Annotated in this window: 53 protein-coding genes (2 of these 53 cut by a window edge); 46 read left to right on the top strand and 7 right to left on the bottom strand. The window is 48.0% G+C overall.

The annotated features are described in order from the left end of the window. The 3 genes from ACTRXD_RS12400 to murJ form a co-directional block, all read right to left on the bottom strand. Positions 1 to 546: the 5' portion of a hypothetical protein gene (locus ACTRXD_RS12400; protein WP_442432117.1), read on the bottom strand. Its footprint begins 18 nt before the window's first position; the window shows 546 of its 564 coding nt (coding positions 1–546); the start codon lies at positions 544 to 546; its stop codon lies off the left edge, out of view. 55 nt (positions 547 to 601) lie between these two features. Continuing rightward, positions 602 to 1,099: a D-aminoacyl-tRNA deacylase gene (dtd, locus tag ACTRXD_RS12395; RefSeq protein WP_442432116.1), complete on the bottom strand. Its 498-nt coding sequence runs from the start codon at positions 1,097 to 1,099 to the stop codon at positions 602 to 604. Positions 1,100 to 1,170: 71 nt separating this feature from the next. Next, positions 1,171 to 2,790 carry a murein biosynthesis integral membrane protein MurJ gene (murJ, locus tag ACTRXD_RS12390; RefSeq protein ID WP_442432115.1) on the bottom strand — a complete coding sequence of 540 codons (1,620 nt, stop codon included), beginning with the start codon at positions 2,788 to 2,790 and terminating at the stop codon, positions 1,171 to 1,173. 216 nt (positions 2,791 to 3,006) lie between these two features. Between murJ and ACTRXD_RS12385 the strand changes: the two genes are divergently transcribed. Further along, positions 3,007 to 4,533: a spermidine synthase gene (locus ACTRXD_RS12385; RefSeq protein WP_442432114.1), complete on the top strand. Its 1,527-nt coding sequence runs from the start codon at positions 3,007 to 3,009 to the stop codon at positions 4,531 to 4,533. Positions 4,534 to 5,180: 647 nt separating this feature from the next. Here the strand turns inward: ACTRXD_RS12385 and ACTRXD_RS12380 are convergent. Then, positions 5,181 to 5,504: a hypothetical protein gene (locus ACTRXD_RS12380; RefSeq protein ID WP_442432113.1), complete on the bottom strand. Its 324-nt coding sequence runs from the start codon at positions 5,502 to 5,504 to the stop codon at positions 5,181 to 5,183. 198 nt (positions 5,505 to 5,702) lie between these two features. Here ACTRXD_RS12380 and ACTRXD_RS12375 point away from each other — a divergent pair, with 198 nt between their 5' ends. Further along, the gene (locus ACTRXD_RS12375; protein WP_442432112.1) at positions 5,703 to 6,953 is read left to right on the top strand and encodes an FG-GAP repeat domain-containing protein; all 1,251 of its coding nucleotides are present in this window, start codon (positions 5,703 to 5,705) and stop codon (positions 6,951 to 6,953) included. 190 nt (positions 6,954 to 7,143) lie between these two features. Continuing rightward, positions 7,144 to 7,272 (top strand): hypothetical protein, encoded by a 129-nt coding sequence (locus tag ACTRXD_RS12370; RefSeq protein WP_312742168.1) that lies wholly within the window; start codon positions 7,144 to 7,146, stop codon positions 7,270 to 7,272. Between the two features lie 588 nt (positions 7,273 to 7,860). Here the strand turns inward: ACTRXD_RS12370 and ruvA are convergent. Together ruvA and ACTRXD_RS12360 are read right to left on the bottom strand one after the other, a co-directional pair. Beyond that, complete coding sequence (gene ruvA / locus ACTRXD_RS12365; RefSeq protein ID WP_442432111.1) at positions 7,861 to 8,472, bottom strand: Holliday junction branch migration protein RuvA; 612 nt, start codon at positions 8,470 to 8,472, stop codon at positions 7,861 to 7,863. 266 nt (positions 8,473 to 8,738) lie between these two features. Next, complete coding sequence (locus ACTRXD_RS12360; RefSeq protein ID WP_442432110.1) at positions 8,739 to 9,494, bottom strand: YebC/PmpR family DNA-binding transcriptional regulator; 756 nt, start codon at positions 9,492 to 9,494, stop codon at positions 8,739 to 8,741. A 222-nt stretch (positions 9,495 to 9,716) separates the two neighbouring features. Between ACTRXD_RS12360 and fmt the strand changes: the two genes are divergently transcribed. From fmt to rlmB, 21 genes are all read left to right on the top strand, one after another. Continuing rightward, entirely contained in the window at positions 9,717 to 10,700 is a 984-nt protein-coding gene (gene fmt, locus ACTRXD_RS12355; RefSeq protein ID WP_442432109.1) for a methionyl-tRNA formyltransferase, read from the top strand. An 82-nt stretch (positions 10,701 to 10,782) separates the two neighbouring features. Further along, positions 10,783 to 11,100, top strand: a complete 318-nt coding sequence (locus tag ACTRXD_RS12350; protein WP_312742161.1) for a hypothetical protein — start codon at positions 10,783 to 10,785, stop codon at positions 11,098 to 11,100. 61 nt (positions 11,101 to 11,161) lie between these two features. Beyond that, positions 11,162 to 11,977, top strand: a complete 816-nt coding sequence (gene rsmA / locus ACTRXD_RS12345) for a 16S rRNA (adenine(1518)-N(6)/adenine(1519)-N(6))-dimethyltransferase RsmA (RefSeq protein WP_442432108.1) — start codon at positions 11,162 to 11,164, stop codon at positions 11,975 to 11,977. Positions 11,978 to 12,055: 78 nt separating this feature from the next. Further along, positions 12,056 to 14,437 (top strand): DNA translocase FtsK 4TM domain-containing protein, encoded by a 2,382-nt coding sequence (locus tag ACTRXD_RS12340; protein WP_442432107.1) that lies wholly within the window; start codon positions 12,056 to 12,058, stop codon positions 14,435 to 14,437. Then, positions 14,434 to 15,114 (top strand): LolA family protein, encoded by a 681-nt coding sequence (locus ACTRXD_RS12335; protein WP_442432106.1) that lies wholly within the window; start codon positions 14,434 to 14,436, stop codon positions 15,112 to 15,114. Before ACTRXD_RS12340 ends, ACTRXD_RS12335 begins: the two co-directional genes overlap by 4 nt. Before the next feature lie 61 nt (positions 15,115 to 15,175). Beyond that, positions 15,176 to 15,652, top strand: coding sequence for a sigma-54-dependent transcriptional regulator (locus ACTRXD_RS12330; RefSeq protein WP_442432105.1), 477 nt, complete (start codon positions 15,176 to 15,178; stop codon positions 15,650 to 15,652). A gap of 71 nt (positions 15,653 to 15,723) precedes the next feature. After that, a complete protein-coding gene (locus ACTRXD_RS12325) occupies positions 15,724 to 16,290 on the top strand; it encodes a hypothetical protein (RefSeq protein WP_442432104.1) in 567 nt (188 codons plus the stop codon). Continuing rightward, entirely contained in the window at positions 16,287 to 16,934 is a 648-nt protein-coding gene (locus tag ACTRXD_RS12320) for an HAD family hydrolase (RefSeq protein WP_442432103.1), read from the top strand. Before ACTRXD_RS12325 ends, ACTRXD_RS12320 begins: the two co-directional genes overlap by 4 nt. Positions 16,935 to 17,100: 166 nt before the next feature. Beyond that, positions 17,101 to 17,721, top strand: a complete 621-nt coding sequence (gene thrH / locus ACTRXD_RS12315; RefSeq protein ID WP_442432102.1) for a bifunctional phosphoserine phosphatase/homoserine phosphotransferase ThrH — start codon at positions 17,101 to 17,103, stop codon at positions 17,719 to 17,721. A 325-nt stretch (positions 17,722 to 18,046) separates the two neighbouring features. Beyond that, positions 18,047 to 18,799, top strand: coding sequence for a hypothetical protein (locus ACTRXD_RS12310; RefSeq protein WP_442432101.1), 753 nt, complete (start codon positions 18,047 to 18,049; stop codon positions 18,797 to 18,799). A 221-nt stretch (positions 18,800 to 19,020) separates the two neighbouring features. After that, positions 19,021 to 19,359: a divalent-cation tolerance protein CutA gene (gene cutA, locus ACTRXD_RS12305; RefSeq protein ID WP_442432100.1), complete on the top strand. Its 339-nt coding sequence runs from the start codon at positions 19,021 to 19,023 to the stop codon at positions 19,357 to 19,359. 189 nt (positions 19,360 to 19,548) lie between these two features. Then, positions 19,549 to 20,436 carry a M23 family metallopeptidase gene (locus ACTRXD_RS12300; RefSeq protein WP_442432099.1) on the top strand — a complete coding sequence of 296 codons (888 nt, stop codon included), beginning with the start codon at positions 19,549 to 19,551 and terminating at the stop codon, positions 20,434 to 20,436. A gap of 424 nt (positions 20,437 to 20,860) precedes the next feature. Further along, positions 20,861 to 21,751 carry a thiamine pyrophosphate-dependent enzyme gene (locus tag ACTRXD_RS12295; protein ID WP_312644825.1) on the top strand — a complete coding sequence of 297 codons (891 nt, stop codon included), beginning with the start codon at positions 20,861 to 20,863 and terminating at the stop codon, positions 21,749 to 21,751. A gap of 69 nt (positions 21,752 to 21,820) precedes the next feature. After that, positions 21,821 to 22,555, top strand: a complete 735-nt coding sequence (locus ACTRXD_RS12290; RefSeq protein ID WP_312749139.1) for a 2-oxoacid:acceptor oxidoreductase family protein — start codon at positions 21,821 to 21,823, stop codon at positions 22,553 to 22,555. Between the two features lie 36 nt (positions 22,556 to 22,591). Further along, complete coding sequence (locus ACTRXD_RS12285; RefSeq protein ID WP_312742135.1) at positions 22,592 to 22,915, top strand: pyruvate ferredoxin oxidoreductase; 324 nt, start codon at positions 22,592 to 22,594, stop codon at positions 22,913 to 22,915. A 56-nt stretch (positions 22,916 to 22,971) separates the two neighbouring features. Continuing rightward, complete coding sequence (locus ACTRXD_RS12280; protein WP_442432098.1) at positions 22,972 to 23,733, top strand: carbon monoxide dehydrogenase beta subunit family protein; 762 nt, start codon at positions 22,972 to 22,974, stop codon at positions 23,731 to 23,733. Between the two features lie 43 nt (positions 23,734 to 23,776). Then, on the top strand, positions 23,777 to 25,129 hold the full coding sequence (locus ACTRXD_RS12275; RefSeq protein ID WP_442432097.1) for a transketolase C-terminal domain-containing protein: 1,353 nt from the start codon (positions 23,777 to 23,779) through the stop codon (positions 25,127 to 25,129). A 150-nt stretch (positions 25,130 to 25,279) separates the two neighbouring features. Next, positions 25,280 to 26,116 carry a 5'/3'-nucleotidase SurE gene (surE, locus tag ACTRXD_RS12270; RefSeq protein ID WP_442432096.1) on the top strand — a complete coding sequence of 279 codons (837 nt, stop codon included), beginning with the start codon at positions 25,280 to 25,282 and terminating at the stop codon, positions 26,114 to 26,116. 49 nt (positions 26,117 to 26,165) lie between these two features. Further along, complete coding sequence (locus tag ACTRXD_RS12265; RefSeq protein ID WP_442432095.1) at positions 26,166 to 26,777, top strand: YqaA family protein; 612 nt, start codon at positions 26,166 to 26,168, stop codon at positions 26,775 to 26,777. 3 nt (positions 26,778 to 26,780) lie between these two features. Continuing rightward, positions 26,781 to 28,316: a cysteine--tRNA ligase gene (gene cysS, locus ACTRXD_RS12260; RefSeq protein WP_442432094.1), complete on the top strand. Its 1,536-nt coding sequence runs from the start codon at positions 26,781 to 26,783 to the stop codon at positions 28,314 to 28,316. Continuing rightward, positions 28,291 to 29,055 carry a 23S rRNA (guanosine(2251)-2'-O)-methyltransferase RlmB gene (gene rlmB / locus ACTRXD_RS12255; protein ID WP_442432093.1) on the top strand — a complete coding sequence of 255 codons (765 nt, stop codon included), beginning with the start codon at positions 28,291 to 28,293 and terminating at the stop codon, positions 29,053 to 29,055. The genes cysS and rlmB overlap by 26 nt, the downstream gene beginning before the upstream one ends. 14 nt (positions 29,056 to 29,069) lie before the next feature. On the opposite strand, the gene ACTRXD_RS12250 is transcribed toward rlmB, so the two are convergent. Beyond that, positions 29,070 to 29,330, bottom strand: a complete 261-nt coding sequence (locus ACTRXD_RS12250) for a response regulator transcription factor (protein ID WP_312644810.1) — start codon at positions 29,328 to 29,330, stop codon at positions 29,070 to 29,072. Between the two features lie 125 nt (positions 29,331 to 29,455). Between ACTRXD_RS12250 and ACTRXD_RS12245 the strand changes: the two genes are divergently transcribed. From ACTRXD_RS12245 to ACTRXD_RS12140, 22 genes are all read left to right on the top strand, one after another. Continuing rightward, positions 29,456 to 30,229 (top strand): prepilin peptidase, encoded by a 774-nt coding sequence (locus ACTRXD_RS12245; RefSeq protein ID WP_442432092.1) that lies wholly within the window; start codon positions 29,456 to 29,458, stop codon positions 30,227 to 30,229. Positions 30,230 to 30,306: 77 nt separating this feature from the next. Beyond that, complete coding sequence (locus tag ACTRXD_RS12240; protein WP_442432091.1) at positions 30,307 to 30,768, top strand: GspH/FimT family pseudopilin; 462 nt, start codon at positions 30,307 to 30,309, stop codon at positions 30,766 to 30,768. Continuing rightward, positions 30,768 to 31,184: a type IV pilus modification PilV family protein gene (locus ACTRXD_RS12235; RefSeq protein WP_442432090.1), complete on the top strand. Its 417-nt coding sequence runs from the start codon at positions 30,768 to 30,770 to the stop codon at positions 31,182 to 31,184. Before ACTRXD_RS12240 ends, ACTRXD_RS12235 begins: the two co-directional genes overlap by 1 nt. A gap of 14 nt (positions 31,185 to 31,198) precedes the next feature. Further along, positions 31,199 to 31,807, top strand: coding sequence for a PilW family protein (locus tag ACTRXD_RS12230; protein WP_442432089.1), 609 nt, complete (start codon positions 31,199 to 31,201; stop codon positions 31,805 to 31,807). A 23-nt stretch (positions 31,808 to 31,830) separates the two neighbouring features. After that, a complete protein-coding gene (locus ACTRXD_RS12225) occupies positions 31,831 to 33,123 on the top strand; it encodes a PilX N-terminal domain-containing pilus assembly protein (RefSeq protein ID WP_442432088.1) in 1,293 nt (430 codons plus the stop codon). Positions 33,124 to 33,487: 364 nt separating this feature from the next. Further along, positions 33,488 to 35,722 carry an NADP-dependent isocitrate dehydrogenase gene (locus ACTRXD_RS12220; protein ID WP_442432087.1) on the top strand — a complete coding sequence of 745 codons (2,235 nt, stop codon included), beginning with the start codon at positions 33,488 to 33,490 and terminating at the stop codon, positions 35,720 to 35,722. 109 nt (positions 35,723 to 35,831) lie between these two features. Beyond that, a complete protein-coding gene (locus tag ACTRXD_RS12215; RefSeq protein WP_442432086.1) occupies positions 35,832 to 36,509 on the top strand; it encodes a class I SAM-dependent methyltransferase in 678 nt (225 codons plus the stop codon). Between the two features lie 449 nt (positions 36,510 to 36,958). Beyond that, positions 36,959 to 38,155, top strand: coding sequence for an ATP citrate lyase citrate-binding domain-containing protein (locus tag ACTRXD_RS12210; protein ID WP_442432085.1), 1,197 nt, complete (start codon positions 36,959 to 36,961; stop codon positions 38,153 to 38,155). A 35-nt stretch (positions 38,156 to 38,190) separates the two neighbouring features. Then, positions 38,191 to 40,017: a citrate/2-methylcitrate synthase gene (locus ACTRXD_RS12205; protein ID WP_442432084.1), complete on the top strand. Its 1,827-nt coding sequence runs from the start codon at positions 38,191 to 38,193 to the stop codon at positions 40,015 to 40,017. 81 nt (positions 40,018 to 40,098) lie between these two features. Beyond that, positions 40,099 to 42,345, top strand: a complete 2,247-nt coding sequence (locus ACTRXD_RS12200; RefSeq protein WP_442432083.1) for an aconitate hydratase — start codon at positions 40,099 to 40,101, stop codon at positions 42,343 to 42,345. A 77-nt stretch (positions 42,346 to 42,422) separates the two neighbouring features. Continuing rightward, a complete protein-coding gene (locus ACTRXD_RS12195; protein WP_442432082.1) occupies positions 42,423 to 43,139 on the top strand; it encodes a 2Fe-2S iron-sulfur cluster-binding protein in 717 nt (238 codons plus the stop codon). A gap of 21 nt (positions 43,140 to 43,160) precedes the next feature. After that, on the top strand, positions 43,161 to 44,738 hold the full coding sequence (locus ACTRXD_RS12190; RefSeq protein ID WP_442432081.1) for an FAD-dependent oxidoreductase: 1,578 nt from the start codon (positions 43,161 to 43,163) through the stop codon (positions 44,736 to 44,738). Positions 44,739 to 44,821: 83 nt separating this feature from the next. Continuing rightward, positions 44,822 to 45,997: an ADP-forming succinate--CoA ligase subunit beta gene (sucC, locus tag ACTRXD_RS12185; protein ID WP_442432080.1), complete on the top strand. Its 1,176-nt coding sequence runs from the start codon at positions 44,822 to 44,824 to the stop codon at positions 45,995 to 45,997. 50 nt (positions 45,998 to 46,047) lie between these two features. Next, positions 46,048 to 46,920, top strand: a complete 873-nt coding sequence (gene sucD, locus ACTRXD_RS12180; protein ID WP_442432079.1) for a succinate--CoA ligase subunit alpha — start codon at positions 46,048 to 46,050, stop codon at positions 46,918 to 46,920. A 573-nt stretch (positions 46,921 to 47,493) separates the two neighbouring features. Next, positions 47,494 to 48,345, top strand: a complete 852-nt coding sequence (locus ACTRXD_RS12175) for a DsbA family protein (protein WP_442432078.1) — start codon at positions 47,494 to 47,496, stop codon at positions 48,343 to 48,345. Between the two features lie 154 nt (positions 48,346 to 48,499). Next, a complete protein-coding gene (locus tag ACTRXD_RS12170; protein ID WP_442432077.1) occupies positions 48,500 to 50,686 on the top strand; it encodes a serine hydrolase in 2,187 nt (728 codons plus the stop codon). Between the two features lie 122 nt (positions 50,687 to 50,808). Further along, on the top strand, positions 50,809 to 53,187 hold the full coding sequence (locus ACTRXD_RS12165) for a dickkopf-related protein (RefSeq protein WP_442432076.1): 2,379 nt from the start codon (positions 50,809 to 50,811) through the stop codon (positions 53,185 to 53,187). 433 nt (positions 53,188 to 53,620) lie between these two features. Beyond that, on the top strand, positions 53,621 to 54,220 hold the full coding sequence (locus tag ACTRXD_RS12160) for a hypothetical protein (RefSeq protein WP_442432075.1): 600 nt from the start codon (positions 53,621 to 53,623) through the stop codon (positions 54,218 to 54,220). 159 nt (positions 54,221 to 54,379) lie between these two features. After that, positions 54,380 to 54,685 (top strand): hypothetical protein, encoded by a 306-nt coding sequence (locus ACTRXD_RS12155; RefSeq protein WP_442432074.1) that lies wholly within the window; start codon positions 54,380 to 54,382, stop codon positions 54,683 to 54,685. Between the two features lie 111 nt (positions 54,686 to 54,796). Further along, on the top strand, positions 54,797 to 55,498 hold the full coding sequence (locus ACTRXD_RS12150; RefSeq protein WP_442432073.1) for a ribonuclease H-like domain-containing protein: 702 nt from the start codon (positions 54,797 to 54,799) through the stop codon (positions 55,496 to 55,498). A gap of 61 nt (positions 55,499 to 55,559) precedes the next feature. After that, the gene (locus ACTRXD_RS12145; protein WP_442432072.1) at positions 55,560 to 56,048 is read left to right on the top strand and encodes an FKBP-type peptidyl-prolyl cis-trans isomerase; all 489 of its coding nucleotides are present in this window, start codon (positions 55,560 to 55,562) and stop codon (positions 56,046 to 56,048) included. Positions 56,049 to 57,110: 1,062 nt separating this feature from the next. Continuing rightward, positions 57,111 to 57,671 carry the 5' portion of a hypothetical protein gene (locus ACTRXD_RS12140; RefSeq protein WP_442432071.1) on the top strand. The gene runs 216 nt beyond the window's last position, so the window shows 561 of its 777 coding nt (coding positions 1–561); it begins with the start codon at positions 57,111 to 57,113; the stop codon falls past the right edge of the window.

Here is a 57,671-nt window from a genome sequence, read left to right as displayed (position 1 = left end):
TTGCGCTTGGTTCAGGTTAGGATCCTGAAAACGATCCAGGTCTAATCGGACAAAACCAAGGCCCGCGACACAGAGTTCAAAATTCGTTGAAAGCGTTTGAAAGAGTGCCGGTGGGTTTTTGCCCTGAGGGTCTTGATGGGTAGCCACAATACTGTAGGAGCGTTTCCCGGCTTTAACGTAATCCACCAAAAAATCTTTGTGGTGAATAAGTCCGGAGCATTTTATCCGTTTGCAATATTCGGGGAAGAGTCCGGCGAGGAACAAGGTCAGGTCCCCAATATGACGATGAATATCCCGCTCTTTTTCAGCAGAAGACTGTTGGGTATGGGATTCGGCCGCGTACAGGAGCTCAACCACTGTTTCGACGGGTTCTCCCTCATGGTCTTTAATACGGGAGAGTTGATCGATATGGATAAATTCGAGAAGCAGGTTTGAAACATATTCCGTCACTTGAAAATCCGGCCATCCCAATGCTTCGGAAAAGTTTCGTTCTGTTAACCGACCAAATAACTGCCTTAGAGGATGTTGTTCAGGGATTTGTGTCATCAATGCCCTTCCCTCTCTTTCCACCGAATGGCCCTTCGTCAGGGTGTGTCGGTTTCTATGTATGTCTATCGGTCTGATGAAAAAGGTTCTTAACCTTATTTACTCCTTTGCCTGCCCTGCTGTCCAGAATGAGGGTCATTGGACCGTCATTGTCCAATGACACGACCATTGTCTTACCAAATATTCCTGTTTGTACAGATAGATCAAGGGCTCGGAATTGTTCCAGTAATTCCTGGTATCGCACACGTGCTTCTTCGGGAGGCGCTGCCAATTCAAAGCTTGGGCATCGTCCTTTTCCGGTATTAGCCAGTAAGGTAAATTGAGAGATCAGGAGGAGTTCGCCATTGATGTCTTGGAGGGCATCGGTCATTTTCCCTTGTATGTCAGGGAAAATTCGCAGGCGAGGAATTTTTTGGACCATGAAGGACACGTCTTGTTCGGTATCGCCTTGGGCCACACCTAGCAGAATGACGAGCCCCCGGTTGATATGGGCGATGACTTGGCTTTCCACCGTGACTGAAGCCTGTGTGACGCGTTGAATAACGGCAATCATGTGACCCTTCGTGATATCGCCTATCTTAGGACAGCCGTGCATGATGACGGGAAGCCGGTCAGTCCACATGCTTACGTTGTAGAAGACGCTTTGCGTATCTTTCGTCGCAACATGAGGGTCAGGTGCGTGAGCTCCTCTGACTTGAATACATAGTGAACGGAAAAATATCCAATCGTGCTTGCAACAAGCGCCACAATCAACCAGGCAACTTTTTCGAGGCTCTGTCCTGTTGTCTGCCATAGCGGGAATCCTGCAATCCAGAGAGAAACGGCGATGAGGGGGAGAAGCGCTATTCCTGTGCGGACCAGGGATATGCCGAGTGTCTTCCACAGTAGCCCCTGAAGGCGGTTCCCCAAAACGGTCAGTAAGATAAGGGTGTTCCCCACTGCGGCACATGCGGTCGCCAGGGCTAACCCAGTGTATTGAAGCCATTGCATAAGCCATAATGACAGCCCAATGTTGAGGCCAACCGAACCTACAGCCACGATGGCGGGTGTTTTCGTATCTTGAAGGGAATAAAATGCGGTTGCCAGAATTCGATAACTGGCGAATGCCCACAATCCGATTGAAAATCCGAGAAGGGCCGAAGCGGTTCCAGCCGTGTCCATGGCCGAAAAGGCGCCATGCTCGAAAAACACATGAATTATGGGTATGCGTAATAGGATCAGCCCAACCATTGATGGAAGAATGATAAATAGCACCATGCGTAACCCGAAATTTACCGTTTCCCGTAGTTCATGAATGGCTCCACGGGCTGCTTGGCCGGATAAGGTTGGCAAAATGGCTGTGGCCATTGCCACACCAAAAATCCCTAACGGGAATTGAATGAGTCGCATTCCATAAAACAGATACGTGGGGCCCCCTTGAAAATACGAAGCTAAAATCGTGCTGATGGTGAGATTGATTTGGGTCACAGCTAAGCCTAACAGGGAAGGAATGAGCAGAAACCCCATTCGTTTCACCCCGGGATGGTGCGGATGAAAATTCCAGGACAATGGGAAATCATTCTTGTGTAAACTGGGTAATTGCATGAGGAATTGAGCGAGCCCTCCCACCACAATGCCAATGGCTACAGCCAGAATCGCCTGATCAAATAACGGGGAAATGGCTACTGCAAAGAAAATGACACACAGATTAAAAAAGACAGGAGCTAGGGCAGGAACGGCAAATGAATGGAGGGAATTAAGTATTCCCATGGCCAGAGCCGCCAGGCTCACGAAGAGTAAATAGGGAAACATGATCTGCGTGAGGAGCGTGGTCGTGGCGAGTTGATTTGCTTGACCATGGAGGCCTGGCGCAAGAAGCCAGACGAGACTCGGAGCGGCAACGATGCCCAGTAAGGTGACAAGGGTCACGAGCGTCAGGAGCGTGGTAAATGCTGCGCTGGCTAATTCCCAGGTTTCCTGCTTGGAGCGGGTCGAATGATATTCGGTGAACACCGGGATAAAGGCGGAAGACATGGACCCTTCCGCAAAAAGTTCTCGCAACAGATTGGGAATTCGATAGGCGATGTAAAAGGCGTCTGCTGAAGCGTTGGCGCCAAACAGATTGGCGAGAGTGACATCTCGAATAAATCCGAGAATCCGACTACAGAAAGTAGCTCCGCCGATCAGCCCGGCCGCACGGCTAATACGTTGGGTCTCTCCTTGAGGAGATGACGGGACTGGTGGAGGTTGAGCTGATTGAGACATCCGAATCGGAATGTTACCGGAAAGGGTTGAGTTGTTTCATCTGACAGATATCAGAGAGCGATCGTTTTGCTCGAAGATTAAAAAAGGGCCCGGGTTCGCACGCAGAGCCTGGATACGGGTTTTTTCGGTTGTTTCTGAATTGACACCCTCTAAATCATGCTTTAGCATCAATTCCCTTTTGTCCATCCAATTCTTCATCTTATGACAAGATCTTCGTTGACTCAATCCAGTCTGCCACGATGGTGGTGCTTTGCGACCGCGTTCTCGACCGGTGCGGTGGTGATGGCGTTGGAAATTTTAGGAAGCCGACTTCTCGCGCCGGTTTTTGGCAGTTCGCTATATGTCTGGGGCGCGCTGATTGGGGTGGTCCTGGCTGCCATGAGCAGTGGCTATGCCGCTGGAGGCTGGCTGGCTGATCGATATGCTCCGCAGCGGGTGTTGGCTGGGCTGTTGTTGCTGTCCGGCGCTTGGACCTTGTTGTTGGCTTGGGTAGGGCAACCCGTCGTTTTTGGAGTGGCCCAATGGATTCAGGATCCTCGCTGGGGGCCATGTTTTGCCGCCAGTGTGCTATTGGCGGTTCCGGCATTTGGGTTGAGCGGCGTTCTCCCGGCCCTCTTGCGTTTGGCTATCGGGGATATGGGGCATCTTGGACGTCATACCGGTGGCATGATTGCGGTTTCAACCATCGGAAGCCTCATCGGAACGTGGGGGACGTCCTTTTATCTTTTAACCTGGCTGGGTAGTGCTACATTAGTCGCTATCCTTGGCGTGGTCCAGGTATGTCTCGGTCTATGGTGGACATTCAGAGTTGGAATACTCCAGCCGAGTTTACAGGCCCTGCTTCTTGCGGGATTAGCCGGAGTGACCTGGATGGGTTTTCACCCGGTCAGCATTTTGCCACCGGCCATTTATCAGGAGGATAGCCCGTACCAACAGGTTAGAGTGAGTGAAAATGATTTATTCCGTTATCTCATTTTGGACAATACCTTCCACGCGGTGATGTGGAAAGCGACTCCGGAATCTCTTGCTTTGCCCTATAGCCAAGTCATGATGGGTGTGTTGCCAATTGTCGAGAAACCCAAGCGAGGATTGATTCTAGGCCATGGCGGAGGATCATTGGCAAAGTGGCTAGGGAAGAACTGGCCGGATTTGGAATTAGATGTGGTCGAAATGGATCCGTCTGTAGTCCGGGCAGCTGAACGGTATTTTGGTTATACGCCACCGCTCAACCATCATGTTTATGTGGAAGACGCCCGTACGTTTTTACGAAAAAATCCTTTCCAGTATGATGTGGTGTGGGTCGATGTGTTTGCCAGGCATCTCATTCCGTTCCATGTGACGACTCGGGAATTCTTTGAGGAATTACGGGAGCATGTGCACCCGGAAGGCGCGGTTGCTGTTAATTTGGCGTCTTCCGATTCACCCGCGAATGTTCGCCGTGCACAAGCCGTGTTGACCACGATGCAACTGGCGTTTCCTGATGTGGTGTCCTACGGTGTTGCGGGCCCTGAATGGTTAGATACAAAAAAAGGATCCGTGAACCTGATTTTTTTTGGTGGAAAACCTGTCTCCGTTATGCGTGATTCGCAGTTTTTGGATGTTCTGGCTCGTCAGATGAATCGGGATCGATTTCCGCCAGAAGGGTTTGCATTTTTCATGTCACAGGAGCCGGTCCTTCTGGCTCCTGGTCAGATTCTGACTGATGATTTCTCTCCGCTAGATTTACTTCAAGGGGAAGGGTAAGTATCCCTTTCGCTTTGAGTCAGCAGGGTTCCTCCCCTCATTCCTAAAAACGACGTGGGATACCTCTCAACTTGCTAAGGGGAGCTTACTTAGAAAGGTGGCTTGTTCCTGTTTGGTATGGTGGAATAATCCGGGTGTTGCCAAAACGGTTAGAGGCCACTCTAGGGAGTGTTGAATAATAAAGATGTTCAAGGGCAAATTTGCCCAGGGTTAGATTACTCCTCAAGGCTCCGGGTCGGTTCAAAAAAGTCCGTCCAGCAAGGCCGCAGCCGTTTTTACGCGCGGAGCCTACGCTTAGTAGGTGAGCACGGGAAAATGGCGAGAACGCCGCTGGCGGCTTTTTTCAACAGACCCCTCTAACAAAGAAGGGATCCACACATGTGGGGTCCTGGCATGGGCTGCTTTGGCGTTTTTGATTGCCAAGAGTTATTTTGGTTTAGGCGGTTTTCACTCCCCACGTTTATCAGGTGTCTCCCATTCCAACGTGTAGGTGCATAGCAGAATTTCTAGCCGTCCAACCCTCGCTTGATTTTGGGCCCTCGGGAAGCGTTGTTGCGCCCATTCTAAGCCTGAAGACAAGGATTGTAGGAGACAGGCAATCGAAAGAGTTTACAATATGTTCAGGAAGTATGGGGCCTGATGTCATCCTATTTTGAACAGACAGCTTCTGGCCAAAACTTGTATCGAATTTGTGGTAGCTGAGCGCCGTCAAAATTCGGGAGATCATAAAGACATCGATCAACCACGGCTACCTCCTCACTGGTAAATTCGAAGACTTTCCGTGTTTTATAAAATTGATCCAGCGTATAGTAATCCCCTGAGGTTGGCCTCTCGGCCACCGCTGCCTGAAGTGCTTTGAAGACGGCGGTATCAGTTCCTGGGATACGTCCGTTGTTGCGGGTAATGCACCATTTTATGATTTCGGCTACCCCATACATGCTTAAATCAATTTTCTGCTTTTCTTCGGCCATGATTTCCTCCTTACAAACAGACAAAAAGACAAGGGACCTCTATAACATAAAGAGAGTCGAGTCATCCAGTGTGCGAAGGTCATACTTTTCAAAACTGCCTTTGGCAAAGTCTGTAGCCTGGTAGAAAAAAGAGGATTTCTCGGGCTACTAGCAGGTTTTACATCATTTGGAAAAATCCGTATACTCAAGGCGCTGGGCATGGTTTATCCTGCATTTATAATTGCACCCTCTCAACCCACACATTCTGGAGAAAGGCAAGAAGAATTGTATTCCAGTCAGTCTTTGTGGGCTCGACTTGTCATTCTTCTGGGTCTTTTGGACCTCCTGTCTTTGGTCGGTTGTCCTACGCGTGAAGAGTACAATCCTCCTGATCTGATTTATCATTATTTAGATATTCCGGTCGGTAAAAACCCTACGTCAATCCGAGCCAGTGATTTTAACGGTGATGGGTTTACGGATTTGATTACCAGCAATATTCAGGGAAATTCCCTATCACTGCTCTTGGGAAAGGGGGACGGGAGTTTTGAGGACCAAAAAACGATTTCTGCCTGTCAGGAGCCAAGGAATGTGGCGGTGGATGATTTTAATCTTGACCACGTGCCGGATTTCGTTGTGGCGTGCTCCGGGGATAATCATGCTCTCGTGTTTTTGGGACAAGGCGATGGCACTTTTTTGCGTGGGGCCCAATACCTGGTTCATCGTACGCCAGTGAGTATTGCCACAGGAGATTTCAATGAAGATTTTCTTCCTGATTTAGTGGTGGCCCTCCGCAACGACAAAATCCAAATCCTGTTGGGGATGGGGAACGGCAAATTTCGATTGGGACCATTATATGAATATGGAGATACGCCTACCTCTGTGGCTACCGAGGATTTGAATGGGGATAACCATTTGGATCTGGCCGTGTCTAATGGAGGGCCGATGAGTCATGCGGTATCGATCTGGCTGGGCTTGGGGGATGGCACCTTCCAAGCTCCAACTGACTATCGTACTGGCAAGCGGCCATTGGGAGTATCCTTTGGAGACTTTAATACTGATCGAGCCATAGATCTTCTCGTGATTAACGGTGAAATGAACACAATTACCGTGTTTTTAGGAAACGGGGATGGAACTTTTCAGGAGGGAAGGGAATCGGGCGGTGATGCCGGACCAAATTATGGAGTGGCTCAGGATTTTGACGGCGATAAAGTTCCGGATGTGGCCGTTGCCAATATTCAATCCGGAAGTATTTCGTTGTTATTTGGGAAGGGTGATGGGACCTTTCATTATCCTCCAAGAGATTATCCCACTCCGCATGCCCCCTTTGCTTTAACCACCCTATCGATTGCCACCGATCGGGGGGAAGAACCGGGATTGGCGGTCGTGAATAATGCTTCAAGTAATGTCTCTATTTTTTTACATCATGGGTTGAATATCCGGAAGGGCCAACTCCCGGCAACTCCTTCTTGAATTCTTCTTCAAATGTGATGTTCTTGACACCCGATTTCTGCAATGTTTACAGTACCTTTGCCTTTCAGACGGAGGCGTAACGCCGGTCCAAAGCGTGATTCAGCCTCGTGAGGAGAATGTGCGAACTTTTGGCTGGTGGTTTGGAATGGGGTCTCTGTTGACCCTAGCTGTTTTGCTTGTTCAGGGAGGCATGAGAGACCTGATTTATGGTTCGTCGTATTCTGGGACGTGGGAAGGAATTCTCTCCATGGGACTGACGGTTTTAGGAGGTGGAGTCATTGCGGGCTGTGTAGCGGTGATTCTAAATCGACTTCGCTAGATAGCCTGGATGATTCAGGAAAAAGACTAAAAGGGACTGTAATCCCTGTTTTTTGGGATTGGCAGGAAAAAGTGGGGATTGTCCCATCCGCTCATCGTGAGTATCTAATCCAGGAGTAGGTTTGTATCGATATGACGTGTCTTAGATGCCAAGGAACTATGCTGGTTGAACGGCAGTACACCAGGATGTCACGCCGGTTCAACGCAAAATGTATCAATTGTGGATTTTGGTTTGATTTAGCAGATGTGTTGCGTTTTTTTAAGCGCGTTCTCGAAAGCGGTTACAACGGTCAAAAAATTCGTGAAACCCTCTAGCCTGTCTAAACCCTCCCGCCTTACTTTCAACGTAGCAACTCATAAACCTATGAACTGATTGAGTCTCTGTCTGGTCTCTGTGATGTGGCAAACCACTGAGTGGATTCTAAGGATTATGCCGTGGTGTAATGGGTTTTTATTTCGGATGGCATAATTTAATGTCCTGATTTTTGCAATAACGTTCCTTTTCTCTCTCAATCCTTTATTCCACATTTTGATCACACCTTGGACTTTGGCAAAAACCTGTAATCCCTTAACAGAGGAGCTTTTTCAATTATCCTTTAGCTAATTCTTTGAGGGTTGTGCGGATGAGATCTTCGAGTTCGTACGCTTTGTCCAATTTAGCCGTCGCGAGATTCATGGCTTTTTTGACTTCGGGGGCGCGATATCCCAAATTGATGAGGGCGGAGGCGGCTTCCTCCTGGAGAAGGTTGGTCGGTTCGGTCGGAGTTGGCGAGAGTTTGTGGGAATCCTGAAGCATGATGCGATTGGTTTTGTCTTTTAACTCCAGAACGATTCGACTCGCCGATTTTTTCCCAACTCCGGGAATGGAACCTAAGGTTTCAAGATCACCGTTTTCAATAGCTGTACACAAATCTGGGATGGAAAGGGTCGATAACGCACTCAGGGCGAGTTTCGGTCCGACCCCGCTGATGGTGGTAAGAAGTGAAAAAGCTTGCTTCTCTTCAGTGGTGGAAAATCCAAAAAGCTGAATGGTGTCATTCCGCAAGTGGGTGGAGACAAAAACTTGCACCGTGGAATTGATTTCAGGAAGGCTGAAATAGGTGGAAAGGGCTATAAACACATGATAGCCCACGCCCTGCACAGAAATTACGGCCTCTTGTGGGGTTTTGGAAAAGAGGGTTCCTGACAGGGAGGCGATCATGATTGTGCGAAACTCAAACTATCTGCAAATGATGAAGGGATGGTGGGGATTGTGAAGGGCAAAGTAGGAATAATGAAAGATAGAGCAGAGTGGAACCCAGAAGGCAGAGAGCCTGTCCGAGATTAGCGATCATAAGGAGGCTCTGTTTGTTTGAGTGAGGCGTTTTAAACGTTCGAGGGGAAGTTGGGTAATTGGGCGAAACGGATCTGAAAATCTGGAGAAACCCATTTCTTCCCCAGTGGATCAGTCTATCATTGGACAGCCTCCTAGGCACTTTCAGCAGCCATTTTCTCCATCAATTCGTCAGATATTTCAAAGTTGGCATGGACCTTGGACACGTCCTCGTTCTCCTCTAAAAGATCCATGAGTTTTAAGGCTTGCTCTGCATCTCTGCCTTCAAGTTGAATGTGGTTTTGTGCGATAAAGGTCACCTCGGACAGACTGGTTTCAATCTGAGCCTTCTGTATTGCTTCCTTGACGGCTTCAAAATTTGCTGGTTCCGAAATGACCTCAAATCCGTTGGGAGTTTGTTTCACGTCTTCAGCTCCGGCTTCCAGTGCCAGTTCGAATAGTTGTTCTTCTGTCACCGACTGGTTTTCGATGACCAGCAGCCCTTTTTTTTGGAATTGCCAGGCGACTGCGCCGGCTTCGGCCATCGTCCCGTTATTTTTGGTGAGAATATTTCGAACTTCGGCTACCGTCCGGTTACGTTTGTCGGTGGAAATTTCTAGAAGAAGTGCCGTGCCTCCTGGTCCATAGCCCTCTAACATAAACTCTTCGAATTGCATTCCCGGAAGCTCTCCGGTCCCTCGTTGAATAGCCCGTTTGACCGTATCGGCAGGCATATTCACTTCTTTGGATTTCGCAATAGCTTGGCGTAAGGCAGGATTGCCGTCCGGGTCGCCGCCGCTACGAGCGGCAATGGAAATCTCACGGATCACGCGGGTGAAAATTTTCCCCCGCTTGGCATCTTGTGCGCCTTTGTGGCGCTTTATTGTTGACCAATGACTATGTCCACCCATACTCGCGGTCCATTTCCTATAATTTAAGGCATCGAAAATATCAGAATGTGCCCCCGCGTGGGCTTCTATCACAGTAATTGAAAGGGAGTCAATGCACGTGGTCATGGCAGTTTGAGAGGTTTGGAATCGCAAGCAGGGTGGATTGTTGTTGTCCTGAAGAGTCTTCGAGCTATATTCTGTTCAATTGATTTTATTCTTTATCCGGTGTTAAGGAAATTAGTCATGCGTATCGTGTTTATGGGCACCCCAGCTTTTGCGGTTCCTACCCTTCAGCAGTTATTAAAGTCAGAATTTTCTGTCGTCGGGGTCGTGTGCCAGCCTGAACGACCGAGTGGGCGTGGGAAGAAAGTTCAGGTGGGGCCGGTCAAGGCCCTTGCATTGTCAAAAAATATCCCGGTGGTGCAGCCGGAAAGAATGAAGGATCCCAAATTACTGGAAACTCTTCGAGCATGGGAGCCTGAAGTGGTGGTGGTTGCTGCGTTTGGCCGAATTTTACCCAAACCCATTCTTGATCTTCCCCTGAAAGGATGCCTGAATGTGCATGGGTCCCTTCTTCCGAAGTATCGGGGTGCTGCACCCATTCAATGGGCTGTGATCCAGGGAGAGGTGAAGACCGGGGTTACCATTATGCTTATGGACGAAGGGATGGACACGGGAGCTATTCTTCAACAGGAAGAACTTTCTATTGGGCAGGACGAAACCTCAGGGGAGTTAGCTCCACGAATGGCTCAGGTTGGGGGAGACCTTCTGGTCAGGACTCTACGTGGATGGATCGAGGGCACAATGCCCCCTATCCCCCAAAATGATACGGCGGCGACTATGGCGCCAATCTTAACCAAAGAAGATGGGTTGCTGTATTGGGAGCGGCCGGCGCGAACTCTCGCCAATCGCATTCGCGGACTGTCGCCCTGGCCTGGTGTGTATACTTTCCTGGAGGGTGAACGATGGGGGATTTGGAAAGTCCAGGTTGAAGATCAAGAACCAGGTATCCGGAACACTCCCCATGACATTTCTCAGGCCCCAGGCACCATTACTGACATCACGAAACAGGCCATCCGTGTCCAAACTGGTCAGGGAAGTTTGAATCTTTTGGAGATTCAACCTGAAAATAAAAAACGCATGCACGTTTCTGACTATATAGCCGGGCATCGAGTTACCATCGGCATGACCTTTTCAATGGGGAAGCATGACGATTTGGCGGTGTAATCATGTGATTTAAATTTGTGGCACCGGCAGAGTTCTGGTGCCAGGCGTTTTCATATGACCCGTTTTGGTGGAAAAGGATCCAATGATGACCGATCAAACCTCAGAGTTATTGGCCTATATTCAGAGTCAAATAGAGGAAATCACCACTATTCACGCACAGGCGGAGAAGGCCCTCAATGCGGTGCAGGGAAAAGACCATGTCACCAAGTGGAAGAGAAAAGTGGTGAATGGTCTAGAACCCTACGTGAGTCAGGCATATCTTCAGCACATTACCAAGGAATGGCTGGAAACCACCTATTTTGTGGGCGATGTGTTTGATGAATTAGCCGATGAAGTTGACATGTGCCGTCGACATCTTAAAAAGTTGGTAAAGGACATTCAGACCACCGGTATCCCCTGATGGCTCCTCTCCATATAAAGCGCCGGGTTGAACCCTCTCATTTTTCTCCCCGCCTATTATAATGGCACCCCTTCCTCCTTATCCGCGCAAACGGCTCGGTCAGCATTTTCTTATTGACCCAAATTTGCTTCGAAAAATTATCAATCTGGCGGACCTCCAGCCTGATGAGTATGTCTGTGAAATTGGACCGGGTGGCGGCGCGTTGACCAGATTGTTATGCCAATCGGCGAAGCGGGTGTTAGCCTTAGAAGTTGATCCCCGTATGGTGGATTTCTTGAAAGAGGAATTTGCGGAATGTCCGAACCTTGATATTCATGAACACGATGCGCTCCGCTTTCCCTTCGATCAACTACCAGAGCCTGCTGTGGTAGTGGCTAATCTGCCCTATAACATTTCAACGCCCATCATGTTTCGATTGTTAGAAGCCCGGCCTAAGATTCGTCGGATGGTCCTAACTGTGCAGCTGGAAGTCGCCAAGCGGTTAACTGCCAAACCCAATACTAAAGACTATGGTGTGTTATCCATCATGGCCCAACGCTTGGCTGATGTACGTTTCGGTTTTCCCGTTTCTCGAAAATGCTTTCGCCCCGTTCCGGATGTGGATTCGGGAGTGGTACGGTTGGATATTCGTGTTCATCAGTCTTATTCTGCTCAGGAAGCCGACCTGTTTGCTTTGGTGGTGCGGGCGGCATTTGGGCAACGCCGAAAAACCCTCCTCAACGCATTACGAGGAGCGGGTTTTTCTTTGACCTGTCTAGAAAGTGCTCAAGAGCGTACAGGTATCACCTTAACCAGGCGAGCGGAAACACTGTCGGTGGGGGAGTTTCAGCATTTAACTGAAGCGCTCAATGGCCGAATGCTGCCCTCCGATTCTTAATATCTCCAGGATTTTGTAACCTTGGCATATGCGTAAGGGTTGTTTGCTCGATAGAAACACTTATGGTAGGATTTTTTGATGAGTATCTTCCCTAGTTCAAAGTCCAAGCCAACAAAAGACCAAACCAAAGGATTTTCTGTCTTAACCACACAAGTTGTGGGAATTTTAGTCGCGACTTTAGGCATTCTTGGGTTGCTCAGCCTGGCAACCTTTTCTCCTTCAGACCCGATTCTTTTTGCCCAGCAACCTCCCTCAAATTCCATTCCCGAAAATGCTGTAGGGCTGATTGGGGCTACTCTCGCGTTTTCCCTCCTCACTGTGGCGGGAGGGGGGGCTTATGTAGTGCCATTCTTGCTCATCGTGTTGGGTTTAAGCGTCCTATGGGGCGAAAAACTTCGTATTACGTCCGGCAGTCTTCTTGGATCGCTGCTTGGTGTACTCTCTTTCAGCGCACTGCTACATCTTCGATTTTCAGACCAGCCTCAAGTATCCGACATGGATGTCTTAGGGGTAAGCCAGGGTGGAGTCGTGGGACAATGGGTAGCGGCCGGGCTCGGATCGTACCTGGCGGTCACCGGTGCTACGATCATGCTGGGGGCACTGTTACTAATTGCGTTTCTTTTGCTTGTGCCAATTTCGATTGGACAAATTGCTCGTACCCTCCTGAATTTTTTGGGACGTCTCAAAAATACTGTGGTGGAATCGGTGAGGGAACGAGACTGGTGGGTAGCAGAGTCCCAACCAAAAATGAATAAAACGATTCGAATTAATCGTCAATTGGCTGCTCGTGGTGGTATTGGTGCGATGGTATCAGAAACTTTGGAACCCAAGCCCAAGTTATCCAAAATAAAAAGAGATGATTTGCCAGCTGCAATCGATATAACGCCTACTCTCCCACTCATTGAGGAAGTCGACGACACCTTTATCTCTCGCAAGAAAATTTCAAAGTCCTATCAAATGCCTTCCCCCACCGATCTGCTGGATACTCATGCAGCGCGTGCGGCTCATCAGACCGATGCGGTGTTAAAATCTCAGTCCGAAGTTCTTGTGAACACGTTGGCAAGTTTTGGGATTGAGGGAGGTGTCACGGATGTGCATCCTGGACCGGTGATTACCATGTATGAGTTTGCTCCCGGTCCCGGCATCAAAGTCGCCCGAATTGTGAATTTGGCTGATGACCTGGCCATGGCGTTAAAAGCCCTAAAAGTTCGGGTGGTGGCTCCTCTCCCAGGAAAATCCACCGTAGGTATTGAAGTGCCGAATCCCCAGCGGGAAACGGTTGGATTGAAAGAGATGTTGACATCAGAGGCGTTCACCCGGGCCCGCTCAAAGCTGGCCTTGGCCTTAGGGAAAGATATTTTTGGGCGACCGGTTGTGACGGATCTTCGTACTATGCCCCATTTATTGGTGGCGGGTGCTACAGGGTCAGGAAAAAGTGTGGGGCTTAACTGCCTGTTATTGAATATCTTATTTACCGCCCATCCCGACGAAGTGAAACTCCTGTTAATTGATCCCAAAGTGTTGGAATTGCAGGTGTACGATGGGATTCCCCATCTCATTCGCCCGGTTATCACAAATCCCAAAGAAGCGGCTCGTGGGCTGGGGTGGGTCGTACAAGAAATGGAGCGTCGTTACCAGGTGTTAGCGGAATTGGGTGTTCGAAATATTGATGCCTATAATAAAAAAGTTACCGATTCTCAGGAGACGGGTTCTCCACTTCAAACCGTAAAAAAGCTGAGTAAAGGCCAATCGATGGATGTGGAGGAAGGGGCCCCCCTGCTGGAGTCTTCACAGGAAGAGCGGGTTTTGTTGCCCTACATTGTGGTGGTCATTGATGAATTTGCCGATCTGATTATGGTGGCGCCTAAGGATATTGAAGATCGCATAGCGCGACTCGCTCAGATGGCCCGTGCGTCAGGCATTCATCTTGTCTTGGCGACTCAAAGACCGTCAGTTGATGTTGTGACTGGATTGATCAAGGCTAATTTTCCTGCACGTATCGCTTATCAGGTTTCTTCCAAGATTGATTCCCGGACCATTTTAGATGCGAATGGAGCAGAAAGTCTTTTGGGAAAAGGTGATATGCTGTTTTTATCCTCCGGCACCGGTGGCATTAATAGACTGCACGGTCCTTATGTCTCGGATGAAGAAGTGCGTGGGGTTGTGGAATGGGTTAAATCTCAAGCCACTCCCGTCTATGACCCCGTGGCCCTAGAGTCCGTCCAGGAACCCTCGGTGGATGAACAGGATCGCGATGAGACCTATGAGCGGGCAAGAGAATTGGTGATGACCACAGGACAGGCCTCGGCCTCGTTTATTCAGCGTCGCTTGCGTGTGGGGTATCCCCGAGCAGCCCGGATGATTGAGCAAATGGAGGAGGAGGGTCTGGTGAGTGCTCCAGGGCGTGATGGGAGACGAGAGGTTCTTGCTCGAAGTACGGTTACATCGGAGATAGGATGATGTCATTGCCGGTTCTGCGAGGGGCCATCTTTCTAGGCATTATTTGCTTTATGATGCCTGTATCCGATACCTCGGCCGCATCTATGGAGGATATCGTTGCAAAGGTTGAGGCTCGTTATGCTCAGACAAAGGATTTGCAAGCTGACTTTGTCCAGGAAACCATTTTTGAGGGATTTACGACGGGGTTTACCTCTTCAGGGCGACTCTATTTAAAAAAACCTGGATTGCTCCGATGGGATTATCTTCACCCATCGGAAGAGCAGATTTATGTGAAGGGTGATCAGGTCATGATGTATGTCCCTGAGCATCAGCAGGTGGTCAAAGGGGCGCTTACGCAAATGGCCGCGTCCAAGGGTCCTCTAGCTCTTTTGCAGGGGGCAGGAAATCTCTCTCAGCAATTTACGATTCTGGAATCCGTAGATGGCTCGAAAGATAATGAAAAGTTCCCTAGTCTCACCCTAGTCCCTAAGCCTGTTGGCCAAACGCCTCCAACTATCAAGAAAATTGTGCTCAAACTCTTTCCTGATACGTATTTTATTCAGGGTATTACCTTGTTTGAAGTGAGCGGGAATATCTCTCATGTGATGTTTGACCACATTCAGGCGAATACGGGTCTTTCGTCCAGTCAGCTGACTTTCGATGTTCCGCCGGATGTTGTGGTGGTCGAATTACCCTGATTTCAACATTCAGGTCTGTCGTTTTAGATGGTGTTCTCGAATAAGGAAAAGGTGGAAAGAAATGGCTGAACGCATCTTGGTTGTAGATGACGACAAGGGAGTTCGGGAAGCCCTGTCAGAGTTCTTGCTATCATTGGGTTATACCGTCGTCATGGCCGAAAATGGTGAAGAGGCCCTGAAGCAATATCGTAAGGGGGACTTTGACGTAATAATGGCGGACTTGATTATGCCCAATATGGATGGCATGGAATTGTTGAGGCGTATCCGGGAGATCAAAAATGATGAGGTAATTTTTCTGATGATCACTGGACATCCCTCCATTGGCACAGCTGTGGAGGCTATTAATCGCGGGGCCGATGATTATATTACTAAACCCTTCCATCTCGAGGACGTCAGGTTGCGGGTAACGAAAGCGTTGGAAAAACAAACCCTAAAAGGCCGCTTAAAAACAGCTCAAGGCTTGGCCTGGGGTTTAATGTTGTCCATTCCTCTTTGGCTCTTATTGGGGATAATTCTGGTTATCCTGTTCAAAGGATAAGTCGCTGTTTCCTCCAGTGGTTTTTGTGTGGTCATGGCTCAATCGCCAATCCCAAATTCATTGTGAGCCTGTTGTCGTGGTCCATGCGGGTCTTACTGTGTGTTTTGGGTATTGTGGTGTTCAGTGCAAGCTCTCTTCAGGCCATTGGCGGCCACATCACTGAAGATCCCACCAAAATTTTACAGAAATATCTTTCCCTCGATAAAAAAGGCGTTCGGTTGGAGGCGCATTCATGGCAGGTGGTGAGACCCTTTGTGGCCTGGCTGGAGGAACCGGTCTGGGGGCACGTAGTCGTGATTTCTGGATATGATGTGGTGGACGATGTGTCGCAATGGGAAGTTATTGATGGGCTAGAGGCCAAAATTCCCATAATTTTCGAGGTGTTAGGCACGATGCACTGGGAACGTGCAACGTTTGTGACCAATCCACATCGTGAAATACAATATTTTCATCTGAAGGCGGTTGGGGACCGGTGGCAAATTGTTGGGCCTCAATTGCCTCCACATGTGGGCCGTCAACGTCTGGTCGATTTTGTTCGTTGGGCGGAGTTAAATGAATCTGGGCCGGAAAGAAAAAATCTGCTCAATTCTTTGATACAACAAATAGAGCTTACAAATGAGAAAGATATTCAAAAATGACTACATGGCGTGCGGAAGTGTTGTTCTTTGACTTTGACGGAACTTTGATCGATTCGAAAATAGATATTGCCACCTCGGTAAATCTGACGCTGAGGGATTTGGGATTGGCCTTACGATCGCGGGAAGAAATATTTAGTTTTGTGGGTGACGGGGTGAAGCGGCTATTGCGGTTATCGGTGGGGGAAGAAAATTTTGATCAATATGAAAAAGCCTTGGAGATTTTCCGGAGACATTATCTAGAGCATTGCATGGAAACCACACGGTTTTACCCTGGGATTTGGGAAGTGCTTCATCATTATCAGGACCGAAGAAAAGCTATTGTGACCAACAAGTCCTTAGAGTATACCCTTTCAATTGTGGATGGGTTACATGCCCAGGATCTCTTTCATCATGTCGAAGCTCCTCGGGATACGATGGAATTGAAGCCAGAACCTGTAATGTTGTTGCGGGCACTTGAGGGATTAGGCGTCGATCCCTCTGATGCGGTGATGATTGGGGATAGTACGAATGATGTTCGAGCAGCCCAGGCGGCGGGCATTCGAGCTTGTGCCGTAGGGTATGGGTATGGGAATCGAGAAAAAGTTGCAGCATTAGGGCCTGATTTTTATTGTGAAAATCCGAAAGATCTTCTTGGGTTGTTTTAATTCCTCCCACCTCTAATTCATTTCTGCGAGTGACAGCATACAGTAAAAGTGGCTTGGTCACCCCGTGATTTTTTAGTTGTGGCTAACCCAGGAATTCTTTTATGATCCATTGAGATTTTTGATGGCTAGGAACATTGTTGATTAATAATCACGAGAAGAGGTCCTGATGGCGCAGCCGGTTGTTACCTGTTTGGATATGGAAGGAGTGTTATTTCCTGAGATCTGGTTAGCTTTGGCGGATAAAGTTGGCATACAAGAGCTACGTCTGACTACCAGGGATGTTGCGGATTATGATGTCTTAATGAAAAAACGACTGGAAGTCCTGAAAGCGCATCGCATTACTCTTCGGGATATTCAGGAAGTTGCCAATACGATTTCTCCCCTCCCGGGCGTTCCTGATTTTATTGCCTGGCTGCGTGAACGATGTCAAATTATTATATTGTCGGACACGTATTATGAGTTTGTCGGATCACTTATGAAGAAGCTCGAATTTCCTACAATTTTTTGCCATACATTGGGAGTTGATTCCCATGGGTTTATCACGGATTATTTCTTACGCCAACATGATCAAAAGCGACATGCTGTCAGTGCGATGAAAGGTATCGGGTTCAGAGTCTTGGCGGGAGGAGACTCCTATAATGATGTTTCGATGTTAAAGGAAGCCGACGCCGGATATTTTTTCTGTCCTCCTGATTCAATTATCCAGGAATTTCCCCAATTCCCTGTAGCTCGTTCGTATGCAGAATTCCAGGAGCACCTGGGTCGGGCAGGCGGCTTCCCTTCCTGACACCTGGTCATGCTGGGTAGTTTTGAATTCCCTTCCCCCATGTTTCGTTCAAGAGGCTTCTGGCTAATGCCAAAATATATAGAGGGTTTTCTGAGGGGAAGCATTGTTGCGTTTCCAAATTGTACTTGCTAGATGTATGGCGTTTTATGAGTGGCTGAAGAAGTGTACTGATAATAAAGGGGAAAGAGGTTCAAAGAATCATTTTTGAAGAAATAAGAGATGTCATCCTCAAAAAATTGCCAGAAATTTTTTCTGGATCCTCTAGGGCTGTTGGCTGCAAAGTTTTTATGCCAAGAGCACTGACAAACTTGAAAGGAGCATTTACATGAGGGTCTCTCGCATTCGCCTGTCTCTAATGGTATTGGTATTACTCTGTCTCTCTACCATAACCGGCTGTCTTGGGAAGCGGGAATGGCAATACCCCCCGGCCTCTACGGGATCATTTCTGAACGAAAAAGCTGCCGCGCCAATTTCGGCAAAAGCCATTGTTCTTCCCTTAGAAGATTTGAGGGGAAATGAGGTAAAAGAGGAATATTGGAAGGCCGCCATCCCTCTTGTTCCCTATGGAGACACACGATATCAACGCCCTGAGGCCGTACCCAACCCTGAAGAGGTCGATGTCGTCAAATTTGATCCGGCTAATGATCTGGCCCAATCCATCGTTGCGGAATTAAAGCATGCAGAAATTTTTTCCTCGGTTGATTTTGCCAAAGATGAAGGACAACAACCGGCGGATTTGGCATTTCGAGGTCGTCTCCGTTCTACTGACTGGAACCGTCGATTGTACTCGTATTTATTAGCTCCCGTGGGAGTGGTTTTTTGGATGTTAGGCCTTCCTATGAGTGAAACCACCACTGCTCTGGAGCTTGATCTTCGATTAACCCCCCTGAATGATCCGTCGAAGGTGTTATGGAACATGACAATGGAATTCGAAGGGAAGCAGCTTGATGGACCATATTATGGTCTTGAGAATGCTGTCGAAAGTTATCCTGAGGCTATGCAAGAGGCCTTAAAGCCCGCAATTGCAGATTTGATTGGCTTGGCCAACGAAGACCCAACCCGGCTAATGCCACGCTAAGTGATTGAAATTATTGCCATGTGAGGTATCGAGAAAAAATATGAAATATCTGGTTGATATTTGGTAAGCAGAAGATTATTTTAAGCTTCAGGGATTGAAAAAACGGCCGATAATGATTAGGAAACACTGACATCTTGCAAGGACGTTCGTTGTCGTCTCCCATGAATTCATGAGATATTTTTCTTTCATTCAAGAATTCAGGCACTTGGTGGCATTTTTATATGGAAGAAATGGTCGTAATGGTGACGGTAGGTTCTGAGGGAGAGGCTATAGGACTGTCAAGGATTTTGGTGAAGAACGGATTAGCCGCCTGCGTCAATATCATTCCAGGCGTGCGATCAATTTTTCATTGGGATGGGAAAATTGTAGAGGAACAGGAATTTTTGCTACTGGCAAAAACTGTGAGACGGTCGTATGACCAATTGGTTTCCATGGTGAAAGCCAATCATAGTTATGAAGTTCCTGAAATCATTGCACTCCCTATTCAGCTTGGGAGCGAAGAATATTTAGCCTGGATTCGAGATGCAACCAAGAGTCGAGTCGGCATGACTGAAGAGTAAGGGGAATTATTTTTGGGTTTAATGTCTGCATGAATGAAAACTTTTATGCTCTTAATTTTATAATTTGGGTGAATTATGAAAGAGTCTGAAGATACGTTGACGGTCATAATCTTTCGTGGGGCCCGCTCAAATCCCTGGCGCCTAAAATTCCGAAAATCTCTTGTGAAGTATGGAATGATTGTGGGGTTAGTGTTGCTGCTCGTTCAGGGTGGGGTTATTACGCATTATGTTTACCAGTGGAGCCAACTGAGTGAATTAGGAGAAATAAAACAAGAATTAACGACCTCGCGTGCTCGAACCAGTAATTTTTCAACCGAAGTAGATGGAATGAAAAAGCGGATGTTAGCGCTGGAGAACCTTAATCGGAAGCTTCAAACCATGTTTGGGCTTGAGGCAGATGAGATTCAGGGGTTGCCTTCTGGTCTTCCTGGGCAGGGGGGAGAGGAGTTGCCATATGAGGAGATGCCCTACGATGGGGTCCAAGAGGAGGCTTCTTGGGAGTTAAAGACTTCAATTGAAAAAACCGGGACTTCCCCTGAGGTCTCTGGTTTACATTCGACCATGGACCGAAAAATAACCGAGATTAAGGCTGGACTAGAGTGGCTAAATCAACAAACTGAATTGGAAAGTCAAATTCTGGAAGAGCTTTCTGCCGCAGCCCAGCAAAAAGCTGATCAATGGGCTTCTATCCCTTCCATCTGGCCAGTTAAAGGTGCCTTAACCTCAAAGTTTGGTCCACGGGTCTCCCCCTTTACAGGTAAAAAAGCTTTGCATGCAGGTATTGATATCGGTGCTCCTACTGGTACCGAAGTTCGTTCTCCTGCCGCGGGGAAAGTTGTCGTAGCTGCCTATGATGGGCGTATGGGAAAATTTGTTCGTATTGACCATGGTTACGGCATAGAAACGACCTATGGGCATATGTCCAAAATTAATGTGAAATATGGAGATAAAGTTCAAAGAGGCGATCTTGTCGGTCTTGTCGGGAGCACGGGAAAGTTTTCTACGGGACCCCATCTTCACTATCAAGTGGCTGTGAATGATAGAGTCGTAGATCCTATTCATTACATTTTGGATTAGCCTGCCCTTTCAGGCCTTGGATATTTATTAGATATCCACAAGGTCCGTTCGTGATACTATCTTGCTACGCTTCCACTTACACCTTCTTTTGAAAAGTCTGGGACAAAAGACCTAAGCCGTTTCATTCGAGACTGGGTCTTCTTTTATAGAAGGTGGGCCTTCTTTTGTGTTGAATTATCTATAGCAATTGCATAGATTAACCTAAATGACGTTGGGGAATTTTTGTTTTGTGAAGAAAGCTTAGAAAATGCTCAGGACATTCAAGGAAATATTATTGGAGATTTAAGTTTATCAGTTAAATTGACAATAATTTGTTTTCTTTGTTAATTTCTTGTTTTGCTGGGGTATTTTACCTAGCCGAAAGTTGGTTTTAAAAAATGATGGTGGTGGTTACTTTTGCTTTTAACCAAGGAGGAGGCCCGATATGAGTCTCGATTACGTAAAATTCACGCCCGGTTTCGGAAAATTTATGCCAAAAGAATATAGGGATATGGTCGAGCATGGTCCATTTGGGAAAAAAACATCTGTTTCGCAAGTGGGAACGTTTAAGGAGATTTTAGAGGAACATCCTATGTGTGCAGGATGCGCGATGACCTTGTTTATCCGATTGGCTATTATTGCATTCCCTAATCCAGAAGATACGATTACAGTTGGTACTGCAGGATGTGGGCGACTAGCCATCTCTCAGGCAGCTATTCCTTTTGTCTATGGAAATTACGGCGATCAAAATGGGGTGGCCAGTGGATTGTCACGCGGACTTCGCTTGAGATTTGGAGATCGCCCTAAAGATGTTGTAGTGATGGCGGGAGATGGGGGAATGGCAGACATTGGCTTTGCTCAAACTTTGCATTCCTGGTTTCGAAAGGAGAAATTTACGACCATCATGTTGGATAACGAAGTATATGGGAATACCGGTGGTCAAGAAAGTGGCATGACCAACAAGGGTCAAGTTTTGAAGATGGCGCCCTTAGGGAAAAAATTTGAAAAGATGGATATGTTAGGAATGGCCAAGGTTGCGGGGTGTGCGTATGTGGCGACAGTGGTTCCCAATAACCCAAGAAGAGTAGAAAGTGTCATTAAAAAAGCGGTCTTGATTGCACGAGAAGTTGGCCCAACGTATATCCAAGCCTATACCTCATGTAATATTGAATATGCGATTCCAACAGATAAAGTGATGGAAGATGCCAAAGATGTCGAGAATGATCGTTATGCATTTTCTGAATATCTTACAGACGAAGCCAAGCAGTATTTAGGGGAACTGTATGGGTACAAAGAATATCTACCGAAGCCTGCAGCTGCAGTTACAAAAGGGTAGTTTTCCCCTCAAAAGTTTGCGTGCTTGGTTGGTATGCTCTTAAAGGTATGAAAATGGAGGAGGTTGAAAATGGCTATTCGTTATAACATTCGTATGGCAGGCGTTGGTGGTCAAGGTGTGGTGACTGCATCCCACATTTTTAGCACAGCGGTCATTAATGCTGGTGGGGAGAGCACCATCGTTCCGTTTTATGGGTCTGAAAAGCGAATGGCTCCCGTAGAAAGTTATGTTCGTGTTTCAAATGAACCGATTTATGAAATCGGAGAAATTACTTTTCCCCATATCCTCATGGTCTTTCATCCACAGTGCATTACCCATGGAAAGAGTTACACGAATCCATTTTATTATGGGTTAAAAAAAGAGGGAGTCGTTCTTATCAATAGCAACACCCCCATGAATCTTGAGCCGGATCAAGCTGCCGAATTGAAAGACTTAGGTGCCAAAATTTATTACCTCCCAGCTACCCAAATGTCTCTAGATGTGGCGGGAATTGATTTGGCCACCAATATGGCGATGGTAGGAGCCATTGGCGCAATTACGGGACTTTCGACTATAGAGGCCACTGGAGAGGCTGTGAAAGATCGATTTCTCGGAAAGGGTTTTGTGGTGTCAGGTGGAACTGCTGCTTTGGATAGTGTGGTGGAAAGAAAGTTCAAGAAGAAGGCAGAATTGATTGAGAAAAACTTAGCGGTGGTAAAGGCCGGTTGGGATTACGCTGTCGATAATGGATGGACATTGGGAGCGTCCTCAATGGCTGACCAAACAACTAGTGCAGCAAATAAAGCAGCAAAGGCTTCGGTCTAAAAACGAAAAAAAAGAAGGAATTGAAAGGGGAGAGCAATGTATCTTGTTGCAAATATAGATATAGATATTTGTGCTGCAACCAGCTGTAAGTTGTGCACTCAGTACTGTCCGGAGGCCAATACGATTCAGTATGATACGGAGGCGGGAAAGGACAGGGGTTTAAAGTATGGGTCGGCTTATGTCGCCGTTGATCGTTGTAAGGGATGCGCACAATGCGTATGGGTGTGTGACAATATGGCCAAACATCATGCCATTAAAATGGAAATGATCGATCAAATTGGGGATGCGGCACTTACTGAAAATATTTCCTACTTGGAAAAAAATACCAAAGCGGTTCTTGCTAGTCCGCTGAGGGGATAATCTAATAAAAGTTTTTCATTCTTCAGTCATTTCATACTCATCAATCGGAGTCCAACGTGGAATTAACGAAAGAGTTAGAAGAGGCAATCGTGGCCCCAGGGCCACAAGGTTTCCACCCACCATCTGCTGCGGAACTTGGTGTCCTGACCCCTGAACAAGGATATGGTTTGAAGTTTGGCCATGTTGTTGCGGAAGAGCTGGCAATGGAAGCCATGGCGCGTACGATGTTGACTCGAAAGAATGCAACCATTTTCCCTGGTCCGATGGTTTTGTGGAATTGGAATGATCATGCGGCCGATAAGGCTAGGGCTGTATTAGAGCTAGCAGCACAATTACCCGATGTGCTCGTCATTCCCATGCCGGATTATCGCCCCAAGTACCCCAAGGTTGAACCGGAGGAAGTGATCAATCCGAATCATCCCAATCTTACAATATGGGGAAATAAGATTGAAGCCTGTATTTTTATCGGGGTCCATTGTCACTATGCTAACCTAACTCTCAAAATGATTCGAGCTGGAACCAATTGCTGGACATCTGCTATTTGTGCGGAACAAGGGCATGAGGATGCCATGTTCACAGTTCGAGATTCTGATGCTACAAAGATCCGAAGGGTTGCAGCAGTTTTTAAGCGGGTACGAGAAGAAATGGGGATAAAATTACCAGAAAGTGGCAATAATGTTCGTTTTACTGGACTACAGTCCAAAGTCCACGGTGGCAAAACACACACCAATCCTCTGGATTTTAGTATTGAAAGCCCGGTTGATGGAAACGCAGCAGCGTTTGGCCATAAAGCTGAACATATGCAAAAGGAAGCATGAGTATATTTGTAAATTTTCATTTAAGTAATAAGGGGGTCAAACCATGAGCGAAGCCCTTGAATCAGAAGTTAAAACCAATCCCCAAGGTGATCCAATTACGAGTGCGCCGGCTGCACCATCAGTTGATAGCGGAAAGGGAAGAAAGGACCCTCATGGAGAAGCCAAGCGCCAGAGGGTTGTCTCTCCGGAGTATATGTTTTTTGAGGCTCCTCGTGAACGGGAATTTATTACCGGGAGTGAATGTGCAAAAGAGGCGGTGAGGCGCTCAAATGTAGATATGTCCGTGGCCTATCCCATTACCCCACAAAGCGAAACCTTGCAATTAATCGGAGTCTTGTATGGGGAAGGGTATGTGAAGGAATTCTATCGAGGTGAGGAAGAATATGGCGTCATGTCGGCAATTGCCGGCGCTTCCCGTGCAGGTGTTCGAGCTTTTACGGCCACAGCTGGTCCCGGAACATTGCGAGGTCTTGAGCCCATTGTCTCATGGGCAGGTCACCGCCTTCCCGCTGTTTGCATGTTTACGTGCAGGGTCGTGAATGCTCCATTGGCTATCCAACCTGATAATATTGAAATTGCCTACCTATTAAATAGCGGAATGTTGGTCTTTCATGCGGAAAATCAACAGGATCTGTTCGACTTTATCATGAAGGGTTTTATCATCAGCGAAAAAAATGATGTGACCCTTCCGGTGGGTGTCTGTTGTGATGGTTTTTTTGTGACTCATGCTCGAGGGTATTGTTCGATGCAGGATCGAGGGCTCAAGCTCCCGCCTCGAGACCCTTACCGAGGGTCGGTCCCGGTTTTAGATGCGGAGAACCCTCCAGCTCGATTGTCCCGTGATGCTCCGGTTCAAAAATCTAATTTTATGGCCTACAACATTCATGCGGTGTGGCAGCAGGAAGTGTGGGCTGGGGTAGAACGGTCACGGAAATATATTAATCAATATATGGATGGATTGTTAGAAGCTCAGGATGTGGAAGACGCAGATGTTCTCCTTATTGCTTCGGGGAGTGCTGCGGCACAATCCAGAGAAGCGGTTCGTCAATGTAAAGAGAAAGGCATTAAGGCAGGATTAATCAAAATTCGTTCCTTGCGACCTTTCCCAACAAACGAACTAAGAGAGCTGTGTGGCAAAGCCAAGCTTATTGTTATTCCGGAATTTAACTATGTCGGATGGTTGGCCAAAGATGTGGCTACGGCAATTTATGGTTTCTCTAATGCAAAGATTGTGGCCGGTCCACATGTCTACGGTGGGATGTCCATGCCAGTAGAGATGATTACGGATGAAGTAGAATGTGGTTTAACCGGTAAGAAGTCGAACACGGTTCCAGAGTCTCATATTATGGGAACGGTAGATCCAGCAGCGGTTGCTCATTTTATGAAGAGCATTTAGAATCAGCAAAGTAGCCAATATAGGAATACCAAAAGCCCGTCCCAAGAATAATTGGGGCGGGCTTTTCTTTGCCATCCGGAAAAATAAGGATTGATAAAGGGAGAGGCTGTCGGTTACTACAAGCTCCTGATAAAGTAAAAGGTTTATTAGATGATCGTTTCTTCTCCCGGGCCAATCATCTTGGTTACCAATGATGATGGGATAAATGCTCCTGGCATCAAGATTTTGGCTGAGGCTCTGAGGCCGTTAGGGGAAGTTTGGGTTGTGGCCCCAGAGAAAACCCAAAATGCCGTTGGGCGGTCGATGACATTGCATAAACCATTGAGGCTGCGTTCTCTGAAAAAACGATGGTATGCCGTTAATGGGACCCCAGCAGATTGCGTGACACTAGCCGTGTGTCATCTTCTGCCGGCGTGCCTGCCTAAATTGGTGGTATCAGGTATTAATAATGGATGGAATTTGGGCGATGACGTTACTAATTCCGGAACGGTTGCCGGTGCCATTGAAGGTATGCTTCATGGTATCCCTTCTATTGCCATTTCCCTGGAAGACTTACCAAAATGCCAATATGCCGTCGCAGGCCATTTTGGCTTTTTGGTTGCGAAACGGGTTTTAGAATGTGGGCTTCCTAAAGAAACCATACTAAATGTGAATGTTCCGAGTCGGCGATTGGAGAACATTGCCGGTATTCAAATAACGTGTTTGAGCCAAAGACGTTATCTCAATCCCATAGTCGAAAAGACAGATCCGAGGGGTAATCGATATTTTTGGATTGCGGGACAGCGAGAGTCATGGGCGAGAGGGAAGCATTCTGATCATGACGCCGTTTCCAATCATATGGTTTCAATTTCTCCACTTCATTTGGATTTGACCGATTATTCTGCGATGCAAGCGCTTAAGGGGTGGGAGAAAGCTCTGTATCCCTCAGAACAATCCTTGCGAAAACCAATCAAGGTTTCCGGGAGAGGTAAGCGGTCTCCAGTATAACCAAAATGTCTACGAGAAACTGAGAGCCAGGTATTTCTACTGAAAAAATATGGAATTGGGCAAACAATTATACGACTGGATGTTATCGTGGTCTGACTCTCCCTATGGAGTTCCTGCCTTATTCTGTCTCGCTTTCGCCGAATCTTCAATTTTTCCACTGCCTCCTGATGTATTGGTCATTGCGCTTACTCTTGGAAATCCAAGCCTGGGCTGGTGGTACGCAACGGTTGCGACAATGGGGTCTGTGCTTGGAGGAGCTTTTGGATATGGAATCGGATGGTTTGGGGGGCGACCTCTTCTGCTTAAATTTATGGGGCAAGCCAGAATGGATTTGGTGCATCAGTATTTTCAACGGTATGAAGCCTGGGCTATTCTCATCGCAGGGTTCACCCCCATTCCGTACAAAATTTTTACCATTGGGGCAGGAGCGTTTTATGTGAACTTTCGAACATTTATGGTGGCCTCACTTATCAGTCGGGGGGGGCGATTTTTTCTCGTTGCAGGTGCTATCCAATTCATGGGCCCATGGGTCAAAGAACTCATAGAGAAGTATTTCAACTTATTTTCCATCATCTTTGTGGTGATGTTGGTTCTTGGATTTTGGCTGGTCCAACATCATGGAAAAAAAATCACACATCCCACACCCACTCGAGAACAGTAAGTCATGCCTCTCACCCTGTATAACTCCCTAACAAAAAGGAAAGAACTGTTTCTTCCGCTGACGCCGAATCAGGTTAAGATGTATGTTTGCGGAGTCACGGTATATGATGATTGTCATCTTGGACATGCCAGGAGTGCGTTAGTTTTCGATACCATCAGGCGGTATTTGGAATACAGCGGTTACCAGGTAACCTATGTCAGAAATTTTACCGATGTGGACGATAAAATTCTCCAACGAGCTCACAAAGAAAGTATTCACTGGACTCAGGTGACGGAAAAATATATCGAAGCCTTTTATCGCGACATGGGGCGATTGGGAATTATTCCCCCTACAATAGAGCCTCGGGCGACTCACCATATCCAGGATATCGTGGACATGATTGCCGGATTAGTTGAGAAGGACGTTGCCTATGAGGTGGAAGGTGACGTGTATTTTGAAGTCAGAAAGTTCAGTCAGTATGGCCAATTATCCGGTAGGAATCTGGAAGAATTATTGGCCGGTGCTCGCGTTGAAGTCGACCATCGGAAAAAAGATCCCATGGATTTTGCTCTCTGGAAATCAGCAAAGCCGGATGAGCCAGGTTGGGAGAGCCCTTGGGGTAAAGGTCGACCGGGTTGGCATATCGAATGTTCGGCCATGTCGATTAAGCACTTGGGTCCAACATTCGATATCCATGGGGGAGGAAAGGATCTCATTTTCCCGCATCACGAAAATGAAGTGGCTCAGTCCTGTGCCTACACGGGAAAGGAGTTTGCCCGGTATTGGATTCACAACGGGTTTGTGACGATTGATCAAGAGAAAATGTCCAAGTCCTTGGGGAATTTTTTTACGATTCGAGAGATCTTTGAGAAGTCACCGTATTCAGAAATCGTAACCGGGGAATGTCTTCGCTATTACCTCCTTTCTACGCATTACCGAAGCGATATCAATTTTTCTGACAAATCGATTTCCGAAGCCAAATCGGCTATGGATTCCATCTATGGGCTCATTCGGCGATTGGAGGAATTCGATACTCATGCGGAAAATCAAGGTAACGAAGAGTGGGAGTGCCTCTCGAATCATTTTGCCAAAAAATTTCAGGATAGTATGGATGATGATTTCAATACGCCCAAGGTGCTCGGGGCTTTTCACGAATTTCGTGGAGAGATCAATAAATTATTGAGAAAGGGGTTATCCAGCCAGGCTAAACAAAATGTCAAAGAGGCACTGAAAAAGTTTGGCGAACCGCTTGGGTTATTCCAGTTGAATCCTAAAGAATGGCCGTTTGCTGCATACGGTTCTGCAACGATAAGCGGTGGCGGTACTTTAAAGGCAGAAGGAAAGAAAACCGCTTACGGTTCTGCAATAATAAGTGGTGGCGGTTCTGTGGAGACTTCTCGTTCCGTAAGTTCGGATTGGATCGAAGAAAAAATCCGCTTACGCAATGAAGCTCGTGCCCAGAAAGATTTTTCTACCGCTGATACCATCAGAAAAAAATTAGCCGAACAAGGCATTATCCTGGAAGACCGACCCGATGGCACCACACGATGGAAGCGATGAATCCCCGGCAATGGTGTACGGGTTTTATGCGGTTCTAGAATCTCTCCACTCGCAGTCTCGGCCCGTCCAACGAATTTGGATTCTTCGGGCTGATGGTCGATTTGTTCCCATTGTGAAATTGGCAAGGGAACGCGGTATTTACCTGGCTGTCGAATCAAGGGAGAGATTAGATCGCTTAGCTGGCGATCGACATCATCAGGGCGTGGTGGCTCAGGTTTCCGCCAAGGAGTATCTGGAAGGAGAGGAGTTGCTGGACCTACTTTCTCTTAACCCTATCCCTGCTTTATTAGTGGTGTTAGACCAAATCCAGGATCCACATAATCTAGGCGCGATTGTCCGTTCGGTAGAGGCGGCCGGTGGAGATGGGATTGTCATCCCCAAGCACCGTGCCGTGGGTCTGACGGGTGGAGTGGCCAAAGCATCGGCTGGAGCTTTAGAGCATGTCTCCATTGCCCGTGTAGCCAATACGGGAAAGTTTCTTGAAACATGTCAGAAGCGGGACATCAGGACTGTAGCATTAGTCCCGGAAGGAGTTGAATCCTATTCAGAGGTAGACTTCACCGAACACGTTGCGCTGGTGTTTGGAAGTGAAGGAGAAGGGATCCGGCCGATTGTGCTAAAAAAATGCGATCAAAAAGTTAGGATTCCAATGTTTGGAAGGATGAACTCGCTGAATTTGTCAGTTGCCGTAGCAGTGACACTCTTCGAAGCAGTTCGGCAACGGACTCGGAAACCATAAGAGCCATGCGGAAATTATTTTATCTGAATCAGGCCTTCCTGAATTGCGGCATTGAGCAGTTGGGCGGCATTGGAAACCCGAACCTTCTTCATCATATTGGCCCGGTGGGCTTCAACCGTTTTGACGCTAATTTTTAATTGTTGTGCAATCTCTTTATTCTTCAACCCTGACCAGATGAGTTGCAGGATTTCTTGCTCGCGTTGAGTCAGGGCCTCTGGGCGTTTTCGCTTAATAGGTGGCATGTCCAATTTGTCCGGTTTTAGTTGGTTGGTCATGGGTACCTCAGGCATTTTCTCTAGGCGAATTATCTAAGGGAGAATATCAGGTCATTTTAGGATTGTAAACCAAAAGAATACGTAAACTCACCCTAGTCGAATTAACTACGGAATATGTGATCTTTATGTCTCACTGGATTGTTTGGCCGAGCGTCTTTATTCTGGGAACGATCATTGGAAGTTTTTTGACGGTATGTGTGCACAGAGTGCCAAAGGGACAATCTGTGGTGGCTCCTCGGTCGGCATGTCCTCATTGCGGCAGGCAGATATGCTGGTATGACAATGTTCCTCTTTTGAGTTTTATCTGGCTTCTGGGGAGGTGTCGAGCTTGCCATGCGGGTATTCCGCGAAGATATCCCATTATTGAGTTGGCAAATGGCTTAGGCTATCTCCTGGTGGTCTGGCGGTTTGGGCTCACGTGGCCCACGATCGTGTATGCGGGGTTGGTGTCGGTGTTCCTTGTGGTGGCTTGGATTGATTGGGACCACAAAATCATTCCGGATGTGATTACATTACCTGGAATTGTGGTTGGCTTTTTGTGCGCATCCTTCCTGCTACCGACGGGCTGGGTCAATTCGCTTATCGGTTTGTTGGTGGGAGGGGGGATTTTACTAGCTCTCGCGTGGGTCAGTCCCTTCTTGTTCGGAAAAGAAGGCATTGGGGGTGGTGATATTAAATTTTTGGCCATGGTGGGAGCCTTTTTGGGGTGGCAGCAGGCCATACTTACCCTGATGGTGGGATCAGTGGTGGGAGCGGTTGTCGGGATAATGTTACTTGCCACGAAGGTTCTTAAAAAAGGCCAATACATTCCTTTCGGGCCTTATTTAGCGCTTGGGGGCTTGATCGCGGTGGTGTGGGGAACGGAGTTATGGCACTGGTATTTTCATGGCTTGTTATAAGTACCCAACGAATTCAGCAAGATAGGTGCGATCACACGGAGTAGGTTCAAGACGTTACTCTAACAGGGACAAGACGATTGAAGAGATTTCTTTTGTGTACCAGAGGTTTTACCCTCACTGAATTAATTATCGTGCTTGGCATTATCGGGGTAGTTTTGATGTTAGCTCAGACCTGGTTGGTATCCCAGTTACCTCATTGGCGATTGAATGGAGCAGCCAGACAGGTGACCTCTGACCTTTTAGGGGCAAAAATGAAGGCCGTGATTGAGCGGAATAGGCAACGAGTCTTCTTTCAGGATAATCATCGGTATGTGTTATTGGATGATGATAATAATAATGGAAAGTCCGACCCGGGCGAACATCTTGTAGCGCGCGATATTCAGGAGAGTTTTCGAGATGTTATGATGTCGGCCACCAACAATCCCTCCTTTCTGCCAAGAGGAACGGCGTCCAGCTTAGCTTCTATTACCCTGTCCAATTCAGCCGGAAAACGGATCATTACGGTTAGCATAACCGGACGAGTAAAAGTGAAGTCTTAATGCACATCATGATTCATGAGGGAAATCGACTGACGAGTTGCCTGCGAGAGCAACGAGGGTTTTCTTTGTTAGAAGTGCTAATGGCCCTGGTAGTGGTTTCCCTGGCGCTCCTTGGATTTGCAGGCTATTCCGTTGTCGCTCATACAGGCATGACCGCGAGTGAAAAAATGACCAGAGCTGTCACCCTCGCCCAGGAAAAATTGGAAGACGTGCGCCGGGATGGAGTGCCCAATTCGTTAACCGCTACATGGACTAACACGGAACCCTATGGCTCCATTGCCGGTGCGAGTCATCATCAACGAACGCTTACTATTCAACCGCATTTTCCAATATCCGGGTTACACACTGTCACGGTCGAAGTGCGGTGGGATCACGATGCGCATACCACCACACTTACCACTTATCTCACAAAGTAAAAGTGGATACGCGGATGCCACATGTTTCGATAGGGTCCCCTCGGGGGTATACACTCGTTGAGGTTATGGTGGCCTTGGGCCTGAGTCTCCTGACTGTGAGTGTGGTCTATGCCCTGTATATTCAAGAACTCAAAGCCCATGGTGTGCGAGAGCATATCTTGGACATGCAGCAACAGGCTCGCGTTGTGGTGGATTTGGTGACCCGGGAAATCCTGATGGCCGGTTATGATCCTCGCGGAGTGAATCGTGATGCCGATTTTACTAATGATTTTGAGGGGATTACGTATGATCCCAAAAAGCTCTCTATCAAGGCGGATTTGAATGGTAATGGCATCACCAGCGATGCCAATGAATCGATTGTCTTTGTCTATGATGCCTCGACCCACATGCTCCGGCGAAATACCGGTGGAGGAAATCAACCATTTGGTGAGGACATTGAAGCGTTTGTTATAGACTACCTTGATCAGGGTGGGAACCCGACCACAGATTCCAAAGCTATTCGACAAGTGAGAATTTCGGTGACAGCCAGAACGTCACAGCCCGATCCACAGTATGCCAAAAACGGTGGATATCGAACGATGACTCTTCATTCCCGAATCACGATGAGAAATGTCCAATCATGATCGGACTCACTAGCAAGGAGGGAATGAGGCCTTGTCGCAATTCCATGGGTGGAGCGCTCATTGCAGCCTTGTTATTGGTCGCTATTTCCTCAATTATGGGTGCGACGATTCTGTTTGCCACGTCAACCGATCTACAAATCAGTGGAAATTTCCGAAGGGCGATGGCTACGTTCTATGCCGCAGAGGCGGGCATCGCAGAAACCGTCGTTCGTTTAGGTGGATCTTCCTTGTCAAATCCAGGATTTCTCGGCGATCCTTCTCCCACTCTGCAAGCAAATTGGTCCGCCTATATGTTGTCTTCCCCTGAGTGGAAACCACAGTATGATCCTGAATATTCAGGGGTTTTCACCAACTATTTTCCTTTGAGTGGAAATCTTACCAATACGGCAGTTCTTCCAAATAGTGTGCAAACTGTTCTCCCTTACTGGACTAAAATTCGTCATAAAACCGAGTATGATGCGGAACGGGCGGGACACAGTTCTCTGACCCCTCACTATGAAGATGGGGATGGAATAGGCGCGACGCATTCAATAAATTCCCGAGGTAGCCTTGTTTTCTTTGGATTTCCATCAGAAAGTGAACTCATCCCCACGTCATTTACGTCAGCAAATCCAACTCCATATTCCCCAGTCGAAATCATCATCAGCCAGGGTCAGGTAGAAGGTGCCACGTCCTTGATTCAAGTGGAGGTTGCACACCCGTCTGGGCCGCCATTGTTGGCCGCCGTATATGCGAATAGTCAGGTCGTATTTTCTGGAGGATCCACAGCCGTAGAAGGATTTGATAATTGTGGGCTCCTGGCAGGAGGTCGACCCCCGGTGAAGTTGGGGCCTGCAGGTGCGTTGGCAGGAACCGCCACTTTCACAGGAAATCCCCCGACGCCACAAGTGGGCTCGGATTTTTTGGATTTAGTCAAGGCTTTAGATAGCCTCAAGGGAGGCGCTCAGGTCATTTCAGGAGATCTTGCCGGTGTGAATCTTGGGGCTCCTGGGAATCCTGCCCTGTTGTATGCTGAATCGCTTGCAGGGGGATTTTCGAGCCGACTTGCCGTTCAGAATCTCTATGGATATGGCATACTTTTGGTAGCGGGAAATCTAAACATTTCCGCGCCCTTTCATTGGGAAGGGCTCATCATTGTCGCTGGGCAAGTGACGTTTGATGGTGGAATTGGGAGTTCCGTCATTCAGGGTGCCCTTTTGGCGGATCAGTTGCAGATACTGAATGGCGAGGTGAAGATGACACTGGATACCTGTCCGATCGCCGCGTCCCTTCGAGTGCTTCCGGTTGCGACCCTCAGTTGGCAACAACTTCTCTAGACTCTCTCTAAGACTTTTTCTATTTCTCGACTGATAAATCTCAAAAAATTCGCTTGCAAGTTTTCCTCTCAATAATTCCTCTAACTTCCAGTTTCTAGTTGAGTTTATTTTTTCGGGTAAAATGGTTTTGTAAACTTCCCCTTTTTCCGCACCTTTCCTGAGACTTTTGATTCGTGGCGACATGGGTCCTTTGATTGATTGCAGAAGGGTGACACCATTCTTACAATGGTTTCCTTGTCATGGCATGGGGATTGGTTTACAAATTTCAACTTAACCGCTTGTAGAGTTCCCCCCATGGCGTGTTTGAGGCAAGTTCTTTCCAGGAAAAACGTGTTCTTAGTTAACTTTTAACGGGGTAAATGCCATGAGTGTACAACCAGACATTATTTACACGAAAGTTGATGAAGCGCCTGAGCTGGCCAGTGGATCGTTTCTTCCAATAATTCAGTCATTTGCTAAAGCGGCAGGTGTGACCGTTGGCACCAAAGATATCTCCCTCGCGGGAAGAATTCTTGCGCAATTTCCTGACAAGCTCAAGCCTGAGCAACGCCAGCCGGATGATCTGGCTCTTTTAGGTGAACTGGTTGAGAAGCCAGATGCCAATGTCATTAAATTGCCAAACATCAGTGCATCGCTCCCACAAATTAAGGGTGCAATAGCTGAATTACAATCTCAGGGCTATTCGATCCCTGACTATCCAGAAGATCCTAAAAACGAAGAAGAAAAGGACATTAAGGCCAAATATGACAAAGTGAAGGGAAGCGCGGTTAATCCGGTCTTGCGGCAAGGGAATTCCGATCGTCGGGCTTCAGCCTCGGTCAAACAATACGCCAAAAAGAACCCGCATAAAATGGGTAAATGGACAAAAGATTCCAAAACGCACGTGGCGCACATGACGACCGGAGATTTCTTCGGCAATGAAAAGTCCGTAACCATCGACGAGAAAGCCGTTGGAAAGGGAAAAATTGAATTTGTAGCGGATGATGGTAACGTTACCGTCGTGAAAGATAAATTAACCCTCAACAAGGGTGATGTCCTGGATGCCAGCAAGATGAGTTGCCAGGCATTGCGCCAGTTCTTTAAAGAGCAGGTGGCAGATGCCAAACAGAAGAACATTTTGTGGTCGTTACACCTGAAGGCCACCATGATGAAAGTTTCGGATCCCATCATGTTTGGTCATGCAGTGAGGGCATTCTTCGACGATGTCTTTAAAAAGCACGAAAAAACGTTCGCTGAATTGGGCGCCAACCCGAATAACGGATTAGGTGACATCCTGGCCAAAATTAAAAATTTACCGGAGGCCCAAAAGAAGGAAATCGAGTCAGATATCCAGGACTGCCTCAAAAATGGACCGGCACTGGCAATGGTGGATTCCGACAAGGGCATTACCAACCTGCATGTGCCGAGTGACATCATCATTGATGCATCCATGGCGGCTGCACTGCGAACCTCGGGGAAAATGTGGGGACCTGATGGCAAAGAACATGACATGAAAGCTATCATTCCTGACCGGAGTTATGCGGGTATCTATCAGGCGGTGGTCGATTTTTGTCGAGAGAATGGCGAATTTAATCCGTCTACCATGGGTAGCGTACCGAATGTAGGATTAATGGCACAAAAAGCCGAAGAATATGGATCACACGACAAGACATTTGAATCCACCGGGAAAGGCGTAGTCAGGGTGCTGGATGGAGCAGGGAATGTCTTGCTGGAACACGATGTCGAAAAAGGTGATATCTGGCGCAGTTGTTATACGACGGATGTTGCCATTAAGGATTGGGTCAAATTGGCTGTGAACCGGGCCAGGGCTTCTTCGACGCCGGTGGTATTCTGGCTCAATAACAATCGGGCTCATGACGCCCAAGTCATTGAAAAAGTGAATCTCTATCTTAAGGATCACGATACCAAAGGGCTGGACATCCAAATTATGGCACCGGTGGATGCCATGAAGTTCTCACTCAAACGTGCAAAGGACGGTCTCGATACTATTTCGGCTACTGGAAATGTGCTTCGGGATTATCTCACTGACTTATTCCCGATTTTGGAGTTGGGGACGAGTGCCAAAATGTTGTCCATCGTTCCACTTATCAATGGTGGAGGACTATTTGAAACAGGAGCGGGAGGGTCGGCCCCGAAGCATGTCCAGCAGTTTGTCAAAGAAGGACATTTACGCTGGGATTCCCTCGGAGAGTTTCTCGCGTTAGCCGAGTCGTTTGCCCATTTGAGTCAAGTCAAAAACAACAAAAAAGCAAAAATCCTGGCGGACACTTTGGACAAGGCCACCGGAAAGCTCATGGACAACCGGAAGGCCCCAGGACGTGAATTGGGGCAATTGGACAATGCGGGAAGTCATGTGTACGAGGCCATGTACTGGGCGCAAGAACTAGCCGTACAGAATGATGATCAGGAATTGAAAAAGCAATTTGCTTCGATCGCAAAAGAGTTGGAGTCCAATGTCGATACCATTCTTGAAGAGATTAAAGCGGCAAAGGGACGGGCTCAGGATATTGGCGGGTATTATCGTCCGGATCCGGTCAAGGTGAGGACAGCCATGCGTCCCAGCGCGACTCTCAATGCCATCTTAGATCGCTTAGCCTAGGTTCTCAACGTAGGCTGGTCTTCCGGTATTATTCTTATACTGGGGATGTGTGCAACGAGCCGGGTTCCAAACGGAGCCCGGCTCGGCTTTTTTGGGGAAGGTATTTCCTGTGAGTCATGTGAAAGTTGTGACCCTTCCAAAAATCGGGCATATTCCCATTGTCTGTAAGACCAAGCGAGACATCTCTATTGAAACCCCATTAGATGCACGGGATGACGAATCCCTCGGATGGGGGTACTGGGATCGAATTTGGCCATCTGAGGTGGCCTTATCAGAATGTCTCATTCATCAGTTTTTCCCATCAAAACTGCAAGGCGTCAAGGTTCTGGAAATTGGCTGTGGGACAGGGTTGGCCGGAGTCGTTGCTGCTCGGCTCGGGGCATTTACCATGTTTTCAGATATGGTGCCTATTACCCTTGAAGCAACAACGGAGTCCTGTCGTCTGAATCACATCAGCAATTTTGACACATGCCTGTTGAATTGGACGGAAAAGATTGAAATAAAAAAGTGTTTTTATGATTTGGTAATCGGCAGTGAAGTTTTTTATGACGAGGGAATTTTAGCCGGTATTTCTGAAATTCTTGGACAGGTGCTTACCCCGAAGGGGAAAGGCATGTTTTGTGATCCAAATAGACTGGGGCTCGATACCGTCGAACATGGATTTAAAGAGAAATTTATTGTGGCAATAGAAGAAGTCCCGCTCAACTGGCCTCCCCGAAAAGATGCCGGAGTAGGAAAGAAGGGGTTTCTTTACCAATTAAGTCGCAGGAGTCAGGAGGCATTCTGACAAGGTCATTTTCCAGGTGATGAAGGTGCTATGAATGATGACGAGACCCATAAACCCAAGGTTGTCACGAAATACAAAAGTTTATCGAGTAAAGTTAATGGCTTTTTGAGGCACCAAGATGAATGGCTAGGGGATGGCATGGTTTTTTCTCATAACAGGAGAGAGCGAAGGCTATTGCGGGGTTGGTTTAAGGAAGCCTTAAGGGTAGGGATGGGGTCTTATCATCTCAACTAACTAATTTTCAATAGGTTTTCTCTTAAAGGGTGTGGTGGTGTTCTTATGGGCATTCCACGTGGGGGCACTGGGACTTTTGAAAGGGGTTCATGGGTCTTTTGATTGATTGCAGCGGGATGAGGGCATTCGTACAATGCACCGTTCCGCGCGGCAGGCGGGTTGTGCTACGTTTGTCCTTAACCATTATGATGAGTCCCTGAAGGAAGGGTTGGATTATGGCAAAAGTTCTTGAGGGCCCGGGAATGGGCTTATTGCGAAAATGGGGGATTTCAACTCCCAACTATGCTGTCGTGACCTCGAGTGAGGAGTTTGACCAATTATCTCAGGTCAATGATTGGCTCCAAAAAAATAAACTGGTAGTCAAAGCGCATGAAGCACTTGGCTCTCGTTTTAAATTGGGGTTAGTCAAAGTGGGATTGGATTTAGCCGCGGCAAAAGAGGCTGTGCGGGAGATGATTGGTAAAGAATTGGAAACCCTCACGATTAAGCAGGTGATTGTTTCCGAGGCGGTTGATCACAAAGAAGAATATTATGCCGCGGCCAAATCGACGCGCGATGGAGTGGACCTCTTGGTGGCGACCTGTGGTGGCATCGAAGTGGAATCTAATTGGGATAAGGTCAAGCATGTCTCCATCGAAACCGGTGAAAACCTGTCGGATTCAGCGATTTCCTCGCTGGTGAAGGATGCGGGGTTTTCCGGCGGTACGGCCACTAAAATGGCGGAATTTTTGAAGAAATTATATGCCTGTTTTGATAATGAAGATGCTCAATACGTAGAAGTGAATCCGGTTGTGCTCAGTGGCCAGGGAGAACTTGTGGCTCTGGATGCGGTGACCCTTCTGGACGGTGATGCCAAGTTCCGGCATAAGGACTGGACCTTTCCATTTGCGGCTGAGTTTGGGCGTGCCTATACCAAAAATGAAGAGGAAGTCATGGCTGTTGATGCCAAGGTGAAAGGCTCCGTCAAGCTCATTGAGATTCCCGGCGGCAATATTGCGATGTTACCTGCCGGTGGAGGAGCCAGCGTTTATTATTCAGATGCGGTGGTGGCTCGTGGTGGCAAACTTGCGAATTATGCAGAATATTCAGGTGATCCACCGGACTGGGCAGTGGAAGTTCTGACGGAAAAAGTCTGCTCGTTGCCTGGTATCAAGCATATTATTGTGGGTGGAGCGATTGCGAATTTTACCGATGTCAAAAAGACCTTTGGGGGCATTATCAATGCGTTTCGAAAGGCCAAAGCGGAAGGCAAGCTAGAGGGTGTCAAGATTTGGGTGCGCCGGGGTGGTCCAAACGAATTGCAGGGATTAGCGGCCATGCGTGCGCTCCAGGATGAGGGTTTTGATATTCAGGTATTTGACCGCAAAACGCCGTTAACGGACATTGTCGATATGGCCATGGCCGCAAAATAACCTATTAGACCTTGAGGATGTAGGAGACCGTTTCGATGAGTATTCTTGCAACGAAAGACACGCATGTCGTCATTCAAGGGGGGGTGGCCGGGGTGAATGCCGCTCGTCGTATGGCTGAGTTCCGGTACATGATTAAGCAACCATTAAATGTCTCTGCGTTTGTATATCCCCCCGATGCGGGGAAGACCAACGAGATCATTTGTGGAACCGAATTAATAATGATCCCCATTTATAAAACCGTCGCCGAAGCGACGGCCAACCACCCGGAGATTAACACAAGTCTGGTCTATATCGGAGCAGACCGGGCCTATGCCGGCACTATGGAAGCCTTGAATGACCCGCATATTAAAACGGTCTCCATGATTACCGAAGGGGTGCCGGAAAAAGATGCCAAACTTTTGGGGAAGCATGCCCGTAAGCTGGGGAAGACCTTTAATGGCCCTTCCTCAATTGGGGTAGTGTCGGCAGGAGAATGTCGCCTGGGAGTGATCGGGGGGGCGTTTGATAACTTGGTGGCGTGCAAGCTGTATCGTCCTGGTTCCTTCGGCGTGGTCACCAAGTCCGGGGGATTGTCGAACGAAATTATTTGGATTTGTTCCCAATTTGCAGACGGCATCACGACGGCGATCGGTATCGGTGGTGATGCCTACCCGGGAACCGACTATGTCAGCTACCTGGAAATGTTTGAAAACGATCCGCAAACCAAGGCGGTGGTTATTGTCGGGGAAATGGGTGGAGATTTGGAAGAACGGGCCGCCGAATGGTACGGTGCCAAGAAACGCCGGATTAAATTGCTCGCGGTGGTTTCAGGGTTCTGTCAAGAGAGTCTTCCAAAGGGTATGAAATTCGGGCATGCCGGGGCGAAAGAAGGATTGAAGGGCGAGGGGTCTGCGCGGGCAAAGTCTGAAGCCTTGAAAAAGGCCGGTGCGATTGTACCGGATACCTTTGGAGCTCTAGGGCCGGCTATCAAGGCCACCCACGAGGAGTTACTGAAAAGCGGACAGGTCAAGCCCATACCGGATTTGGCTCCAGCGGACATGCCAAGGCTTCCCAAAACGGTTCAAGAGAGCATGAGGGAAGGGGAAGTGCTGGTGACACCGCTGATTCGTTCCACGATCAGTGACGATCGGGGTGATGAACCGCTTTATCAAGGTTATCCGGCTTCTGAACTGATCAATAACGGATATGACATCCCCCATATTATCGGCTTGCTATGGGACAATCGTCTTGTCTCCAAACAGGAAGCCGAAATCATCAAACGAATTATCATGCTGTCGGCCGATCACGGTCCTTGCGTGAGCGGAGCCTTGACGACGATTATCGCCGCCTGTGCTGGGATCGGATTATCTCAAGCAGTCGCGGCCGGTATGATTATGATCGGTCCGCGCTTTGGTGGAGCGGTGACGGACGCTGGGAGATGGTTCAAATACGCGATCGACAACAAACTTTCGGTCGATGATTTCCTTGTCTACATGAAGAAAAATGTGGGACCGGTTCCAGGAATCGGTCATCGCGTCAAAAGCTTGAAAAATCCGGATAAGCGGGTGAAGGAGTTGGTTGGGTACGTGAAAAGTTTGAACATGGCCACTCCGCACTTGGATTTTGCATTGGAAGTCGAAAAAATAACCGCTGTCAAAAAAGATAATCTCATTCTCAACGTTGATGGAACCATGGCGGCGGTGTTAGTTGATATCGGTTTTCCGGTAGATAGCCTTAATGGCTTCTTCATTTTGTCGCGAACCATCGGAATGATTGGGCATTGGACGGATCAAAAGCGGCAAGGGAGCCGGCTCATCCGATTATTTGACTATCTGGTAAATTATGCCTCCCCGAAGCGTCGCGAGGTGCCACCGTTAAAGTAGAGCCGGTAAAATTAATGCCGGGTTAGTGGTCGGTCTTGGTTAAAACTTATCCATGTTGAACTGAACCCAGGAGATAGTGCTATGTCCCTAGAAATGGTCAAAAAACTGTATGCTTCAATGCCGGGAATTGTGGACAAAGCTCGCAAAAAATTTGGACGGCCTCTCACGCTGACAGAAAAAATCCTGGTCAGCCATGCCGATAATTTCGATTCACAAGTATGGGAACGTGGAAAGGCCATGCTGGCGCTTCGTCCCGATAGAGTCGCGATGCAGGATGCGACAGCCCAAATGGCCATGCTGCAGTTTATGCAAGCGGGGAAAGATAAAGTTGCTGTTCCAAGTACCATCCATTGCGATCACTTGATCCGGGCTGAAGTCGGGTCGGAAAAGGATCTTCTGCGCGCATGTGATGAAAACCGGGAAGTCTATAATTTTCTTGCCTCGGCTGCGAAAAAATATGGGATCGGATTCTGGAAGCCTGGGGCCGGGATCATCCATCAGGTGGTGTTGGAAAATTATGCATTTCCTGGCGGATTGATCATTGGAACCGATTCACACACGCCAAACGGTGGCGGGTTGGGAATGTTGGCCATTGGCGTCGGTGGAGCCGATGCGGGGGAAGTGATGGCGGGTCTCCCATGGGAGGTCCTCCATCCTAAGCTCATCGGCGTGAAGTTAACCGGAAAGCTGAATGGCTGGGCTTCGCCAAAAGATGTCATTTTGTATATTTGTGGCCTCCTGACGGTGAAGGGTGGAACCAATAAGATTGTGGAGTATTTTGGCCCGGGCGCGGAAACTATCAGTGCGACAGGCAAAGGCACGATTACCAATATGGGAGCTGAGCTGGGCGCCACGACGTCTATTTTCCCGTTCGATGAAAAAATGGTGGCATACTTGAATATCACGGAGCGGGCTGACATTGCCAAATTGGCAGCAGCCAACCGGAGCATGTTGGTTGCAGACCCTGAGGTCTATCAGTCTCCGGAAAAATACTTTGATGAAATCGTCGAAATTGATCTGTCCACTCTTGAACCGCATGTTGTGGGACCGCATACCCCTGATTTGGCGCGGCCAATTTCAAAGATGGCAGCGGAAGCCAAAGAAAAAGGCTATCCCGTGCAGTTAAAAGCGACTTTGGTCGGAAGCTGTACCAATTCTTCATATGAAGATATCGGTCGCGCGGCGCATATTGCCAAGCAAGGGTTACAAGCTGGGCTTAAAGCCAAAACGGCCTTTTTGGTCAGCCCGGGGTCAGAACGGATTTACCACACCATGAAGCGCGAAGGATTTTTGGAGACCTTTGAAAGTATGGGGGCCACCGTCCTGGCAAACGCCTGTGGACCCTGTATTGGGCAATGGAAACGAGCGGATGCCGTGAAAGGCAAAGCCGACTCTATTGTCAGTACGTTTAACCGAAATTTCCCTGGGCGGAATGATGGAGTGAGTGAGACCTTATCCTTCCTGGCCAGTCCTGAAGTAGTCACGGCTTATGCATTTTCAGGCGATCTGGGCTTTGATCCGATCAAGGGGACCTTGAAAACCGCAGATGGAAAAGAGTTCAAGTTTGAGGCGCCTCAGGGAGATGAATTGCCGGCCAAGGGTTTTGCTAAAGGCGAAGAAGGTTTAGTTCAACCTGCTGAGGATGGTTCGAAGCTTCAAGTGGACATTCCTCCTACCAGCGAGCGATTGCAATTATTAAAGCCTTTCCCAAAATGGGATGGAAAGGATTTTGAAAAGTTACCGTTATTAATTAAAACCAAGGGGAAAACCACAACGGATCATATCTCTCCCGCCGGTCCGTGGCTCAAATTCCGGGGACATTTGGACAAGATCAGTGACAACATGTTTCTTGGAGCCAACAATGCATTTTCAGACGAGGCGGGAAAAGGCAATGATGTTTTAACCGGAGAGTCGGGATTGACTCTTGCGCAAATTGCCCGAAGGTATAAAGAAAAAGGTTTGGGGTCGTTTGTGGTGGGAGATGAAAACTATGGTGAAGGGAGCAGCCGTGAGCATGCGGCGATGTCTCCAAGATTTTTGGGTGTCCAAGCTGTTCTGACAAAAAGTTTTGCTCGCATTCATGAGACCAATCTCAAGAAGCAAGGCATTCTTCCGCTGACGTTTGCGAATCCGAAGGATTATGATCAAATTGAACAAGAAGACCGGATCAGTGTGAAAGGGTTAAGTGGACTTGCACCAGGCAAGCCAGTGCAAGTTGTCCTTCACAAGAAGGACGGTCAGGAAGTGGTCATTCAGGCCAATCATAGTATGACCGAACAACAGATCACCTGGTTTAAGGCTGGTTCCGCATTGAACGCGTTAAATTAATTCCTATTTAAGTGGGCTAGGTGGTGGAAATTCACGACGAGAAATTTGTCGATCGTATAAGGTACTATTTCTGAGCTATGCCTGACTCATTGGATAAAAAAAATACTCTGGATCAAGAAGAGAGTCTCCAACCCAAGATGGTTACCGTGGAGATTGAAGGGAAACCGTTCCAGGTTCCCGCAGGTATCACCCTGATCAAGGCCTTGTGGTATGCAGGGCAGGATGTGATTCGTGGAGTTGGATGCTTAGGCGGATTCTGTGGAGCCTGTGCGACCTATTACCGTACGAAAGACGATCCCAAGGTCAAAACCTGTTTGGCCTGTTCAATGGCAGTCGAGGATGGCATGTCCTTTTCGTTTATGCCGGCTTTTCCGGCAAGAAAAGCGACTTACAATCTTCTTGAGCTCAAAGACCCTAAGCAGGATTTGTTTACGCTCTATCCTGAAGCCCCCTTATGTCGGAACTGTAATGCCTGCACGGAAGCCTGCCCGCAAACTATTGATGTGCGGGAGGGGGTGTGGAAAGCGGTGTTTGGAGATTTTAAAGCGGTCTCTGAAATGTTCATGGATTGTGTGATGTGTGGAATGTGCGCGCCCGTTTGTATTGCTGATATTGCTCCCAATCTGGTCGCGCTCTATGCCAGCCGGGCTCAGGGCGTGCATTTCACCGAAAAACCTGAAGGCCTCTCTAAACGTATTCAAGAGATTACCGATGGACATTTTCAGCAGGAATGGGATCGTATCCTCAAGTTGTCCGATGAGGAATTACAAAATACCTCCGCGGCCACAATCTAACCAGTTTTTCTTGCTTCTCATATGGAACTAACCGATCAGAGAAATATAGTTCATCAAACCCGAGACGCCCGTCGGTCTAAAAGTTTTCCCAAGCTTTCTCCAGCCGAACGGGATAGCCTTATCAAGAAATACCATCCCGATCATCGGGCTCATGCCTACCGGCCGATTATTTTTGGGCCGAATGCCGGGCAATCCACCGTGACCGAAGTGGCGACCCTGTTGGAAGGGGAGAGCCCGGTTCCGGCCGATCTTATTCTCACTCCGGATTACACCGTGGATGTCCTGGTGGTCGGTGGAGGAGGGGCGGGGTGCGCGTCGGCGCTCCATGCCCATGCCCAGGGAGCCAATGTATTACTGGCCACGAAGTTGCGCCTTGGGGATTCCAACTCGGTCATGGCTCAAGGCGGGATGCAAATTGCCGTCGGCTCGGACGATTCGCCTGTCCAGCATTTCTTGGACACCTTAAAGGGTGGGCACATGAAAAATGACCACCAGTTGTTAAAGGTCATGGTTGAAGAGGGACCGTCTATTGCGAAATGGCTGTTGGAATTGGGAGTCTTATTTGATCGGGATGCCGATGGAAATCTGCATGTGAAAAAAGGGGGAGGAAGCTCAAAGGCCAGGCTATTAACCTGCTCCGATTACACCGGTTTGGAAATCATGCGAGTGTTGAAAGACGAAGTCCTGAACCAGAAGGTTCCGTTGTTGGAATTTGTTGCTGCGGTGGAATTGTTAAGCGATGCCGATGGGGCCTGCACGGGAGCGGTGCTGAAAGACTTAGACAACAATCGGTTTATCGTCGTTGCCGCTAAAACGGTGATCCTGGCAACAGGCGGAATTGGCCGGTTGCATATTCAGGGATTTCCAACCAGCAATCATTTCGGGGCGACAGGGGATGCCCTGGTCCTGGCCTATCGTCTCGGCGTGCCTCTCGTTCAAATCGATACCTTTCAATATCATCCTTCAGGTGGGGTGTATCCTGAGCAATTGGTCGGTGCACTGGTGACAGAAGGCATTCGCTCTGAAGGCGGCCATTTGGTGAATGGGAAGGGTGAGCGCTTTGTGAATGAATTGGATACTCGTGATGTTGTGTCCTCGTCGATCATTCGGGAATGTGAAGAGGGGCGAGGCGTTCGAACACCATCAGGAAGGGTGGGCGTCTGGCTGGATACGCCGTTGTTAGATGTGGAACATGGACAGGGAACATTGGACAAACATTTTCCCGCGATGGTTCGGCAGTATGAACGTTACCAGGTCGATATCCGGAAAGACCCAGTGCTGATCTATCCCACGCTGCATTACCAAAACGGGGGCGTCAAAATTGATGTGAATGGAGAAACGCCTGTGGCCAATTTATTCGTTGCAGGAGAGGCTTCCGGCGGGTTACATGGGCGAAACCGGCTCATGGGGAATTCCTTGTTGGACTTAATGGTGTTTGGCAAGCGAACAGGTATTTTTGCTGCAGAGCGGTCCAAGTCTCTGCCGAAAAGCTCGTTGACCTTGGACCATCTGAAGCAATTTCGAGCCGAAGCCAAACGGCATCATGTGTCCGCTGGTATCATTTCACCTATGGTCTTGCCGGCTTACACCAACAAGTAATTATCAAATCGATTGATCACCAAACGGGATATTGTCATCGCCGAATGTTCCGATTTGAGCTGTAGAACCTACGAAGAGGATTTATGAATATTCACGAGTTTCAAGCCAAACAGCTCTTTGCACAATTTGTGATTCCTGTACCCAAAGGCAAGGAAATCAAAAACGTCAAAGCGGCTGAAAAGTGGGCCTCAGTTCTTGATACCCCCGTATTTGTAGTGAAAGCGCAGATTCATGCGGGTGGACGTGGCAAAGCCGGTGGGGTCAAATTAACCAAAAATAAAAATGAAGTGCCGGAACTGGCTAATGAAATTCTCGGGAAAACTCTGGTGACGCATCAGACAGGTCCCAAGGGCAGAAAAGTTCGCCGCCTACTGATTGAAGAAGGTGCAGGGATTGCTAAGGAATTGTATTTGAGTTTACTGGTAGACCGTGAGTCAGGGTTTCCGACGTTTATTGCCAGTACAGAAGGTGGCATGGACATTGAGGAAGTGGCCGAACATACACCGGACAAATTGCTGAAAGAGTCGATTGATCCGGCGGTGGGATTCCAAGGGTACAATGGAAGAAATCTGGCCTTCGGCCTGGGACTTCCAGAGCTTGAGCCGGCGGTGGTGAAGCCGTTTTTTCAAATGTTGGAAAACCTGTACCGCCTGTTCATGGAAAAAAACGCATCGCTCGTGGAAATAAATCCATTGGTCATTACCACGGATAAGCGTCTGGTCGCGTTGGATGGAAAAGTTTCAATTGATGACAGTGCACTATTTAAACATCCTGATATTCAAAAGTTCAGAGATCTGCACGAAGAAGAACCGTTAGAGATTGAAGCGGGTAACAATAATCTGAATTATGTCAAACTTGATGGAGACATCGGTTGTATGGTCAACGGGGCGGGTTTGGCGATGGCAACCATGGACGTCATTAAATTGGCGGGATCCGAACCGGCGAATTTTTTAGATGTGGGCGGTGGGGCGACCAAAGAGACCGTCGCAGCCGGATTCCGCATTCTGTTGAAAGATAAAAAGGTCAAGGGCATATTCATTAATATTTTCGGCGGGATTGTGCGTTGCGAGCGTATTGCCCATGGAGTGATTGATGCGGCGAAGGAAGTCGGCATCAAGCTTCCTGTTGTTGTGCGACTTCAAGGAACCAACGCGGAGGAAGGCCGAAAGCTTTTGGCCGAATCAGGTTTGAAGGTGGAAGGGGTCGCTGACCTCTGGGAAGCTGCTCAACGTATTGTCGCTCTCAGAAAAAAGAAATAGTTAACCTGATCGTGGAAATATTCTCCTTGATTGGTGAAAGGTGATGTGGCATGAGCATTTTGGTGAATAAAAATACCAGGGTTGTCGTTCAAGGGATTACCGGCAAAGAAGGGTCATTTCACGCGACCCAGTGCAAGGCGTACGGAACGCAAGTCGTCGCCGGCGTGACGCCTGGCAAAGCCGGTCAGGAAGTAGAAGGCATCCCGGTGTTTAATACCGTTCGTGAAGCCGTCAAGAAGACGGAAGCCACCACCTCATTGATCTTTGTCCCACCTCCATTTGCCGCCGATGCGATTTTAGAAGCCGCCGATGCCGGCATATGGCTGATCATCTGCATTACGGAGGGAATTCCTGTCAATGATATGGTTCGGGTCCAGCGGGCGCTTTTTGGGAAGACCACGCGTCTGATAGGCCCAAATTGTCCGGGAATCATAACGGCCGAGGAGTGCAAGATCGGGATCATGCCAGGATTTATTCATAAAAAAGGGCGGGTCGGCGTCATTTCAAGAAGTGGCACCTTAACCTACGAAGCCGTCAATCAGCTCACCAATTTAGGTCTTGGCGAAACGACCTGCGTCGGTATCGGTGGCGATCCCCTCATTGGAACCGGTTATATCGATTTGTTGCATATGTTCCAGGAGGATGACGAAACCGAAGCGGTGGTGATGATCGGGGAAATTGGTGGAGATGCCGAGGAACGGGCTGCGGCCTATATTCAAAAAGAGATGACCAAGCCGGTTGTGAGTTTCATTGCCGGAATAACGGCACCTCCTGGAAGACGAATGGGCCATGCCGGCGCCATTATTACCGGAGGAAAGGGCACCGCCGCCGATAAAATGGCCGCCTTAGAATCTGCTGGGGTGATTGTCGTCAAAAATCCAGCAGAAATAGGGGAAGCCGTGGGAAGCGTTCTACATGCCTAGCCTTATTCGTTCTTAACGCCTCCTCATTTTCTTCATAAGTTTAATCGCGTTCCATGAACTGAGCGGACACGTTCGCCCTGATGAGAACATGGAGTTGGCGGAACTTTAGCAACCTCTTCCACAAAACCCCTCAAATTCACATTTCGCCTACTTTCCCGGGGGTGTTGAATAATAATAATTTCCAAGGGCATATTGACCCACAGGAAGGGTGCCTATTAGAGGCCTCGGGGCCGGTTCAAAAAAGCGTCCAGCAAGGCCGCAGTCATTTTTGCGCGCAGAGCATACTTCCGGTACGTGAGCACGGAAAAATGGCGAGAACGCCGCTGGCGGCTTTTTTCAACAGCCCCTTTCCCAAAAATTTGTGTCCTGCTTCAGCTGGGAATCACGTTGACTATTAGGTGAAGGCCATGCAAAGGCAGGGAAAATTCTAAACGTTTTAAGTGGCGGGGCGACAATTATCCTCAATATCTGTCCCTGTTTCATTCAATGTCTTATAGAGTTCCATTATTTTGGCAATATTCTTTATTTTATTTAAAAAGAATAGTAAGGTCTTTCACTGGAAAGTGAGGACCTATGCCAAAGCTATACAATAATTTTGCGACATATTTCACGTGGCGGATAGTCGGAGGGCTACTCGGATCCCTTCTGGTCTTTCCCCTCCTACTCTTTGCCCAGGAATCTCCAATTCCTTCCTCTGATGAAACAACAGATGTTTTTATCCTTCGACAACTCATCGAAATTCAAAACGAACTGAGGGATGTCCGGAAAGAACTTGCAGAAGTTCGTAAATCGGTGAGCGAATTAAAGGGAAACTCCAATCTCCCCCGTGCTGCGGCCCCACTTCCTTCTGTTTTTGGCAATGTTGAACTCAATCCAGATGATCCTACCCTTGGTAGTCAGCAAGCGAAAGTTGCCATTGTCGAGTTTACGGATTATCAATGTCCCTATTGTGCTAAATATCATTCGGATACCTTTGAAAATCTGAAAAAAGAATACATCGACACGGGAAAAGTGCAATATGTCCTTCGAGATTTCCCGTTGGACTTTCATGTCTATGCAAAAGGGGCGGCTATTGCTGCGAATTGTGCAGGTGAACAAGATGCGTATTGGCATATGAACCATCAGCTCTTTTCCAATCAATCCGAGCTTGGGGATGGCTTATATCAAAAATTGGCCCAGTCTTTGGGACTCAACATGGATCAGTTTGAATCATGTGTAAACAGCCATGAACAAGTACAAAAAGTTGATGCGGACGTGGTTTACGGACAGGAGATTGGGGTGAACGGAACCCCGACGTTTTTTATTGGACGAGTAGAAAACGGGGAACTCACAGATCCCAAAGAAGTGAGTGGGACTCAACCTCTGTCAGCCTTCTCAAAAATCATTGAGCCGCTACTCGTAAATGACGGGAATGTACGCGAATAGAAAAATGTTTCTAAAGGACAAAAAGTAAAATTCGCGGGATAGTGATGGGGCTGCACAGTTTTACGATTGCGTGACTCTTAGGCTCTGAAAGTAAAAAAGCTGTCCCGAGCCTCTGCATAAGGCCCTGAAATGATCGAATAAAAATGGGAGATGCATGAGATACATGAAGACCTTGGTGACTCTTATTGGTCTACTCCTCGTCATGAGTGCCGACGTAGCCGCCTACGAAGTGGTTCCGAATGACGAGGCGGATATCCTCTTCAAACAAATGGAAAAATCCATCTTTTTGTATGACAAAGATCCCTACACAATTAGCAAGGCCGTGGAGAAAAACGACGTGGCAGGCATGTCTCTTGCCATTATCTATAATGGTAAGCCGGTCATTCATAAATGGTATGGAGATCGTAACCAGAAAAAAAAAGAAAAGACGACTGCAGATACGATCTACCAATGTGCCTCGACGAGCAAGATGGTGTCATCACTGGGCTTTACTGCAGCCTCGCGGCGAGGGGAACTTAGCCTCGATGAGAGCGTCACGGATTTCAATAAGAAACATCCTGACACCATTATTACAAAATGGGTCGACAAGGTTTTCAAAGATCACAAGTCCTGGCCTGATGACATTACTCCCCGACGTTTGCTGAGCCATACGGCAGGTTTGGACACACATGGAATCGCGAATAAGCCATGGCTTCCCTCCAGTGACCCGCTCAAAGGGGTCATTCTCGGCAGAAACCTTGCGCATGACGCAGTTAAACCAATCCACGAACCAGGAACGAAATATGACTATTCTGGTGGTGGGTATACCGTGGCAGAAGCGATGCTCGAGATCGCTACCGACAAACGTTTCGAGACCTATCTTCAACAGAATGTTCTTGAGCCCTATGGCATGCATAACAGCACTTTTGAGGATGGAAGTTCGGACATGGTCCATCTGGCTCGTGGGTGTAGTCGGGGTGTATGTCTCTATGATGTCCAAGTTTCTGAACTCAAAGCTGCAGGTGGATTGCTGTGCCATCCTGTTGATTACGCACGATTAGTCTCGCTGATAATGAACGATGGAGCAGAGTACCTTGATGGAAGAGATGGCACCCAGATCATACCGAAGAATGATATTAATGAAGTGCTGACCAAGGTGCCTCCTGCCGCGTATGGACTGGGAGTTGACATTTCTGGCTCTCAATTTTCCCACGGAGGCAAGCACCAAGGATTCGCAACGAACTTTTATGCGCACCGGGATAAACAAGTGGGCATTGTCGTGCTCGTCAACGGCAAGTATACATGGGCAAAAAATAAGGAAGTCTATGGAGCAGGCACCCTCAATAACGCGGTGGTCAAGGCGTTTAAAATTGCTTTCGGGGTTAGCAACGAATCAGGGCAACCCCTTAAGCCAACATGTAGCGAAGACGAGGATTGTGCTGAGGGTCAATACTGTGACAAAGGCCCTGTCGCGACAATTGGGATTAACAAGTGTAAGTCAGGCAAGAAGCGTAATGAAACCTGCAGCCGGAATGATGTCTGTGGCTCCGACCTCACGTGTTACGGCGAGCCGATCGGAAAATGTGGTTTCCTGGGAACAGTCGTCGTCGGCGATCAGTGCTTTAAAGACAAGGAATGCACATCCGGCAAGTGCGAAAAAGATAAATGTGTGTGTAAAAGTGACGGCGACTGCCCCAATGGACAAGCCTGTTATACCCCCATCGGGAAAGCCAATTATTGTGCGAGCACGAGCAAGGCCCTGGGAGCCAGTTGTTCAAAAAACAGCCAATGTGCTTCGGACAAGTGTCAACAAGGCCAATGCGTGTGTAAGGGGGACGGCGACTGTCCGAACGGGCAGGCCTGCTATACCCCGGTCGGCAAGGCGAACTATTGTGCAAGTACGAGTAAGGCCTTGGGAGCGAGTTGTACCAAGGATAGTCAATGTGCCTCAGACAAGTGTGAACAGGGCAAGTGTGTGTGTAAGTCGAACGGCGACTGTCCCAATGGGCAAACTTGCTATACGCCCGTTGGGAAGGCGAACTATTGCGCGAGTACGAGTAAGGCCCTGGGGGCCAGCTGTTCTAAAAACAGCCAATGTGCTTCAGACAAATGTGAACAGGACAAGTGTGTGTGTAAGTCAAACGGCGACTGCCCCAATGGGCAAACTTGCTATACCCCGGTTGGGAAGGCCAACTATTGCGCGAGTACGAGTAAGGCCCTGGGAGCGAGTTGTTCAAAGAATAGTCAATGTGCCTCGGACAAGTGTGAACAAGGCGAATGTGTGTGTAAATCGGACAATGATTGTCCGGGATCGCAGAAATGTAAAACGCCTGTGACCAAAAAGAATTACTGTACGAAATGAGGTCGACCTGAAAAGGCCAAGAATAGATGACAGAATGGGAATGTCACAAAAAATGTCTAAGAGTCATACACAAATTTCCCCCTACCGGTTTTATTGAGAACTTTTGACAAAGTGGGTGAACGATGAAACGAAGCTTGTGGTCTCAAATCACGATTTGTACCGGTCTAGCGATCATGGCGGGCAATCCCACCACTTCCAAGATCCATAATATAAAAAAACCCGAGCGACTGTTGAGAATTTTAAGTGGTTTGCTTTTTCTCGCGATTTTTGGTGTGAACGAGGCGTCGGCGAATTTATGTAACACGGTGAAGGATCTTTCGACGATTCAGGAGACCAAAGATGAGATTGAGTTGTATAAGGAACTTTTTCCCAATGCGGACTACCACGGCAGTCATGTCTATAACGGCTTTGTGCTGGAGTGTAATCGTAGACGCGATAATAAGGGCGACGAAGTGAGAAAGATGCTCACGAATAAAGACTGGGCCGAGATGAAGAGCATTTTGAAAGAGAGCGATCTTTCGCCCTATTTATTTTCCGCAAAGTATAAATTCTTCGGACTCGCCTGGTTTGAAATGAGCTACCTGATCTGGAAAGAGGGTGGTGTCTGGAAAATGGTGCTTCCCTATGATCCGATTATTAATGATGAGGTTGAAAACCGGATCGATTTTGACATGAGCCACGCTGGGAACCTCTACGATAAGGATCAAGTCGACGAAGGCGGGAGTGGTTCGAGTAAGACATATACCCTGAAATCAACCGCGCAGCCAATTAGCGTCACTAAATGTGCCACCACAACGTTCTTTGCTGGCAAGGAGAAGAAGTACGATGGGCAAAATGGCGTGGATGCCCATAAGAGGGATCCCGCCAATAAGCATATTAGCCTTGGAAAAATTCAATACTCTTATAAAAACTCCAGCGGAAACTATTGGGTGATGGATGGTTGTCGGGTGAAAAAAGATGAGCATCTCTATGGCACCAATCCCGCCACCGGAGATTTTGAAAAGATTTTTCCAGCGGATTGGATTTTGAATAATTTTAAAAAAGTCGCCGAGGATTATTGGAGTATTCCTGACAATTTTGACCTTTACGTTCTTTTAAAGGGTCATAATGAAGATCGATTTGATAAATCCATAAAAACCAAAATCAATAATCATATTAAAAATAAGGATTATTTAACGATACGTTTTGGAACGAAGTTCCTTCCCGGCGCCAATCAAATGTATAAGGCAAATGCCTGGCAGCCAAATAATTTTTCTACCATGACGGACGATGGAACCTATAAGCACGAGGTGGGTCACGCCTTTGGTTTAGATGACGAATATGCTCAGGGCGATGCTAGTAAGAATAAAGATCATTGTGCTAATTCCCAATTTGATCAATTTGATGGGATCTCGGGGTCAACCACTTACACCATCGACAATTACACTATGTGCAATGGTTATGGGAAACAAACCAATACCATTTATCATTATATAGCGGTCACCCGCTATATCTTGGGAGAGACCTGCAAGGAGGATTCCGATTGCGGAGGCGGTCGCTATTGCAATAACCGCATGGGACTCAACCGCTGCTTAGCGGACGGAACAAAAGATGTAAATCAGAGCTGCATTAAAGACAGGGAATGCACATCCGGCAAGTGCGAAAAGGGTACATGTGTGTGTAAGGGTGACAGCGACTGTCCCAATGGGCAAGCCTGTTATACTCCAATCGGGAAAGCCAACTATTGCGCGAGTACGAGCAAGGCCCTTGGAGCCAGCTGTTCCAAGAATAGCCAATGTGCCTCGGACAAGTGCCAACAGAGCAAGTGTGTGTGTAAGGGGGACGGCGACTGTCCGAACGGGCAAGCCTGCTATACGCCGGTCGGGAAGGCGAACTATTGCGCGAGTACGAGTAAGGCCCTGGGAGCCAGTTGTTCGAAGAACAGCCAATGCGCCTCGGATAAGTGTCAACAAGACCAATGCGTGTGTAAGGGGGACGGCGACTGTCCGAACGGGCAAGCCTGCTATACGCCGGTCGGCAAGGCGAACTATTGTGCGAGTACGAGTAAGGCCCTGGGAGCGAGTTGTACCAAGGATAGTCAATGTGCCTCGGACAAGTGTGAACAGGGCAAGTGTGTGTGTAAGTCAAACGGCGACTGTCCCAATGGGCAAACGTGCTATACCCCGGTTGGGAAGGCGAACTATTGCGCGAGTACGAGTAAGGCCCTGGGAGCGAGTTGTACCAAGGATAGTCAATGTGCCTCAGACAAGTGTGAACAGGGCAAGTGTGTGTGTAAATCAAACGGCGACTGCCCCAATGGGCAAACGTGCTATGCCCCGGTTGGGAAGGCCAACTATTGCGGGAGTACGAGTAAGGCCCTGGGAGCGAGTTGTTCAAAGAATAGTCAATGTGCCTCGGACAAGTGTGAACAAGGTGAATGTGTGTGTAAATCGGACAATGATTGTCCGGGATCGCAGAAATGTAAAACACCTGTGACCAAAAAGAATTACTGTACGAAATGAGGTCAACCTGCAACGATTCTCGGTTTTGCCGAGCGGGGAGTAGTGAACCCGAAGCAGCATGGCCTGAATCCTGGTGTAGCGTGCCGCCTTAGTATTCAGGTTGAATTCAATGCCCATGATTCCCTATTCCATTGAGAAATTGACGTAGATGATCGAGTGTTTGTTGGGCGTATCGTTCATGATGATGGTCATCCCTCATCATCGTCATGTCAGGAGCACATTATCCCTCTGATATAATGAGATAGCGGAAGAGGATCTCTTCGGTCGGTGCCCGCTGGCTGTTTTAGAGTAATACTTACTTCGAGCGCCCAGATGAAGCCGGGAGACCACTTTTTCGGTATGTGGTGCATGCGATTTCGTTCACACAAAAGGAAAGTAGTACCGAACTTTCATTTCAAATCGATTGATGAAAAACACGAGAAACTATTTGGTCATGAAAGAAATCAGAAGCCTGATGTTAGTCCTCGGAATATTCTTTCTTTTCCTAGGATGTGCCACGAAAATGGCGCCGTTGCCTGCCAGTCTTTCCGCCGATCAAACCATCGTGTTCGGGAAGGTTCAAGCAAGTCTCACCGGACCTACGACCCGGTGGTATACTCCTCAGATTCGATTTTTTGAGCTCATAAATCACTCAACGAAGGAACGATTCCGGGTGGATATCGAGTCTGCGGACTCGCCATTTTTTCTCCCACTTCCGCCGGGTGAATATGAGTTGGTGCGGCTTCAGATCAATGAAGGGGCTTTCCGATCTATGGCCCAATTGAATTCGACCTTCCAGGTGCGGAAGGGTGAATTGAATTATCTGGGAAAATGGGAAGTGAAAATACACCCCCCCACGTATCTTCGATTGGTTGATTTTTCCATGGAAACTGATTTTGAGGAAGCAAAAGCCGAAGTTCGTTCACTTTATCCCGATTTAGCCGGTCTTCCTATCAAATCGCAACTCCCGACACCCAAGGATTCGGAAACGCGTTTAGTAGAAATATCTCCTTATCCTCGGGTATGGTGGTTTTGCCGCCATTTAACCTGTTAATTTTAGATGTGAAAAACTTCAGGTTTTAATGATGGATTGCAGATGGACCATTCCGATCCAAAAGTTGAATCCGCCAAAAGCCGCCAATGAGGCTTTGTCGGTATTAGGGAAATGGTGAGACAGCATCATCCTGTCGAACTTGATAATTGAAAAGTACGAATGAGAAGATTGTCCTTTGTTTTTTTAGCCATTTTAGGGTTTTTCGCAATTGGCTGCGGTTCTTTCCCTCAGGAACAACTGAATGGATGGAAGGGCGTGCATCGTGAGGAGCTTATTCGAGTGATGGGGCCGCCGACTACGCAAACGGCCATGCCTAATGGCGGACAACGATTGGAATTTATTCAACGGATCACTCGCCATCCATTGGGTGGTGAAGTGTATGGCACATCGTATGAGTGTCATAAAACGTTTGAACTCGATGCCGAAGGTATCATTCAAACAGCCGTTTCTGAACCGGCGTGTTGATCAAAAATCACTCACACCGCATTGTTCCAGAAAACCCAAAACAACCGTGGGATGGTGCGGGATTTGACCTTTAATCAAGCCATCCGGTTCAATCGTGGGGAGGGTTGACCAATGTCCCGTAAATATCTGGCCTTTGATATCGAAACCGCAAAGATTTTGCCCGAAAATTTCGTTGACTTACATGATCACCGGCCCCTCGGCATCACCTGTATGGCGAGTTGGTGTAGCGATGAATCCTCGGCGGTGACGTTTTACTCAAAAAATCCAGATGGATCTCCTGCGCCGCAAATGACCAAGGCGGATGTTGCCGCCTTTGTCGAGCATCTCAAAACCAAATTGCAGGAGGGTTATACCATCATTACCCACAATGGGCTGGGATTCGATTTCGTGATTGTGGCGGAAGAATGCGGTCAGCTTGATGATTGCCGTGAACTGGCGATGAGCCACGTGGACATGATGTATCACTTCTTTTGCGGAAAAGGGTTCCCTATTAAGCTCAATGCCGCGGCGAAGGCCATTGGTGTGAGTAAGCCTGCGAATGTAGATGGCTCCGTCGCCCCGAAGCTGTGGAAAGATGGCGACTTCCAAACGGTCCTGGATTATGTGGCTCAGGATTGTCGGTTAACGTTGGATGTGGCTGAAGCCAGTGAACAAGCAAAAAAGATTAGTTGGATTACCGGACGTGGCACAACATCCCATTTTGAATTGCCTGGTGGATGGCTGACCGTTCAAGAAGCCTCCAAATTACCTCTGCCTGACACGTCATGGATGGATAAGCCATGGCCGCGATCAAAGTTTACGGTATGGTGGTGAGCGTGGAAGAAAACCTTTGCGTGTGTGAGTGGTCATTGAAATAGGAAAGGAAGGAGAGATTATGTCTGTATTGATTGGGAAGAATTCGGTAGTCAGCGTCAATTATAAGCTCACTGACGATGCCGGTAAGGTGTTGGATAGTTCAGATGGGTCAAAGCCCATGGTGTACCTACATGGTGCGGGGAATATCATTCCCGGGCTGGAGAAAGCGCTGGCAGGTAAAGGAGAGGGTGATGCTCTGAAGGTCAGGATTGAGCCTGCCGATGCCTATGGAGAAATCATTCCTGACGGGATCAAGAGCATCGAAAAGGCTGCATTTGAGGGGGTAGAGTCGGTTGAACCGGGAATGGTCTTTGAGGCCCAGGCGCCGGACGGCACGACGCAGCAAATTATGGTGGTGAAAGTAGATGGGGATAAAGTCACCATTGATATCAATCATCCACTGGCCGGTATCGCGCTCAACTTTGATATTAACGTTCTGAGTGTGCGGGAAGCGACAGAGCAAGAACTTGAGCATGGGCATACTCATGAGCACGGGCATGACCACTAGCAGGATGTTGAAAAAGGTCGCCAGCGGCGTTCTCGGCGCTTTGTCGTGCTCACGTACTTAGCGTACGCTCCGCTCGCTCAATCACCTGCGGCCTTGCTGGGCGAGCCTTTTTGAACATCCCGCAGGATTATAAATGAATAATCAGTAGTGTCCGGTTAAATTCAGGGGGTAAATCGCTGAACGTCATGACTGACACAGGATTTCAAGCGCGGACGGGTGTCTCCGATTCGAATGGCGAAAGGCGGTTCTGGCAGACTTTCGATTTTTCTTCCGGAGGTTGCCATGAACATCGCCCAGACGCTGTTCGCTCAACTGATCGAGCTAAGGACTTCTTAGCTGAAATTTTCCAGTTCATAGAAATTGGTTCATAAGAGCTATATTGAAGGTGTGGTTTGAGTGAGACTACGAGAAAGCAGAGGGGACTCTAAAAAATAAAAAAAACAGACTTGATGAAGTTGATGGGTTGCTGACTAACCTGAAATAATGAGTGAAAGCTTTTACTTCATTTCTCCCCAAAATGCTGATATAAAATCAAATTGATTTATAAAGTTTCTCCCCCTGTCTAATGGGGTGTAATCTCAGTTTTTCCCATGGAGTTCGTGGAAGAGGCGGAGTTGGTCGTAATCGTAAAAATTACCGAGCAACTCTTTGGCGCCGGTGAGATTTTCATACCCTGTTTTCCCAAAAGGCTGCTGTCATTTTTAAATTCTGCTCTGGTATCCGGAGAGGGGTGGGGTCTACCGGCTCACTCGCCTGAATGGATGGTTCCAAGTCCCCATTAATAGTACTGGCCGCTCATCCCCGTTGATTGGCGATACCGCCAACAGGAAATCCCCTTTAAATAAGCATAGTATTTTTTGTGATGGTGCCACTCATGGGCTTTGCCCTTGACCATTGGTTGAATCATCCCTGGCCAGAACGTGCGCGATTTACTAATGGGAGGTTGGGTCCTCTTGTATAAACGGTTTTCCGTCATGGGTGAAATTATTTTGCTCCGTGGTACTTTCCTTTTTTGGATAACCAACCGATGTATTCTTCATAACCACATATTTGGAGGATGTTATGAATTTGGTCGATCGAAGAAGGAAAAGAACATCGGTATGGCTCTGTGCGGCTTTTGCGGGTGTGTGTATTCTAGGAACGGGTCAAGTTGAAGCGGCCAAGATGCCTAAAGTGGAATTGTGCCATTTTGACGCGGATGAAGGGGGTTTTAAGAAAATTTCCGTTAGTGGTAACGCGGTCCAGAATCACCTGGCCAACCACGGGGACATATTCCCCGCAAGTTCAAATGGTGCTGGAACGATCACTCTGGATGCAGAATGTAACGAGGTCATCGCGCGGCATGTTTTTTCCCGGGCATACATCGATACAGACCGGGACGGAACATACGACCCGCAAGTCGACGTTGAAATCTCGGAGCTTGTTGATACCAACATGGACGGTGTGATTAATGCGGGCGACACCGTTGAATTCGGCCAATACCCCAAGACATTTGACCCTTGCTCATCTCCCCCCGACGCTGATTGTCCAGATCTTGGCAATCTCAACCCCACTTCAGTGGTGGTTACCCATGTTTTTTCCGCCACGCCCACTTCCGTCATCGTACAATCTGCTTCAGGTTCG

The organism is Nitrospira sp. T9 (assembly GCF_052156535.1).
Lineage (GTDB): Bacteria > Nitrospirota > Nitrospiria > Nitrospirales > UBA8639 > Nitrospira_E.
This window is presented reverse-complemented; position numbering and strand designations above follow the sequence as displayed.

Excerpts from the sequence above, each read along its gene's own strand:
- ACTRXD_RS12165 (WP_442432076.1), top strand. The coding sequence starts at position 50,809 with ATGAAACGAAGCTTGTGGTCTCAAATCACGATTTGTACCGGTCTAGCG.
- surE (WP_442432096.1), top strand. The coding sequence starts at position 25,280 with ATGATCGTTTCTTCTCCCGGGCCAATCATCTTGGTTACCAATGATGAT.
- ACTRXD_RS12320 (WP_442432103.1), top strand. The coding sequence starts at position 16,287 with ATGACTACATGGCGTGCGGAAGTGTTGTTCTTTGACTTTGACGGAACT.
- ACTRXD_RS12170 (WP_442432077.1), top strand. The coding sequence starts at position 48,500 with ATGAGATACATGAAGACCTTGGTGACTCTTATTGGTCTACTCCTCGTC.
- ACTRXD_RS12245 (WP_442432092.1), top strand. The coding sequence starts at position 29,456 with ATGTCTCACTGGATTGTTTGGCCGAGCGTCTTTATTCTGGGAACGATC.
- ACTRXD_RS12375 (WP_442432112.1), top strand. The coding sequence starts at position 5,703 with ATGGTTTATCCTGCATTTATAATTGCACCCTCTCAACCCACACATTCT.
- cysS (WP_442432094.1), top strand. The coding sequence starts at position 26,781 with ATGCCTCTCACCCTGTATAACTCCCTAACAAAAAGGAAAGAACTGTTT.
- ACTRXD_RS12250 (WP_312644810.1), bottom strand. The coding sequence starts at position 29,330 with ATGACCAACCAACTAAAACCGGACAAATTGGACATGCCACCTATTAAG.
- ACTRXD_RS12265 (WP_442432095.1), top strand. The coding sequence starts at position 26,166 with ATGGAATTGGGCAAACAATTATACGACTGGATGTTATCGTGGTCTGAC.
- ruvA (WP_442432111.1), bottom strand. The coding sequence starts at position 8,472 with ATGATCGCCTCCCTGTCAGGAACCCTCTTTTCCAAAACCCCACAAGAG.
- fmt (WP_442432109.1), top strand. The coding sequence starts at position 9,717 with ATGCGTATCGTGTTTATGGGCACCCCAGCTTTTGCGGTTCCTACCCTT.
- sucD (WP_442432079.1), top strand. The coding sequence starts at position 46,048 with ATGAGCATTTTGGTGAATAAAAATACCAGGGTTGTCGTTCAAGGGATT.
- ACTRXD_RS12205 (WP_442432084.1), top strand. The coding sequence starts at position 38,191 with ATGAGTATTCTTGCAACGAAAGACACGCATGTCGTCATTCAAGGGGGG.
- ACTRXD_RS12350 (WP_312742161.1), top strand. The coding sequence starts at position 10,783 with ATGATGACCGATCAAACCTCAGAGTTATTGGCCTATATTCAGAGTCAA.
- ACTRXD_RS12360 (WP_442432110.1), bottom strand. The coding sequence starts at position 9,494 with ATGGGTGGACATAGTCATTGGTCAACAATAAAGCGCCACAAAGGCGCA.
- ACTRXD_RS12150 (WP_442432073.1), top strand. The coding sequence starts at position 54,797 with ATGTCCCGTAAATATCTGGCCTTTGATATCGAAACCGCAAAGATTTTG.
- thrH (WP_442432102.1), top strand. The coding sequence starts at position 17,101 with ATGGCGCAGCCGGTTGTTACCTGTTTGGATATGGAAGGAGTGTTATTT.
- ACTRXD_RS12275 (WP_442432097.1), top strand. The coding sequence starts at position 23,777 with ATGAGCGAAGCCCTTGAATCAGAAGTTAAAACCAATCCCCAAGGTGAT.
- ACTRXD_RS12290 (WP_312749139.1), top strand. The coding sequence starts at position 21,821 with ATGGCTATTCGTTATAACATTCGTATGGCAGGCGTTGGTGGTCAAGGT.
- ACTRXD_RS12330 (WP_442432105.1), top strand. The coding sequence starts at position 15,176 with ATGGCTGAACGCATCTTGGTTGTAGATGACGACAAGGGAGTTCGGGAA.
- ACTRXD_RS12340 (WP_442432107.1), top strand. The coding sequence starts at position 12,056 with ATGAGTATCTTCCCTAGTTCAAAGTCCAAGCCAACAAAAGACCAAACC.
- ACTRXD_RS12310 (WP_442432101.1), top strand. The coding sequence starts at position 18,047 with ATGAGGGTCTCTCGCATTCGCCTGTCTCTAATGGTATTGGTATTACTC.
- ACTRXD_RS12380 (WP_442432113.1), bottom strand. The coding sequence starts at position 5,504 with ATGGCCGAAGAAAAGCAGAAAATTGATTTAAGCATGTATGGGGTAGCC.
- ACTRXD_RS12220 (WP_442432087.1), top strand. The coding sequence starts at position 33,488 with ATGAGTGTACAACCAGACATTATTTACACGAAAGTTGATGAAGCGCCT.
- cutA (WP_442432100.1), top strand. The coding sequence starts at position 19,021 with ATGGAAGAAATGGTCGTAATGGTGACGGTAGGTTCTGAGGGAGAGGCT.
- ACTRXD_RS12235 (WP_442432090.1), top strand. The coding sequence starts at position 30,768 with ATGCACATCATGATTCATGAGGGAAATCGACTGACGAGTTGCCTGCGA.
- ACTRXD_RS12230 (WP_442432089.1), top strand. The coding sequence starts at position 31,199 with ATGCCACATGTTTCGATAGGGTCCCCTCGGGGGTATACACTCGTTGAG.
- ACTRXD_RS12195 (WP_442432082.1), top strand. The coding sequence starts at position 42,423 with ATGCCTGACTCATTGGATAAAAAAAATACTCTGGATCAAGAAGAGAGT.
- ACTRXD_RS12225 (WP_442432088.1), top strand. The coding sequence starts at position 31,831 with ATGAGGCCTTGTCGCAATTCCATGGGTGGAGCGCTCATTGCAGCCTTG.
- murJ (WP_442432115.1), bottom strand. The coding sequence starts at position 2,790 with ATGTCTCAATCAGCTCAACCTCCACCAGTCCCGTCATCTCCTCAAGGA.
- ACTRXD_RS12160 (WP_442432075.1), top strand. The coding sequence starts at position 53,621 with ATGAAAGAAATCAGAAGCCTGATGTTAGTCCTCGGAATATTCTTTCTT.
- ACTRXD_RS12295 (WP_312644825.1), top strand. The coding sequence starts at position 20,861 with ATGAGTCTCGATTACGTAAAATTCACGCCCGGTTTCGGAAAATTTATG.
- ACTRXD_RS12335 (WP_442432106.1), top strand. The coding sequence starts at position 14,434 with ATGATGTCATTGCCGGTTCTGCGAGGGGCCATCTTTCTAGGCATTATT.
- ACTRXD_RS12175 (WP_442432078.1), top strand. The coding sequence starts at position 47,494 with ATGCCAAAGCTATACAATAATTTTGCGACATATTTCACGTGGCGGATA.
- ACTRXD_RS12285 (WP_312742135.1), top strand. The coding sequence starts at position 22,592 with ATGTATCTTGTTGCAAATATAGATATAGATATTTGTGCTGCAACCAGC.
- ACTRXD_RS12145 (WP_442432072.1), top strand. The coding sequence starts at position 55,560 with ATGTCTGTATTGATTGGGAAGAATTCGGTAGTCAGCGTCAATTATAAG.
- ACTRXD_RS12200 (WP_442432083.1), top strand. The coding sequence starts at position 40,099 with ATGTCCCTAGAAATGGTCAAAAAACTGTATGCTTCAATGCCGGGAATT.
- ACTRXD_RS12210 (WP_442432085.1), top strand. The coding sequence starts at position 36,959 with ATGGCAAAAGTTCTTGAGGGCCCGGGAATGGGCTTATTGCGAAAATGG.
- rlmB (WP_442432093.1), top strand. The coding sequence starts at position 28,291 with ATGGCACCACACGATGGAAGCGATGAATCCCCGGCAATGGTGTACGGG.
- ACTRXD_RS12155 (WP_442432074.1), top strand. The coding sequence starts at position 54,380 with ATGAGAAGATTGTCCTTTGTTTTTTTAGCCATTTTAGGGTTTTTCGCA.
- rsmA (WP_442432108.1), top strand. The coding sequence starts at position 11,162 with ATGGCACCCCTTCCTCCTTATCCGCGCAAACGGCTCGGTCAGCATTTT.
- ACTRXD_RS12190 (WP_442432081.1), top strand. The coding sequence starts at position 43,161 with ATGGAACTAACCGATCAGAGAAATATAGTTCATCAAACCCGAGACGCC.
- dtd (WP_442432116.1), bottom strand. The coding sequence starts at position 1,099 with ATGATTGCCGTTATTCAACGCGTCACACAGGCTTCAGTCACGGTGGAA.
- sucC (WP_442432080.1), top strand. The coding sequence starts at position 44,822 with ATGAATATTCACGAGTTTCAAGCCAAACAGCTCTTTGCACAATTTGTG.
- ACTRXD_RS12370 (WP_312742168.1), top strand. The coding sequence starts at position 7,144 with ATGAGAGACCTGATTTATGGTTCGTCGTATTCTGGGACGTGGGAAGGA.